The following is a 54837-nucleotide window of genomic DNA, read 5'->3' on the forward strand; positions in this document are numbered from 1 at the left end:
CAGAGCGGCCACAGGGCGGCGGTGCGCGAGAGCGCCGCGACCGCCAGCAGGGCGACCGCGACGCGCCAGCCGATCCGGTCGGCGAGCGTCGCCAGCGCGCCGATGCGCAGGGCACAGGACAGGACCAGGGCGGCGGCCCCGTAGGCGCCGATGCGGCTGTCGCGCATGATCTCGAGGCGCCGCGCCACCGTCAGCCCGCCCCCGAACCCGTCGGCGACGTCGGCGAGCCCGTCCTCGTGCAGGGCCCCGGTGACCAGGGTGGAGACGGTCAGCGCCAGGGTCGCGGCGAGGAACGGCCCGAGGCCGAGGGCGAGCCCGGCGGCGAGCGCGACCGCCCCCGGCAGGCCGATCACCAGGCCGGCGAGCGGCAGCATCCGCGGCACGGTGCGGAAGTCCGGGGCGGCGTGCCGGTCGGTCTCGCCCGGCAAGGCAGGGACCGGCAGGCGGCTGTAGAAGCGCAGGCAGGCGGCGAGGTCGCGCAGCGGCGGCCACGGGCCGGAACGCGGCGGCGGCGGCTCGAACTCGTCGTCAGCCTCGCCCGGCCCCGCTCCCACGCCCGTCGCCATCGCACCACGCATCCCGACGCCCGAGGGCGATCCGCATGCCGGATTCGCGCCCACGCGGTATTTTGCTGTATCTGCTCGGCCCACGAAAGCCCACCGGGCGGGGAAGCCCCGCCCCGGCGGGGGAAACCCCCGCGGAGCGAGAGAGTCCATGACTGCCGACACGACCGACGCCGCCCCGTTCGACGACATCCGCCGCCTGATCGCCACCATGCCGGGGCCGGACGAATCCGCCGCCGCCGAGGTCTCGGCCCGCGATTCCGTGCTGACCAAGCCCCCGGGCAGCCTCGGCCGGCTCGAGTTCCTGGCGGCCTGGATGGCGGCTTGGCAGGGCAAGGCACCCCCGACCCTCGACCGGCCGCTGGTCTGCGTCTTCGCCGGCAGCCACGGCGTGGCGGCCCGCGGCGTCTCGGCCTATCCGTCCGCGGTCAACCGCCAGATGCTCGACAACTTCGCGGCCGGCGGCGCGGCGATCAACCAGATCTGCGGCGCCTACGGCCTCGGCTTCAAGGTGTTCGACCTCGCCATCGACATGCCGACCGGCGACATCACCACCGAGCCGGCGATGACCGAGAAGGCCTGCGTCGCCACGATGGCGTTCGGCATGGAGGCGGTGGCGGCGGGCACCGACGGGCTCGGCGTCGGCGAGATGGGCATCGGCAACACCACGGTCGCGGCCGCGATCTACGCCGCGCTGTTCGGCGGCGAGCCGGCCTCCTGGGTCGGCCGCGGCACCGGCGTGGACCAGGCGGGTCACGCCCGCAAGGTCGCGGCGGTCGAGGCGGCGCTCGCCTGCCACCAGGGCCATCTCGACGATCCGCTCGCCGTGATGGCCCGCCTCGGCGGGCGCGAGATCGCCGCCATGGCGGGCGCGATCCTGGCCGCGCGGCTCCAGCGGGTGCCGGTGGTGATCGACGGCTACGTCTCGACCGCGGCGGCGGCGCTCCTCCATGCGGTCGATCCCCGCGCCCTCGACCACTGCCTGGCCGGCCACGTCTCGGCCGAGGGCAACCACGCCGCGGTGCTGGAACGCCTCGGCCTGCGCCCGCTCCTCGACCTCGGCCTTCGCCTCGGCGAGGGCAGCGGCGCCGCCCTGGCGCTCGGCGTCGTCAAGGCGGCGGTGGCCTGCCACCGCGAGATGGCGACCTTCGAGCAGGCCGGCGTGTCGGGTCCGGTCGCCTGAGGCGGTCGGTCACGGGTCCGGGAGGGGCGGGGGCACCTGTTCCCCGGCCCGGTTCGCCACCCGGATCTGCCACAGGCACAGGAGCGGCGTGACCACGAGCTCCATGCCGAGCGCCGCCAGCATGGTGAGCGACGGCACTCCGGTGAGCCAAAGCCCGAGCAGCCGGGCGAGGCCGCCGAGCGCCACCACCATGGTCAGGAAGCGGAACAGCGAGGTCCGGCCTTCGATCGCCGGAATCGTCGACCAGAACAGCAGGCCGATCCCGAGGAGCAGGCCCGACAGGTAGCGCAGGTGGCTGTCGGTCGAGATGTCGACGCTGCCGCCGCCGAGGCCGGCCTGGCCGAACAGCACCCCGTAGAGCCCGCCCAGGACCGGCACGAGCCCGGCCACCGCCACCACGCGCTGAAGCGCGCGCCTCTCCGCCTCGAAGGTCATCCGTACAGCCCCGCTCTCTGCCCGGTGGACAATCCGCCGGGCGGGCTGCGGTTCACCAATGGTGCAGCACCACGGCGTCGGCGAGGCAGGCCGGCTTCTCGCCGCCCTCGATCTCCACGGTCACGCCGTAGGTGGTGCGCAGGCCGCGCGGCGGCACGGCGAGGGCGGCGGCCACCCGCACCCGGCCGCGCAGGCGCGAGCCCACCACCACGGGAGCGGGGAAGCGAACCCGGTCGAGGCCGTAATTCAGGCTGAGCCGCAACCCGTCGAGGCGGCGCACCCCGGCTATGAAGCGCGGCACCAGCGACAGGGTCAGGTAGCCGTGCGCCACCGTGGCGCCGTAGGGCGATTCCCGCGCCGCCCGCTCCGGGTCGACGTGGATCCACTGGTGGTCGCCCGTCGCCTCGGCGAAGCGGTCGATCGTCGCCTGGTCGACGGTGATCCACTCGCCGATCCCGATCTCCTGCCCGATCGCCGCCTTCAGGGCCTCCGGCCCGTCGAAGATGTTCATGCGTCCCTCCCGTTTCGGCCATCCTAGGCCGCGCGGTCGGTCGCGGCCACGCTCGATCGGGGATCGCCGTGTCCGCGCAGGTTCTGGGGGTTGGGGAAGGGTGCTGCAACGTGGGGAGCGGGCCCGGGGGAATATTCAGGCGCGTGTCGCAGGAGCGCCGATATCGTGACCGGTGGCGCTACAGGAAACCGGCGGATGCCGGGTGTCCGAGCGACGCCAGTCGCTCACCCGAGCCGCCAGTCGATCGGCTCCAGCCCCTTCTCCTGCAGCCAGGCATTGGCCTGGCCGAACGGCCGGCTGCCGCGGAAATCCGCCTTGCGGTTGAGGGGGGACGGGTGGCCGGCCTCCAGCACCAGGTGCTTCTCGCCGTCGATCAGGGCGGCGCGCTGGCGAGCCGGCGCGCCCCAGAGCAGGAAGGCGACCGCCGGGCGCGTCCGCGAGACCGCCTCGACCGCCTGGTCGGTCAGCGCCGACCAGCCGAGCTTCATGTGTGCGCCGGACTTGCCGGCCTCGACGGTCAGCGCGGCGTTGAGCAGGAGCACGCCCTGGCGCGCCCAGCCCGAAAGGTCGCCGGAGGCCGGGACCGGGGCGCCGGTCTCCTCCGCCATCTCGGCGAGGATCACCTTGAGCGAGGCCGGCAGCCGGCGCCCGCCGACATACGAGAAGGCGAGGCCGTGGGCGTCGCCCGGGGTCGGGTAGGGGTCCTGGCCGAGGATCACCGCCCGCACGTCGTCGAGCGGCGTCAGCGCGAGCGCGTTGAAGATGTTCTCCGGCGCCGGCAGCACCCGGGCGCCGGCCTCGCGCCGGGCATCGACCGCCTCCGCCACCCGCTCGGCGCTGCCGTCCTCGAAGAACGGCAGGGCGAGCCAGGGCGAGCCGGAGGCGCGGAAGCGGGCGAGCGCGCCCGCGACGGAATCGTCTGTCGGCATCGGACCTCGAGGATCAGCGGATCGTCAGGCGCCCGGTACGGATGGTCAGGGGCGCGTTGGCCTGGATGTAGGACATCACCACGTTGGCGACGAGCGTGCCGTCGGTGGTGCCGACCAGGGTCTCGCCCTGGGCCAGCATGCCGTAATCGTTGCCGCCGCCGAGCATGAAGTTGTTGGCCGCCACCAGGTAGGTCCGGGCGGGGTCGAGCGGCGCCTCGCCGACCGTGACCGCGACGACGCGCTGGCCCACCGGGCGCATCGGATCGACCGTGACGGCGATCCCCGAGACCTGCGGAAACCGCCCGGAGGGGCGTCCGATCTCGGAAAAGCCGTTCTCGAGGGCGGCGCGCAGGATCGCCCCGCTGATCCGTACCAGCACCGACGTGTTGCCGAAGGGCAGCTCGGTCCGGACGTCGCGGCGCGTCAGCTCGGTGCCCGCCGGGTAGAGCCGGTTGCCGCGGATGCCGCCGCCATTCATCAGGCCGATCTCGGCGCCCGCGGCGTGGCGCAGGGCGTCGGCCACGAGGTCGCCGAAGGCGCTCTCGCCCTGGCGCACCGCGCCGGTGCGGGTGTCGAGGGAATTGGTCACCCGGCCGAGCGGCTGGTCGAGCTCGCGCGACAATTCGCCTTCGAGGCGTGCCACCACCGCCTGGACCTCGGGATCGGGCTCGATCTCGGCGGTGTCGTGGATGCGGAAGGCGGCGCTCCAGGTCAGGGCCTTGCCGCTTCCCTCCGCCTTGACGTCGATGGCGGTGACGTACTCGGCGTCGTGCCCGGATTCGGCGAAGGCGGTGCGGCCGTCGTAGCGCAGAGCCAGGTCGTGGTCGTGGCCCGACAGCACGATGTCGGCATGGCGGCTCGCCACCAGGGCCTCGTCGGTCGCCCGGTCGGTGTGGCAGACCGCCAAGACCATCTCGGCCCCGGCCGCCCGGAGCGCCGTGGCCTCGCGGGCGAGCGTCGCGACGGCGGGACCGAAGGTCCAGTTGCCGGATTGCGACTTCGCCTCGGTTTCCGGAAGGGCGATGCCGACCACCCCGAGCTTGATGCCGCCGAGGGTCAGGATCGTCGATTCGCTCGTGCCCGGCACCGGCGTGCCGTCGGCCCGGCGCAGGTTGGCGGCAAAGACCGGAAAGGCCGCCTCCCGCATCCGCTCCAGGTAGACCGCCTGCCCGAAATCGAACTCGTGGTTGCCCGGCACGAACACGTCCGGCCGGATCAGGTTGGTGAGCGTGATGATATGCCGCCCCTGGTCGATCCCCGACAGGAGCGAGGGCGAGAGCGTGTCGCCGGCATGGCAGACCAGGACCGGCCGGCCCCGCGCGCGCTCGGCCTTCACCACCGCGGCGAGCTTCGGAAAGCCGCCGCGGCCGTCCACCGCTCCCATCCGGTAGATGTCGTTGACGAGGACCAGGGTGAAGTCGGTGTCGGGGGCCCGCGCGGCGGCCGGGGTCGCGCCGGCCAGCCCGGCGAGGCCGGCCCCGAGGCCGAGGGCGAGGGTCTGGCGGCGGCTGGGCGAGGTCATGCGGGGCTCCGGCAGCGGGGGACCGGCACTGTCGCACGGGCATTCCGACGGTTGGATGTCCCGCAGCGACGCAAAGCCGGGTTTTCCCGCGCCGATCCGGCCCGGTGCAGCGTCGCGACACGTTGGTTCGCGCCGCCTTTGCGCTATGTAATCGCCACCCGACGCGCAGACAGACGAGCCCGGACGCGCCATCCTGCCGGGCCGCAGCACAGACCGGACGATCATGAACGAGGTGACCCCGAACGCCACGCTCGCCCGCGGCGCCACTCCCGTCGGTCCGGCCGGCGCGGGTTCCGCCGGCCAGGCCGGAGCGCTGCCCGCCGGCCATCCGGCGGTGCGCTGGGGCCGGATCGGCGTGCTCCTGATGAATCTCGGCACGCCCGAGGGCACCAGCTACTGGCCGATGCGCCGCTACCTCAAGGAGTTCCTGTCCGACCGCCGCGTCATCGAGGTGCCGCGCGCGGTCTGGTGGCCGCTCCTCAACCTCGTCATCCTGACCAAGCGCCCGGGCCCGAAGGGGCGCGACTACGCCTCGGTCTGGAACAACGAGCGCGACGAGGGCCCGCTCAAGACCATCACCCGCGGCCAGGCCGAGAAGCTGCAGGCGGCGATGGGCGATAAGGTCGTGGTCGACTGGGCGATGCGCTACGGCAAGCCCGAGGTCGACCAGCGCATCCAGGCGCTCCTCGACCAGGGCTGCGACCGCATCCTCCTGGTGCCGCTCTACCCGCAATACGCCGCCGCGACCTCGGCCACGGCCTGCGACCAGGCCTTTCGCGCGCTGATGAAGATGCGCTGGCAGCCGACCGTGCGGGTCTCGCCGCCCTACCACGACGACCCGGTCTACATCGACGCGGTGGCGAGCGCGATCCGCCGCGACCTCGCTGCCCTCGACTTCGAGCCCGAGGTCATCCTCACCTCGTTCCACGGCGTGCCGAAATCGTACCTGATGAAGGGCGATCCCTATCACTGCCAGTGCGTGAAGACCGGCCGGCTGATCCGCGAGGCGCTCGGCTACTCGCCGGAGCGGATGCGGACGACCTTCCAGTCGCGCTTCGGCAACGAGGAATGGCTGAAGCCCTACACCGACGAGACCGTGAAGGAGCTGGCGGCGCAGGGCGTGAAGCGCCTCGCCATCGTGGCGCCCGGCTTCACCGCCGACTGCCTCGAGACGCTCGAAGAGCTCGACGGCGAGAACCGGCACTATTTCGAGGATGGCGGCGGTACCCACTTCGCCTACCTGCCCTGCCTCAACGACGGAGCGGAGGGCATGCGGGTGATCGAGCACGTCGTCGCCCGCGAGCTGAAGGGCTGGCTCGACTGAGCGGTGGACGAGCCGCCGCGTCCGTCGCGGCGGCTCCGCACCGGGGCTAAGCTCGGGCATGTCCGTCGACCCCTTCCTCCTCGGCACCCTGCCGACCCCGATCGGCACGATGCTGCTGGTCTTCGACGAGGCCTCGCATCTGCGCGCCCTCGACTGGTCGGACCACGAGGCGCGGATGCGCCGCCTGCTGCGGCTGCATTACGGGACCGCCTTCTTGCTTCGCGAGGCCGATCCGCCGCCCGGGCTCGCCGCGCCGATCGCGGCCTACTTCGCCGGCAATCTTCGCGCCATCGACGGACTGGCGGTGCGCACCAACGGCACCGCCTTCCAGCGCGAGGTCTGGGCCGCGCTTCGAACGATCCCGGTCGGCACCACGATGAGCTACGGCGCCCTCGCGCAGCGGCTCAGCCGCGACAAGGCGGTGCGGGCCGTCGGGCTCGCCAACGGCGCCAACCCGGTCGGTCTCGTGGTACCGTGCCACCGGGTGATCGGCGCGAACGCGACGCTCACGGGCTATGGCGGCGGGCTGCACCGCAAGCAGTGGCTGCTCGCCCACGAGGGCGTGACGCTCGGCGGGCGGCAGGGGAGGCTGGATCTAGGGTGAGGTGGTTTCGTCCTCGACTTGCCGTACGATAAGTTTACGGTCTCCCTGAACTGCGATCAATTCGGGCAGGATGCGAATTGTGCGCATCCTATACGTCCCACCCACGACCTCATCCTGAGGTGCTGCTGCTTGCAGCAGCCGCGAAGGAGGGCTCCAGGGATCGCGGCGATATCTGGAGCCCTCCTTCGAGGTCAGTCCATCATCGATGGACTGACACCTCAGGATGAGGTCGAGAGTGGGAAGGGTTTTGGATCAGCAGATTGATCACAACCGGCCCATTGAGGTTACCATGCAGCGATTGACCGGAAAGATCTGCCTCGTGACCGGCGGCGCCCGCGGCATCGGGCGCGCCATCGCGGCCCGCTTCCGGCAGGAGGGCGGCGAGGTCGTCGTCACCGACATCGAGGAGGCGAGCGGTACCGCGACCGCCGCCGAGATCGGCGCACGGTTCATCCGCCTGGACGTCGCCCGGGAGGAGGATTGGCTGCACCTGGCCGAAGCCATCCCGGTCGCCGACGTGGTCGTCAACAATGCCGGCATCACCGGCTTCGAGACCGGCCCGGTGGCCCACGATCCCGAGCACGCGAGCCTGGACGACTGGCAGGCGGTCCATCGCGTCAACCTCGACGGCACCTTCCTCGGCTGCCGCTACGCGATCCGGGCGATGAAGGCGCGGGGTCGAGGCTCGATCATCAACGTCTCGTCGCGCTCAGGCCTCGTCGGCATCCCGGCGGCGGCCGCCTACGCCTCGTCCAAGGCCGCGATCCGCAACCACACCAAGACGGTGGCGCTCTACTGCGCCCAGCAGGGCTGGGCGATCCGCTGCAACTCCCTCCACCCGGCCGCGATCCTGACCCCGATCTGGGAGCCGATGCTGGGAGAGGGCCCCGACCGCGAGGCGCGGATGGCCGCCCTCGTCGCCGACACCCCGCTCAAGCGCTTCGGCACCCCGGAGGAGGTCGCGGCGGTGGCGGCGATGCTGGCCTCGGACGAAGCCGCCTACATGACGGGGGCGGAGATCAACCTGGACGGCGGGTTGCTGGCGGGATCGGCGGCGAGCCCGGGGTGATCTCATCCGCTCCGCTCGTCGTCCTCCTCGGCAGAAAGGCCATCGCATCCCGACATCTCGATCTGGCCGACCGCACTCGTTGCAGGGCGCGCACCTCCCCTCCGCCTCGTGGGCTAGCAAGTTCATACATCTCGGTTCGAGCGCTTTCCCCTCAAAGGTAGCGCGCCTCTCCTCCCCGGGCGATCTCAGGCTTGCCCGAGATCGCTCAAGCTTGTGGGGGGGAGCCGGAGGTGGGGGGTGCCGGAGAGATCTCGGCAGTGCCTCTTGCACCGCCTCCACCCCTGGCCCCTCCCCACAAGGGGGAGGGGAGGCGCGCTAACTGCCAATGAGTTGGCATTCAGAGGAGAAGCGTGAAGCTGCAAGCCTGCAGAGGGTGGAGAGCAGAGGGCCCGCAGTCGCCACTCGCTTATCGCCCCTCTGACAGTCGCGATTCCGGTGCTGAGGCACCGAGCACGCAAGTCCGGACGCGACGGAGGCCGCCCCAACGGAAAAGGGGCCGCCTTGCGGCGACCCCCTCCCGTCTTTCGAAGACTGGTTGGCTTGGACTTAGAAGTCCATGCCGCCCATGCCGCCGCCCGGCATCGCCGGAGCAGCGCTCTCCTTCTTGGGGGCGTCGGCGACCATCGCCTCGGTCGTCACCAGCAGGCCGGCCACCGAAGCGGCGTCCTGCAGGGCGGTGCGCACGACCTTGGCCGGGTCGACGATGCCGGCCTGGATCATGTCGACGTACTCTTCGGTCTGGGCGTTGAAGCCGTAGGTCTCCGAGTCGCCCTTGTCGGTGATCTTGCCGACCACGATCGAGCCCTCGACACCGGCGTTGCTGGCGATCTGGCGGATCGGGGCCTCAAGGGCCTTCAGCACGATCTTGATGCCGGCCTGGACGTCGGCGTTGTCGCTCGTCAGAGCGGCCACGGCCTTCTTGGCACGCAGGAGCGCGGTGCCGCCGCCGGGAACGATGCCTTCCTCGACCGCCGCGCGGGTGGCGTGGAGGGCGTCGTCGACGCGGTCCTTCTTCTCCTTGACCTCGACCTCGGTCGCGCCGCCGACGCGGATCACCGCGACGCCGCCCGCGAGCTTGGCCAGACGCTCCTGGAGCTTCTCGCGGTCGTAGTCCGAGGTGGTCTCCTCGATCTGCGCCTTGATCTGCTGGACGCGGGCCTCGATGTCCGACTTCTCGCCGGCGCCGTCGATGATCGTGGTGTTCTCCTTCTCGATGCGGACGCGCTTGGCGCGGCCGAGCATCGGGAGGGTCACGTTCTCGAGCTTGATGCCGAGGTCCTCGGCGATCATCTGACCCTGGGTCAGGATCGCGATGTCCTCGAGCATGGCCTTGCGACGGTCACCGAAGCCCGGCGCCTTCACGGCCGCGACCTTCAGGCCGCCGCGCAGCTTGTTGACGACGAGGGTGGCGAGCGCCTCGCCCTCGATGTCCTCGGCGACGATCAGCAGCGGCTTGCCGGTCTGGACGACGGCCTCGAGCACCGGCAGCATCGCCTGGAGCGACGACAGCTTCTTCTCGTGGATGAGGATGTAGGGATCCTCGAGCTCGGCGATCATCTTCTCCGCATTCGTGATGAAGTACGGGGAGAGGTAGCCGCGGTCGAACTGCATGCCCTCGACGACGTCGAGCTCGGTCTCGGCGGTCTTCGCCTCCTCGACCGTGATGACGCCCTCGTTGCCGACCTTCTGCATGGCATGGGCGATCATCTCGCCGATGTCCTTGTCGCCGTTGGCCGAGATCGTGCCGACCTGGGCGATCTCCTCCGAGGCCGACACCTTCTTGGCGCGGCTCTGGATGTCCTTCACGGCCGCCTGGGTGGCGAGGTCGATGCCGCGCTTCAGGTCCATCGGGTTCATGCCGGCGGCGACGTACTTGGCGCCCTCGCGGACGATCGCCTGGGCCAGCACGGTCGCGGTGGTGGTGCCGTCACCCGCGATGTCGTTGGTCTTCGAGGCCACTTCGCGCACCATCTGGGCGCCCATGTTCTCGAACTTGTCGGCGAGCTCGATCTCCTTGGCGACGGTCACGCCGTCCTTGGTGATCCGGGGAGCGCCGAAGCTCTTCTCGATCACGACGTTGCGGCCCTTGGGGCCGAGCGTGACCTTCACGGCATCCGCCAGGATGTCGACGCCGCGCAGCATCTTCTCGCGGGCGTCGGAGGCGAAACGAACGTCTTTCGCTGCCATGGTGATTCCTCACTGTCGATCGGTGTTTCGGGGAAAACCCTCCGGCGTCGGCTTCCCGTGCGGGGCGCCGCCGTCAGGCTTCAGGGCATCTCAGGGGAGTGGGCTTACGCCAGCACGCCCATGATGTCGGACTCCTTCATGATGAGGAGGTCCTTGCCGTCGATCTTGACCTCGGTGCCCGACCACTTGCCGAACAGGACGCGGTCGCCGGCCTTGACGTCGAGCGGGTTCAGCTTGCCGGACTCGTCGCGGGCGCCGGGGCCGACGGCGACGATCTCGCCCTCTTGCGGCTTCTCCTTGGCGGAGTCCGGGATGATGATGCCGCCCTTGGTCTTCTCCTCGCTCTCGATGCGACGGACGACGACACGGTCGTGCAGCGGACGGAATTGCATGTGCTGCCCTCTTGCTTCGCAGAACGCATTGCGGTTGGTGCTGGCGCCGAAGCCGCCTCCCAACCGGGGCATTAGCACTCCCATCAGGTGAGTGCTAAGGCTGGCGTGGAGATAATCGGGCCGCGCGGACGAGTCAAGGCGCTGGCCTGTGGCACGCACGGCACAATCGGGCGGCTTGGGACAGCCGAATCCGCCCATCAGGAGCCCATCCGGTCATGATCACGCTGCACGGCCCGGAGGGCGTCGTCGCCGAGGGCCAGGCCTGCGCGGCGCGGCCCCTGCCGCCCCACGGCACCTGGCTCGACCTCGAGGATCCGAGCGAGGCCGAGACCGCCCTGGCCGAGACGGTGACCGGGCTCACGGTCCCGTCCCGCTCCGCACTCAGCGAGGTGCAGAACTCCCGCCGCCTCAACCGGCGCCGGGACGCCTTCTATCTCAGCACCCCGATGGTGTCGTTCCGGGACGACGACCTGAGCCTGCGCCCCCTCGGCTTCGTGCTGACGCCCGAGCGGCTGCTCACCGTGCGGTTCCAGCCGCTCGCCGCCTTCGATACCGTGAAGGCGCGCCAGGCCGAGCGCGACGGGCCGGCCTCCAGCGTCGAGACGTTCCTGGCGCTCGTCGAGGAGCTGATCGACCGGATGGCCGACAACCTCGAGACGATGAGCGACGAGCTGGATTCGCTCTCGACCCGGATCTTCACCTTCGACACCAGCGCCAACGGCCATGGCCGGCGCGAGGGAGCGGCCCCGAAGCGACGCGACCTCGCCCTGCGGCGCCTGCTGCGCGCCATCGGCCGGCGCGGCAAGGCGCTCGCGAAGCTGCGCGCCTCGCTGCTCGGGCTCGGCCGCATCCTGCCCTACGTCGCCGGCGAGGCCGAGACCTGGCTCAAGGCCGAGGAGAAGGCCCGGTTCGAGAGCCTGCGCCTCGACGTCGCCTCGCTGGACGAGTTCGAGACGCGTCTCTCCGAGACGGTGCAGTTCCTGCTCGACGCCACCCTCGGCCTCATCAACATGGAGCAGAACAACACCTTCCGGGTGCTCACCGTGGTCTCGGTGATCGGCATCCCGCCGACCCTGATGGCGTCCGTGTACGGCATGAACTTCAAGCACATGCCGGAGCTCGACTGGACCTTCGGCTACCCGTTCGGGCTCGCGGTGATCGTCGCGAGCGCCTTGGTGCCCGCGGTCTACTTCAAGCTGAAGGGCTGGTTCTGACGCCCGCTCACCGCTTGGCCGCGAGCGCCGAGCCCGCGAGGATCAGCCCGGCGCCGGCGAGCGTCGCCACGCCCGGCACCTCCCCGAAGGCGAAGTAACCGAGGCCGATCGCCCACAGGAGCGCGGTGTATTCCATCGCGGCGAGCCGCGAGGCCTCGGCCTGCGCGTAGGCGCGGCTGAGCACCAGGTGGCCGGCGACGCCGAGCAGGCCGACGAGGACGAGAAGCGCCCAGTCCGGGGCCGCGACCGGCGTCCAGGTCCAGGCGGCGGGCGCGGCCAGCATCGCGGCCGGGCCGGCATTCTGGATCGCCACGATGGTCACCACCGGGTCGTGGCGGGCGCGGGCGCGCAGCAGCACCATCGAGAGCGCGTAGGTCAGCGCCGAGGCGAGGATCGCGGCGATGCCCCAGGCTGAGCCGGCGCCGCGTTGCGCGCCTTCCGCCCCGACCTGCCCCGCCACCACGATCCCGACCCCGAGGAAGCCGACGGCTAGGCCGGCCCAGACGGGAGGGCGCACCCGCTCCCGCAGCAGGAGCGCGGCGAACAGCGCGATGAAGACCGGGCTCAGGAACGAGAGCGCCAGCGCCTCGGCCAGCGGCAGCACCGAGAGGCCGTGGAAGAAGCAGAGCGCGGTCGCGACCACCAGCACGGCGCGCACCCCGTTGGTGCGCCAGGTCTCGGCCGAGGGCCAGCCGGGACGCAGCGCACCGAGCACGCCCGCCATCACGACGGTGCCGACGAGGTAGCGGGCGAACGCGATCTCGGTGACGCCGTAGCGGTCGGACAGGCCCTTGATGGTGGCGTCCATCAGGGAGAGGAGCCCGATGCCGAGGGCGGCGAGCAGGATCGCGGAGGCGGGGGAGGAGCTGGGACGCATGGTCTAAGCCGGATGGCCCGATGGGACCCGCAGCGCAAGGCCCGCGGCCGCCGGGCGCTTAGGCGTTTCCTTAAGGGGTCCGACCCATCCTCGATTCCGATCCGCGTCGCCTCCAAGGAAGCCCGACCGATGCTGCATGAGGGTCTCGGCCAGACCGAGCGGGGGCGGCGGTGAGAATCGTCCTCGTCGCCGACCACGCCTACATCAATGGCGGCCAGGCCAAGGTCTCGCTGGAGAGCGCGATCGGGCTCGCCCGCCGCGGCCACGAGGTCGTGCTGTTCGCCGCCGTCGGCCCGGCCGATCCGCGCCTCGCCGAGGCCGGGGTGCGCACGGTGCTGCTCGGCCAGACCGACGTGACCAAGGCCCGCTCTCTCGCCGCCTTCGGGGTGCAGTGGCTGTGGAATGCCCCTGCCGCGGCGCAGCTGCGCGACCTCGTCGCCGAATCCGACCCGTGCGACACGGTGGTGCACGTCCATGCCTGGGCCAAGGCCCTCTCGCCCTCGATCGGGCCGGTGCTGCGGGCGAGCGCCGCGCCGGTGGTCTACACCGCGCACGAATACTACCTCGCCTGCCCGAACGGCGGCTTCTACGACTATCCGGTCGCCGCGACCTGCCACCGGGTGCCGAACGGGCCGGCCTGCCTGACCCACAATTGCGATTCGCGCACCTATCCGCGCAAGCTATTGCGCGTCGCCCGCCACGCCCTGATGCGCCGCACCGGCCTCGTCGAGGGCATCGACGCGATGGTCACGATCAGCCGGCTGCAGCGCGAGGTGCTGGCGCACTACCTGCCCGCGACGACGCGCTACTTCGACGTGCCGAACCCGGTCGACGTCGCGCCCCTCGGGCACCGCGCCGGCCCGCCCGGCGACTTCGTGTTCGTCGGCCGCCTCTCGCCCGAGAAGGGGCCGGGGATCTTCGCCGAGGCGGCGCGGCTCGCCGGGTCGCGGGCGGTCTTTGCCGGCGACGGCCCGGCCCGGGCCGAGCTGGAGGCGCGCTATCCCGAGGCGTCCTTCCTCGGCTGGCAGAGCCCCGACCAGGTGAAGGCGGTGCTGCGCGGCGCCCGCGCGCTCGTCTTCCCGTCGGTCTGGTACGAGGGCCAGCCCCTCACGGTGCTCGAATCCCTCGCCCTCGGCACCCCGGTGATCGTCAGCGACGTCTGCGCCGGCCGCGAGGCGGTGCGCCACGGCGAGAGCGGGCTGTGGTTCCGCTCCAACGATCCCCGCTCGCTCGCCGAGGCCATGGGCCACCTCGCCAACGACGCCACCGCGCTCCGGATGGGGCGCGCCGCCTACGACCTGTTCTGGGCCGATCCGCTGACGCTGGAGCGCCACCTCGACGGGCTGGAGCGGGTCTACCGCGACGTGACGGGAGACGGGGCGCGGGAGCGGCCGAGGACGCGGGCGGTGGGATAGGGCTTCCGCGGCATGACAATCGATGAAGGGCGCGGGATGTCTCCTCTCCCCGCGGGCGGGGAGAGGGCCGTGTCTCTGTTCAAGAGGCACGGCAAGCGAAGGCGAAGGCCGGAGCGAGGGTGAGGGGGTTTCGACGAGTGAGGCCCGTCCGGAAACACCCCCTCACCCTCGCCCTACGGGCTCGCCGCGTCACCTGAACGGTGACGCGGCCCTCTCCCCGCCCGCGGGGAGAGGAGGAAACCCGCGCTCCACACTGGGACCGTTTTCTCGTCGAATTCAGCGGATCCACGCCGCAATCCGACCTCTCGAACGAGCACTCACTGCAATGGCGGTCATCGCGGCCTTCGTGGTCAACGCGGTCCTGAACCTCGCCCTCGGCCTGCTCATCGCGCAGATCCTGGGGCCGGCGGATTTCGGCCGCTTCGCCCTCGGCACGGCGGGCGCGGTGGTGCTCAACATCCTGCTGTTCGAGTGGCTGCGCCTCTCGGCCACCCGATTCTACTCGGAGCGGGTGCGGGCGGCCGAGCCGTGGATCCGCGCCATGCTCGACCGGGCCTACGCGGCCACCGCGATCGGGCTTGCCGGCGCGGTGCTCCTGGCTTTGGCCGGCCGGCCGGCCTTCGGCGAGCCCGCCCTGCTGGCGGCGGCCGCGGCCGGGGCCGCGATCGGCATCGGGCTGTTCGACTACCAGGCGGCGCTGGCCCGCGCCCGCTTCGTCGGCGGCCTCTACCTGCGTCTCGTCCTGGTCAAGAACGGCCTCGCCCTCGTGATGATGGTCGGTACCGCCTGGGCGACGCGGGACGCCGCCGCGGTGATGCTCGCCGGGGGCCTGAGCCAGTTCCTCGCCGCCCTCGCCGTCCACCGGGCGCTCGGCGACCCGCCGACCGCGCACGAGGCCGCCCGCCGCCGCGAATCCCTTCGCCTGTTCATGGCCTACGGCCTGCCGGTGGTCGCCGCCAACGTCGTCTACCAGCTGATGCCCTTCGCCAACCGCTCGGCGGTGGCCGCCGCGGCGGGCTTTGCCGAGGCCGGCTACTTCTCGCTCGCGGCCGATATCGGCGGGCGGATCTTCAGCACGCTCGGCGCCGCCCTCGATCTCCTGCTGTTCCAGATCGCGGTTCTCGCCGCCGAGACCCGCGGCCACGAGGCCGGCGAGGAGCAGGTCGCCCGCAACGGCGCCGTCGTGCTGGCGCTGATTCTGCCGAGCGCGGCGGGCTTCTGGGCCGTGGCCCCGGCGCTCGAGGCGATCGCGGTGCCGGAGGCGTATCGCGGCCATTTCGTGGGCTACACGCTCCTCCTGCTGCCGGGCCTCGTCGCCCTGGCGCTGATGAACTTCGCCCTCAACCCGATCTTCCAGATCCGCCGCCGGACCCTGCCGCTGGTCGCCGCCGGAGGCCTCGGGGCGCTGGTGAATCTCGTCGCGGCCCTGGCGCTCGCCGGTCCCTTCGGCCCGGCCGGCATCGCGGCCGCGCAATCCCTCGGCTTCGTCGCCGCCCTGCTGTTCCTCGGCTTGCGCGCGCTGACCGGCCCCGGCCGCCTGCGGATGCCCTGGCGCGATCCGCTTGCCGTCGTCCTCGCCACCGCGGCGATGACGGCCGCGCTCCTGCCCCTGCGCGGCCTCGCGCCCTGGCTCGCCCTGCCGGCCTGTCTCGGCGTCGGCGGCCTCGTCTACGGCGCCCTGGTCTGGCGCTTCGACATCGCGGGCCTGCGCAGCGCGGTGCTCGCCCATGTCGGGCGAGGGGTGCCGGCGGCGTAAGGGGGCCAACTCATCGCCCCCACCCCCGCTTGCAACCGGCTCCGGTTGCCCGCAATGATCCGCGCCCCGATCCTCGCGCTCCGGCGCGACCCTGGCCCAGCCCGAGCGAGCCCCGCGATGAGCACCTACCAGCCCCGCAGCGAGGCCGAGGCCGCGACCCTGATCGGCGAGGCGGCGGCGCGGCGCGAGCGGCTGCGGCTCGTCGGCGGCGGCACCCGGGCGGGGATCGGCCGGCCTGCGCAGGACGAGGCGACGCTCTCGGCGGCGGGGCTGACCGGCATCACCCTGTACGAGTCGGCCGAGCTCGTGATCGCGGCCCGGGCCGGCACGCCGCTCGCCGAGGTCGAGGCGCGGCTCGCCGAGGGCGGCCAGATGCTGCCCTTCGAGCCGATGGACCACCGCCCGCTGCTCGGTTCGACCGGCGAGCCGACGATCGGCGCGGTCGCCGCCGGCAACGTCTCGGGCCCGCGACGCATCGCCGGGGGGGCGGCCCGAGACAGCCTGATCGGCGTGCGCTTCGTCAACGGGCGCGGCGAGGCGGTGAAGTCCGGCGGCCGGGTGATGAAGAACGTCACCGGCCTCGATCTCGTGAAGCTGATGGCCGGCTCCTGGGGGACGCTCGGCTTCCTCACCGAGGTCACCTTCAAGGTGCTGCCCGTGCCCGAGCGCACCGCGACCCTGGTGCTCGCCGGCCTCGACGATGCCCGCGCCGTCGAGGCGATGAGCGTGGCGCTCGGCTCGCCGTTCGAGATCACCGGCGCGGCGCACCTGCCGGAGGGGATCGACGGCGCGGCCCGCACGCTCCTGCGCATCGAGGGATTTTCCGCCTCCGTCGATTACCGCCTCGGCCAGCTCACCCGCCTGATGCGCGGCTTTACCCCCCCGGCGACGCGGGAGGGGGAGGAGGCCGCCGCGCAGTGGCGCGCGGTGCGCGACGTCCTGCCCTTCGCCGGCGGCGACGAGGCGGTGTGGCGCCTCTCGACCGCACCGGGGCGCGGCCCCGCCGTCGCGGCGGCCATCGCCGCGGCGCGCCCGTCGCGCTGGTTCTACGATTGGGGCGGCGGCCTGATCTGGCTCGCCACCCCGGCGACCGGCGATGCCGGGGCGGAGGTCGTCCGGGCGGCCCTCGCCGAAGGTGGCCACGCCACGCTGGTGCGGGCGCCCGATGCGGTGCGCGCCGCGGTGCCGGTCTTCGAGCCCCTCTCCGAACCCCTGATGCGGATCACCGCCGGCCTCAAGGCCGCCCATGATCCCGCCGGCCTGTTCAACCCGGGACGGATGTACGCCGGGATCTGATCACCGCGCCCGCGAGGAGAGGTTCGGTCGCCTGGAGCGTCCCATCCGGCCGGGCCCATGAGACCGAAGGGGGTGTGTGACGGCCCGGTCCGCTGCTACGGGAGGGCCGCCGCGACATCCGTGAAGCGGACCTGATCCTCGCTCATGCGTTGCTGCCTTCGATGACCTTTCGCCTCGCCCACCTCACCGACCCCCATGTCGGCCCGCTGCCGCGCCCGCGGCTGCGCCAGCTGATGAGCAAGCGCGCCACCGGCTGGGTGAACTGGAGCCGCGGCCGCAAGCTCACGCACGACATGGAGATCCTGGCCGCCCTGGTGGCCGACCTGCGCGCGAGCGCGCCCGACCACATCGCCTGCACCGGCGACCTGTGCAACATCGGCCTGCCGAGCGAGTGGGAGACCGCCCGCACCTTCATGGAGGCGCTCGGCGAGCCCGGTTTCGTGAGCTTCGTGCCCGGCAACCACGACGCCTACGTGCGCGGCTCGCTCAAGGGCCTCCTCGACGCGGTCGGCCCCTGGACCCGGGACGATGCCGGCGGCGAGAAGGTGTTTCCCTACCTGCGCCGGCGCGGGCCGCTGGCCCTCGTCGGGCTCTCCTCGGCGATCCCGACCGCGCCTTTCGTCGCGAGCGGGCGCCTCGGCTCCGACCAGATCCGGGCCGCCGAAACGATTCTCCGGGAACTCGCCGCCGAGCCCGAGCGGCCGTGCCGGGTGGTGATGATCCACCATCCGCCGCATGTCGGCGGCGCCAAGGTGGGGCGCAACCTCACCGACGCCCACGCCTTCGAGGCGATGATCGGCCGGGTCGGCGCCGACTTGGTGCTGCACGGCCACAACCATGTCGGTTCGGTCGCCTTCGTCATGTCCCCGGGGGGGCGGCGCGTGCCGGTGATCGGCGCGCCCTCGGCCTCGGCCCGGGGCGGCGCGCTCAAGCACTGCGCCGGCTACCACCTCTACGAGATCGAGCGCACCGCCACCGGCTTCTCCCTCACCGCGACCCTGCGCGGCCTCCTGCCGGAGGGAGGGCTGGGCGATCTCGGCACCCTGACCCTCAAGGGGTGACCCTCCCGGCGGGATGATCCTCGCGGGGTGAGGCCTCGCGGGACCGCAGCCGGGGCCTCAAAGGCCATCTCGACGCGGCACTCCGCGAGACCCTGCAACGGACCCTCAATCAGGAGGGGCCCCGGCGCCAGCCGATCGGTTTCGTGCCCGTTCGGCAGGCTGCGGACGGGGCGGAGCCGCGCAATCCGGCCTGTGGCGCGAATGCACCATGGATTGGGGGCGATTGTTTCCGCCCTGTTTTCGCCACAGCCCGGCGGCCAACCCGTTCGACGTTAACCGAACGGGAGGGGACGATGACCCGTCTGACCGCGCCGCGGCGCCTGCTGACACCGCTCCTGACGGCGGCCACGCTTCTGACCCTGGCCGCACCGGCCCACGCCATCAGTCTGCTCGACCGCGGGCCGATCGCCGACTTCCTGACGGTCTTCCGCCAGCAGGGCGTGCCGCGCCAGACCATCGGCTGGAACAGCCCCTATAAGCCCGGCACGGTGGTGATCTCGACCAGCCAGCGCCGGCTCTACTACATCCTGCCGAACCAGGAGGCGGTGCAGTACGGGGTCGGCGTCGGCCGCGAGGGGTTTTCCTGGTCCGGCACCAAGACCGTGACGATGAAGAAGGAATGGCCGGCCTGGCGCCCGCCCGAGCAGATGATCAAGCGCCGGCCCGACCTGCCGCGCTACATGGCCGGAGGCAACGACAATCCGCTCGGGGCCCGGGCGCTGTATCTCGGCTCCTCGCTCTACCGCATCCACGGCTCGAACGAGCCGGAGACGATCGGGGCGGCGGTGTCCTCGGGCTGCATCCGGATGACCAACCGGGACGTGATCGACCTGTACGATCGCGTGAAGGTGGGGACGAAGGTGGTGGTGCTGCCGTAGGGCTCTCCGGATCTCGTGAAAGCGAGGCGGCTTTGCCGACGTTCGTGCCGGCCATTCGAGCCGCTTCGCGGCACTGCTCCCGCCGCCGGTAGCGGGCAGCCCGTCGACCTCCAAGGTCCGGACGTCGACGGCAGCGCCGATCCGACAGGCGCCGTCACCCGCCGTCGATCCGGACCGCTACGCAGCACGGATCGACGGGCCCGATCACTCCTTCGCCAGCGCGTCGGCGAAGGCCGCGATCCGGTTGCGGGCGTAGGTCGGCAGGCCGGCGCTGATCGAGGTGCCGGTGTTGAACGAGGAATTGCCCATCAGCACCTGGGCGGGCAGCAGGTTGCGCAGCACCGGCACGCGCTCGTACTCCTTCTTGCGGTCGAGCACGTCGGCCTTGATGCCGAGCGTCATGTAGGCGGTCACCGCCGTCTTGTTCGGATCACCCGCCACCGGCTGCATCACCGCCAGGAACTTGCCGAAGCGCAGGATCTGGTTGACCCAGAAGATGTTCTGCTCCATCGCGCCGGCCACCGGCGCCTCGATCCTGGTGAGCTGGACGAGCTTGGCCGCCTCGTCGGGCGGCAGCACCCGCAGCTCGCTCTGGAACGAGACGAACTCGGCGATCTTCTTGCCCCCGTCCTCGAGCTTGTTGGCGAGCTTCACGCCGAGCGGCAGCTTGCCTTCGAGGTCGTAGCGCGACTCGATGCAGGTCGTGTCGGGCGCCTCGCACCACGGCCGGTCCGGCCGGCGGGCGAAGGCGGCGGCCGGGTCCTTGGTCGGGGTGGCGTCCGCGGGGCTGAGGGGCTTGTGCTTGATCGCCGGGTCCATCCGCGACACGAACGGGATCGTGGCGAAGCGCTTGAGGTCGATCCGGTCGGCCGGGCGCGGCACGACGAACCGGGCCTCCGCCACGTAGACCTTCAGCGCCTCGTGGCGGGGCTTGGCCACCCCGTTCACGGTCTGGACGTAATCCGGTTCGGCGTAGGCCGGGTGGGGGGAGAGCAGGGCCTTCTGGGCCGGGCTGCGCTTGCCCCACTCGGTGAACGGCACGAGGCCGCTCTCCGGGCTCGCCGGGTTGTCGCGGTGATCGGTGAACGCGATCGTGTTCGGGGCGATCGTCGCCGGATCGAGGCCCGTCACCGCCGGCACGTCCTTGGTGCGGTACTCGGCGAGGGCCGGGGAGGCCGCGAGCGCGGCGGCGAGCACGAGCGGAACGGGGCGCAGGCGCGCCGTGAGGCTGTCACGCACGGGAAAAGTCCTGTCCTGAGGGTCAGTAGGTCGGGTCGTCGCCGAACGGGTAGTCGGGATCGCGCCGGCGCGGCCGGCGGACGTACTCGTCGTCGTCGCCGAAGGGCGAGCGGCTGCGGGCGCCGGGCCAGACCGGGTCGGGCGGCTGGATCGGCTGGGCCCTGCGGGCATAGGGGCGCGGCTCGGGCCGGCCGAACAGGCTGCCGAACGGGTCGAACCGGTCGGAATCCGGCGCCTCGTCGGGGGCGCGGCCCGGGTTCTCGCCCGGCAGCCCGCCCTCCATCGCGTCGCCGTCCTGGTCGCTGTCCGGCCGCATCGCGTAGATCTGCTCCTGCGGCACCAGGCGGAAGCGGGTATCGGCGAGGCGCCCGTCGACCGAGAGGCGGAAATGCTCGATGAAGCCGCCCCCCGACACCCGGTTGCCCGAGCGCAGGTCGATCACCGCATCGGCGATCAGGGGCTTGGCCTCCGGGCTCGGGCCCGAGAGCGGGGTCTTCGCAACCCCGTTGGCCCAGGCGGCCTGGAGCACCTGGGCGAAGATCGGTACCCCGAGATGGCCGCCGGTCTGGCCGCGGCCGAGCGTGCGGCGCCTGCCGTCGGCGTTGTCGTAGCCGACCCAGGCCACGATGGTGATCTCGTTGGTGAAGCCGGAGAACCAGGCGTCGTTCTCGTCCTCCGAGGTGCCGGTCTTGCCGGCGACGAAGGGCGAGAACCGGGCGAGCGCCGCCGCGGTGCCGCGCTGGGTCACGCCCTGGAGCAGGCTCTTCAGCTGGTAGAACGCCACCCGGTCGGCGGAGCCGATGCGGGCGAGCGGCCGGTCGGCGTGCTGGTAGAGCACCTTCTCGCCCTGCGTCACGCTCTCGAGCCCGTAGGGCGAGGGGCGCTGGCCCTCGTTGGCGATCGCCGCGTAGAAGGCCGCAAGGTCGATCATCCGCACCGGCTGGGCGCCGAGTACGAACGGGTAGTAGCGCTCGCACTCGGCGTAGAGCTGGGCGTCGAGCGCGATGTCGCAGACCTTCTGCAGGCTCGCCGGCGCCTTCTCGGCGATGCCGCCCTTGAGGAGCTGGGCGGTGACGAGGTTCTTCGAGTGCTCGAGGCCGCGCCGCAGGGTGGTGGGGCCGGAGCCGCCGCCCTCGTAGTTCTTCGGCGACCACGAATCGCCCACCCCGCCGATCGGCGGCAGGGTCACGCGGGCATCCATCACCAGGGTGTTGGGCTGCAGGCCGGCATTCAGCGCGGCGAGGTAGGTGACGGGCTTCAGCGTCGAGCCCGGCTGGCGCACGCTCTGGGTCACCCGGTTGAGCTGGCTCAACGGGTAGGAAAAGCCGCCCGCCATGGCGAGGATGCGCCCGGTGCGGTTCTCCATGACCAGCACCGCGCCCTGGACCTGCGGGCGGATGCGCAGGTCGGCGCGGGGAGCGCCCTTGCCCTCGGAGAGCTTGACCCGCACCACGTCGTAGGGAGAGAGCCGACCGCGGGCGGCACCCGGGTTCAGGCTCGCGACGCGCCCGTCGGCGAGGCCGACGCGCACGCCGCCCTGGCCGCCGGTGGAGAGCACCACGGCCGCCGGCCAGTGCACGTCGTAGAGCGGCAGGCGCGCGGTCTCGAGCGCCCGCTGCCAGGCCGGCTTCGGGCCGGCGGGCTTTGCCGCCTTCGCCTGCTTCTTGCCCTTCGGCGCCGGCTCGGGCGCGGGGGCGGGGGCCGGCTCGGACGCGGGCGCTGCGGCCTCGATGCGGCGCACCGCGTCGGCGAGGTTGGCCTCCGGCCCCTCGTAGCGGGCGCGGCCCGTGGAGGCCTCGTAGCGCGACAGGCTCTCCTGCAGGATGCCCTCGGTCGCCTCCTGGAGGCCGGCATTGAGGGTGGAGCGCACCGTGTAGGCGCCGGCGGTGAGCGAATCGAGCCCGGCCAGCGTGCGCGCCTCGCGGGTCAGGTGGTCGACGAAGTGGAAGCCGGCATCCTGGCGCAGGCGCTCCAAGGGCGCGAGGCCGAGGGGCGCGGCGAGAGCCGCGTTCATCTCCGCTTCCGTGATCGCGCCCTCCTCCTTCATCCGGGTGAGGACGTAGGCGCGGCGCTCGCGGGCCCGCTCGGGGTAGCGGTCCGGGTTGTAGAAGTTCGGGCCTTTCGGCATGCCGCCGAGGAGCGCCGCCTCGGCGACGTTCAAATCCTTGACCGACTTGCCGAAATAGCTGCGGGAAGCCATCTCGACCCCGTAGGCGCCGCGGCCGAGATAGATCCCGTTGAGGTAGAGGCCGAGGATCTCGGGCTTCGTCATCACCCGCTCGGCCCGGGCTGCGACGATCATCTCGCGGATCTTGCGCTCGTAGGTGACGTCGTCGCCGACCGAGAGGTTCTTCACCACCTGTTGGGTGATGGTCGAGCCGCCCTGGGGCCGGCCCGGCGAGGCGAGGTTGCCGATGAAGGCGCGGATCACCCCGCGCTCGTCGATGCCGTGATGGGTGAGGAAGCGCTTGTCCTCGGCCGCGATGAACGCCTTCTGGACCAGCGGCGGGACCTCGCCGATCGGCACCGCGATGCGCCGGCCGTTCGGCTCGAACGTCTCCGAGAAGCGCTTGCCGCGCTCGTCGAGGATCGTGGTGGCGCCGGGCAGCCGGAGGGTCTTGAGGGAATTGGCGTCCGGCAGGTCGGTGACCGCCTTGTTGTAGAACTCGATCACGTCCCGCGCCACGAAGGGCGAGTTCGCCGGATTCTCACCCTTGCAGAACTGCTTGTAGCTCGTGTTGAGCTCGCCGATGTCGAGGCCGTGCAGGAGCTTCGACTCGCCGGCGACCGCCTTCGGGTCCTCCATCGCGGTCGAGATCAGGTCGTCGAGGTTGATGTCCTCGATGTCGAAGGCCTTGCGCATGTGGGCGCAGCCGTCGCGCAGGAGCCGCACCACCTCCGGCCCGTCCTTGGCCGGATCGAACTGCGTGCGGATCGCGTCCGGCCGGGTGGTGACCTGGCTCAGCGTCAGGGCCGTGGCGAACAGCTTGATGAGGATCGCGTTCATCGATGACCAGAGAGCCGGGGAGGGCCGGGGGCAGGAAGCGCCCGGCGGCCTGAACCGGACTTGACCCAGCCGGACATCGACAACGCGGCTGTTTTAAGGACGGGGCGGGGTCGCGGCCGCGGAAGCGGGGTTCTCCCCGGTCTCCTCGCTCGCCTCGCCGCGCAGCCGCCGCAGGGCGAAGGCGGTGAAGACGCCGACGAGGCAGAGCGCGAGGCCGAACCAGGTGAAGGCGTATTGCAGATGGTTGTTCGGCAGGTCGACCCGCAGCTGCCCGCCTTTCGGCCAGCCGCCGGGATTGGGCGTCTGGTCGGCCTCGATCAGGTAGGGGGCGACGCCCGACGGGCCCGTCGTGGCGAGCCCCTTGGCGGCGGCGATGCCCGGCACGTCGCGGTTGAACCACTCGCCGGTCTGCGGGTTGGGGGCGGGCACGAACATCGCCCGCGCCTCGCTCTGGCGCAGCATTCCGGTGACGGTGGCCTCGCCCCCGACCTGCCCGGCGGCGCGGCGCGCGACCTCCTTGAGCTCGGTCGGGACGAAGCCGCGGTTGATGAGCACCGTGCGGCCGTCGTCGAGGCGCAGGGGCGTGATCACGTAGTAGCCCTGGAGCGCGCGTCCCGGCGTGTCGCCGGGGGCTAGGCCGTGGACCAGCGTCTCCTTGTCGTGGAGGAAGCGGCCGGCGGTGCGCACCCGCTCGAACTCGTCCCGGGCCGGATCGAAGGCGTCGAAGGCCGGCAGGGGGGCGGGCGGGTCGATCCGCGAGCGGGCGACGATCCGGTCGATCAGGGCCTCCTTCCAGGCCTTGCGCTCGAGCTGCCACACCCCGAGCCCGACCAGGATGCCGAGGCAGACGAGGCTCGCGAGCGCCGGCGCCACGAGGTCGCGCAGGGCCGCGCGCCGCTCCGCCGCGCCGGGCCCGGGGGCGGGTGTCGTCACCGGAAGCGCCCCTCCGCGGCCTTGTTGGAGTATTGCAGCGCCGCCATCATGCCCTTGAGCGGGCGGACCAGGATCAGGCTGAGGATGATCGAGAGCGGCGCCCAGAGCGCGGCGTGGACCCACATCGGCGGCTCGTAGGCGAACTCGACCCACATGGCGAGCGCCACCACCACGATGCCGACGATCGACATGACGAAGAAGGCCGGCCCGTCGGCGGAATCGATGAAGCGGTAATCGAGGCCGCAGACCTCGCAGGACGGGCGGAAGCTCAGGTAGCCCTTGAACAGGTGCCCCTCGCCGCAGCGCGGGCAGCGGCCGCGCAGGCCCACGGTCGCCGGTGAATCGACGGTGCGGTTGGATTCCATGGCCCTGCTCCTCGAGGCGGTCGGCGCGTTGGACCCGATCTGGGCCCTGCCCGCCATAAGAAAAAGGGCGGCTTGCGCCGCCCTCTCATGTTCCCGACGCGGATGCGTCCCAGATCAATGCGCGGCGGCGTGACCGACGCCAGAGCCCCAGACGTAGATGGCGGCGAACAGGAACAGCCACACCACGTCGACGAAGTGCCAGTACCAGGCGGCGAACTCGAAGCCGAGGTGCTGCTTGGCGGTGAACTGGCCGAGATACAGGCGATACAGGCAGACCGCGAGGAAGATCGTGCCGATGATGACGTGGGCGCCGTGGAAGCCGGTCGCCATGAAGAAGGTGGCCGAGTAGATGCTGCCCGAGAAGCCGAAATGGGCGTGGCCGTACTCGTAGGCCTGGACGAAGGAGAACAGCACGCCGAGCGCGATGGTCAGCCAGAGGCCGTACTTCATGCCCTTGCGGTCGTTGTTCAGCAGGGCGTGGTGCGCCCAGGTGATCGTGGTGCCCGAGGTGAGCAGGATCAGGGTGTTGAGCAGCGGCAGGTGCCAGGGGTCGAACGCCTCGACGCCCTTCGGCGGCCACAGGCCCCCGGTGAACTCGACGCGCGAGGCCTGGATCGGGTCGGAGGTGTAGAGCGCGGCCTCGAAATAGGCCCAGAACCAGGCGACGAAGAACATCACCTCGGAGGCGATGAACATGATCATGCCGTAGCGGTGCGAGAGCTGCACCACGCGGGTGTGATCGCCGGTATTGGCCTCGTGGGCGACGTCCCTCCACCAGCTGAGCATGGTGTAGAGGATGCCGATCAGGCCGGCGAAGAAGACGTAGGGCCCGACCGCGAGGTTCGCGATGGTTAGGCTCTTCATCCACAAGACGGCGCCCGACGTCATCACGAAGCCGCTCATCGAGCCGACGAGCGGCCACGGGCTCGGATTGACGAGGTGGTAGTCGTGGTGCTTCCCGTGCGCCTCGGCCATCGTGTCGGGTCTCCTGCCTATCGTCTCGGACCGGTCGCGCCCCGCGCCGGCCGTGGATCTTGGTCTCGCGCGGGGCGGACCGGCTGCCGGCGTTCCGCCGCCGGCCTCGCATGGTCACGCTTTAAAGCCGCCCCGGCGCGGTTGTCACCTCGTCAATTGGCCTTGATCCCCGCCGGCGTCGCGAGCGCGGCCTGCGGCTGCCCGTTCTTCGACGCGAAGTAGGTGTAGGACAGGGTCATCTCGGTGAGGTCGCGGGTGTTCGAATCGGCCTTGATGCCGGGCTCGACGTAGAACACCACCGGGAAGTCCATGGTCTCGCCGGGCTTCAGCGTCTGCTCGTTGAAGCAGAAGCACTGCACCTTGACGAAGTAGCTGCCGGTCAGCGCCGGCTGCAGGTTGAAGGTCGCGATGCCGGTGCTCGGCACGGTGCCGGTGTTGGTGACGCGGAAGAACACCGTCTGGGTGGCGCCGAGCTGGGCCTCGACCCGCGGGGTCTCGGACTGGAAGCGCCAGGACAGGCCGGGCGCGACGTTGGTGTCGAAGTGGACCACCATCCGGTCCTCGCTCACCGGCCCGGTGCGCGAGGCGCCGGTGCGGGGCGTGCCGTCGAAGCCGGTCGCCTTGCAGAACAGGTCGTAGAGCGGCACGAACGCGAAGGCGAGCGCCGTCATGCCGGCCACGATGCCCAGGCAGGCGAGGGCCGTGGCGCGGGACTGCCGCTGGCGGGTGCGCGGATCGGTCATGACGGGTCGCCTCCTCGCGTCACAGCGGCCGGTTGAGGACCTGGGGGCCGAGCTTGGCGATCGTCAGCACGTAGAAGATCAGCACCAGGGCGGCGAGCACCATCGCGATGGCGACGGAGCGCTTGCGCCGGCGCTGGATCTCTTCGGGGGTCAGTTGCTGGGGCACCGTGCTCATCACCGGGTCGACCTGAGGGGAGGGCGCTTCAGCCGAGAACCGGCCGGAACAGCCCGAGGCCCTGCTCCGCCAGGAGGGCGGAGAAGAGCAGGAACAGGTAGAGGATCGAGAAGCCGAACAGGCTCATCGCCGCCTTGTTGGCCGCCTCGCCCTCGCGCCGGCGCAGCACCTGCACGCTGAGGCCGATCATGGCCAGCCCGCCGACGAGGCCGACGAGACCGTAGAGCAGGCCGCCGAAGCCGAGGAAGACCGGGGCGAGCCCGAGCGGCGCCAGCAGCACCGAGTAGGCGAGGATCTGGCGGCGGGTCGAATCGGGGCCGGCGGTGTTCGGCATCATCGGGATGCCGGCGCGGGCGTACTCGCCGGCCTTGACCAGCGCCAGCGCCCAGAAATGCGGCGGGGTCCAGATGAAGATGATCAGGAACAGGACTGTGCCCTCGGTCCCGATCGAGCCGGTGACGACGGCCTGGCCGATCATCGGCGGCAGGGCACCGGCCGCGCCCCCGATCACGATGTTCTGCGCGGTCGAGCGCTTCAGCCACATCGAGTAGATGACGGCGTAGAACACGATGGTGAAGGCAAGCAGCCCCGCCGACAGCCAATTGGCCGCGAGCCCCAGCACCAGCACCGAGCCGACCGACAGGGTCAGCCCGAAGGACAGGGCCTCGCCGGGCTGGATCCGGCCGGCCGGGATGGGGCGGGTGCGGGTGCGGGTCATCACCGCGTCGATGTCGGCGTCCCACCACATGTTGAGACAGCCCGAGGCGCCGGCCCCGACAGCGATCATCAGGAGCGAGATCGCCCCGATCACCGGGTTCACGTGCGAGGGCGACACCGTCATGCCGACGAGGGCGGTGAAGATCACCAGCGCCATCACCCGGGGCTTCAGGAGCGCGAAGTAGTCCGCGACCTCGCCGCCGGAGCTGTTCGCCTCGACGAAGGGACGGTCGGAGATCGCGCTGTTCGACAGGGTGGTCATGCTGGGTGTCGCGGCCATCGTGTGAAGGGGTTGCTGAAGGTGTCGCGCTCCTCGCCGGAGCGCCCGAGTGGGCGCTCGGGGAAGGAGCGGGGGCCGCGCGCGGGCGGCCCCCTCTCGATCGTCAGTGGGCGTGGGACGGCTCGTCCACGATCACCGGCAGGGTCTCGTACTGGTGGAAGGGCGGGGGCGAGGTCAGGGTCCACTCGAGGGTGGTGGCACCCTCGCCCCACGGGTTGTCCGCAGCCCGCTCCTTGGAGCGGAAGGCGAGCACCACACCGATGACGAACACCACCATGCCGAGCGCGAAGATGTGGCCGCCCATGGTCGCCACCCAATGCCAGCCCGCGAAGGCCTCCGGGTAGTCGGCATAGCGACGCGGCATGCCGGCGAGGCCGAGGAAGTGCATCGGGAAGAACAGCACGTTGGCGCCGATGAAGGCGAGCCAGAAGTGCAGCTTGCCGGCCCACTCGGGGATGATGCGGCCGGTCATCTTCGGGAACCAGTAGTAGACGCCGGCGAAGATGATGAACACCGCGCCGAGCGACAGCACGTAGTGGAAGTGCGCGACGACGTAGTAGGTGTCGTGCAGGTAGCGGTCGACGGCGGCGTTGGCCAGGATCACGCCGGTGACGCCGCCGACGGTGAACAGGAACACGAAGCCGACGGCCCAGTGCATGGCGGCGGTGAAGCGGATCGAGCCACCCCACATCGTGGCGATCCAGGAGAAGATCTTCACGCCGGTGGGGACCGCGATCACCATGGTGGCGAACACGAAGTAGGACTGGGTCTGGAGGGTGAGGCCCACGGTGTACATGTGGTGGGCCCACACCACGAAGCCGACGACGCCGATCGCCACCATCGCGTAGGCCATCGCCAGGTAGCCGAAGACCGGCTTGCGGGAGAAGGTCGAGATGATGTGCGAGACGATGCCGAAGGCCGGCAGGATCATGATGTAGACTTCGGGGTGACCGAAGAACCAGAACAGGTGCTGGTACAGGATCGGGTCGCCGCCGCCGGCCGGGTCGAAGAAGGTCGTGCCGAAGTTGCGGTCGGTCAGCAGCATGGTGATCGCGCCGGCGAGAACCGGCAGCGACAGCAGCAGCAGGAACGCGGTCACCAGCATCGACCAGGCGAACAGCGGCATCTTGTGCAGGGTCATGCCCGGCGCGCGCATGTTCAGGATGGTGGTGATGAAGTTGATGGCGCCGAGGATCGAGCCGGCACCCGACAGGTGCAGGGCGAAGATCGCGAAGTCGACGGCCGGGCCGGGATGGCCGGCGGAGGACAGCGGCGGGTAGACGGTCCAGCCGGTGCCGGCGCCGACGGCGCCGGGCGCGCCCTCGACGAACAGCGAGCAGACGAGGCTCATGAAGCCCGCGACCGTCAGCCAGAACGAGATGTTGTTCATGCGCGGGAACGCCATGTCGGGCGCCCCGATCATCAGCGGCACGAACCAGTTGCCGAAGCCGCCGATCAGCGCCGGCATCACCATGAAGAACACCATGATGAGGCCGTGTCCGGTCACGAACACGTTGTAGGTCTGCGGGTTGGAGAAGTACTGGAGCCCGGGGGCCTCCATCTCCATCCGGATGCCGAAGGACAGGAACGCGCCGACGATGCCCGCCGAGAAGGCGAACAGCAGGTAGAGCGTGCCGATGTCCTTGTGGTTGGTCGAGTTGAACCAGCGCTGGAAGAACGGTGGGGTATGGTCGTGGGCGTGGTCGTGCCCTGCCGTGACGGCTTGAGCCATGGTCAGCCTCTTCGAGGTATGTCTCGGTCGGTCTGTCGGAAGGTGCGGGGCGCGCCGCCGGCGGCGCCCCGCGTCATGAGGTCGGCGCGCGTCGGCCGCGCGCCCGCGGCGCCTAGCGGTTGGCGTCCGCGAACTTGGCGCCGCCGTCGGTGCGGGCGAACTTGGTCTTGGCCTCGGCGGTCCAGGCCTGGAAGGCCTGGTCGCTCACCACCTTCACGGTGATCGGCATGTAGGCGTGGCGCTGGCCGCACAGCTCGGAGCACTGGCCGTGATAGGTGCCCTCGCGGTCAGCCTTGAACCAGAACTGGTTGAGGCGGCCCGGGACGGCGTCGATCTTGAAGCCGAAGGACGGCATCGCCCAGGAATGCATCACGTCGGCGGCGGTGACCTGGATCTTCACGATCTTGTTCACCGGCACGACCATCTCGTTGTCGGTCGCGAGCAGCTTGGGCTGGCCGGACTTCACCTGGTCGTCGCCCTCCAGCAGGTTGGCGTCGAACTTGAAGCCGCCGACATCCTCCGGGTACTCGTAGGACCAGTACCAGGCGTGGCCGATGACCTTGACCATCAGGTCGGCCTTCGGGTCGGAGAGCTGCGTGCGCAGCACCCGGAACGACGGGATCGCGATCGCCACCAGGATCAGCACCGGGACGATCGTCCAGGCGACCTCGAGCATCGTGTTGTGGGTGGTGCGCGACGGGGTCGGGTTCTTCTTCTCGTTGAACTTGACCACCACCGCGATCAGCAGCGCGAGCACGAACAGGACGACGGCGAGCATGATCCAGTTCAGGAGGTGGTGGAAATTGTAGATTTCCGTCGCCACCTCGGTCACCGGCCGCTGCAGGTCCATCTGCCACGGCACCGGCTGGCCGGTCCCGGCCGCCTCGGCGGCCGCCGCGGACCCGAGGAGCCCGGTCGCCGCCAGCGCCGCGGCGCGTCCCCCGAAGCTCCGGACCGTCGCCGGCCGTATCTGCGCCCTCGCCATCCCCATGGTGCCCTCGATGCTCCCCAACAGGCTGTCTGCCGGCAACGGCTGCCCGCGGGGCGGAGCGCCGTCCTCGCTTCGGCCGCGCGATGCCGGCCCGCTGCCCTGCGGCCGGAAACCGGCCGAGACCCGGTTGCCGTCTCTCACCACAATGCCGCCGCAAGCGCAACGGCGTTGGCGTCGCATCGGCGCCGGGAATTCGCGTGTCGGCACTGGACATTCGTCGTGATGCTCGAATGATTCCGCAAAAGCGTGCGCGATCCCGCCGCGCCCGTCCGGACCCGCTCCCGTACCCTGCCGGCACGCCCGACCGAATTGCGATTCTTCGATGATCGATCGTCTCGAGTTCATCCTGGCGCTCGCGCGCGAGCAGCATTTCGGCCGCGCCGCCCAGGCCTGCGGGGTGTCGCAGCAGACCCTGTCGGCGGGGGTGAAGCAGCTCGAGGAGCGCCTGGGTGTGCTTCTCGTGCAACGCGGCTCGCGGTTCCAGGGCTTCACTCCGGAGGGCGAGCGGGTGCTCGACTGGGCGCGGCGCATCGTCGGCGATGCCCGCGCCATGCGCCAGGAGGTGGCCGCGCTCCGCCGCGGCCTCTCGGGCACGCTCCGGATGGCGGCCGTGCCGACCGCGACCCCGATGGTCGCGGCCCTGACCACGCCGTTCCGCGCCCGCCACCCGGCGGTGCGCTTCTCGGTGCAGTCCTCGACCTCGCACGAGATCGTCCGGCAGATCGCCAACCTCGAGCTCGATGCCGGCCTCACCTACATCGAGGACGAGCCGCTGGGGCGGGTGACGGCGCTGCCGCTCTACCGCGAGCATTACCGGCTGCTCACCGCGGCCGACGGGATCTATGGCGGGCGCGCCAGCGTGACCTGGGCCGAGGTCGGCCGCATCCCGCTCTGCCTGCTCACCCCGGCGATGCAGAACCGCCGCATCATCGACCGCCACCTGCGCGCCGCCGGCGCCGAGCCGGCGCCGCTGCTCGAGTCGAACTCGATGATCGTGCTCGTCACCCACGTGCGCACCGCCAAGTGGGCGAGCATCATGCCGGCGGCGCTGGCCGAGACCTTCCGGCTCACCGAGCGGGTCCGCGCCGTGCCGATCACCGATCCCGACGTGAGCCACACGATCGGCCTCGTCGTGCCCGAGCGCGATCCGATGACCCCTCTGATCGCCGCGTTCCTCGCCGAGGCGCGGGCGATCGCCCCGGAGCTGGCCGCCGAGGTGGCCGCCCTGTAAGGTCTTCGGCGGGCATCCCGCACGATGTCGCCAAACCCCGAAAAAAGTCCATTCCTGTCAGTGGCTTGAGTGTCGCCGCACCGATCCGCGGCCGCGCTCCCGGGCCGCGCGTTCGCTCAATGAAAATGCGTCGCCGCGCGCGGTTTCAACAAAAATTCGTTGTCGCATCACCGAACCGCGCGATTGATTCCGCCACCACCGGTGGTCAGGTTGGAGATTAGAACGACAACGATCTGGGCTGGAAACCATGCCGGGATACGAACCCTGGGACGCCGACCGGGCGACCGGGATCATCGCCGAACACGCCCACCGCGAGGGCGCGACCCTGCCGATTCTGCACGCGCTCCAGGAGACGTTCGGCTACGTCGACGGCGCGGCGGTCCCGCTGATCGCCGAGGCGCTGAACCTGTCGCGGGCCGAGGTCCACGGCTGCATCAGCTTCTACCACGACTTCCGCAGCGCGCCGGCCGGGCGCCACACAGTCAAGCTGTGCCGGGCCGAGGCCTGCCAGGCGATGGGGGCCGACGCCCTGCATGACGACATCCTGCGCCGCTACGACGTCGCGTGGCACGGCACCACCCGGGACGGGCAGGTGACGGTCGAGCCGGTCTTCTGCCTCGGGCTCTGCGCCTGCGGCCCGGCGGCGCTGGTCGACGGCGAGCCGGTCGGCCGCCTCGACCTCGACGCCCTGGCGGGCGTCCTGACGGAGCGGGCGGCATGAGCATCACCCTCTATCTGCCCAAGGACGCCGCCAGCCTCGCGCTCGGCGCCGACCGCGTCGCCGGGGCGCTCCAGCGCTCGGCGCAGGCCCGCGGCCTCGACGTGACGCTGGTCCGCACCGGCTCGCGCGGCATGCTGTGGCTCGAGCCGATGCTCGAGGTCGAGACGCCGGAGGGGCGCATCGCCTACGGCCCGGTGCGGCCCGGCGACGTCGAATCCCTGCTCGATGCCGGCCTGGTGCAGGGCGGGGCCCATCGCCTGCGCATCGGCCGGCCGGAGGACCAGCCCTATTTCGCCCGCCAGCAGCGCCTGACCTTCGGCCGCTGCGGCGTGATCGATCCGGCCTCGGTCGAGGCCTACCGGGCCCATGGCGGCTATCGCGGCCTGGAAGCCGCACTGAAGGCCGGGCCGGCCGGCACCGTCGAGGCGGTGAAGGCCTCGGGCCTGCGCGGCCGCGGCGGCGCCGGCTTTCCGACCGGCATCAAGTGGAACACGGTGATGCTGGCGCAAGCGCCGCAGAAATACGTGGTCTGCAACGCCGACGAGGGCGATTCCGGTACCTTCGCCGACCGGATGCTGATGGAGGGCGATCCCCTCACGCTGATCGAGGGCATGACGATCGCGGCGGTCGCGGTCGGCGCCACCCGCGGCTACATCTACTGCCGATCGGAATATCCCCACGCCTTCGCGGCGCTGGAGACCGCCATCGCGGCGGCCGAGCGCGCCGGCTATCTCGGTGCCGACGTGATGGGCTCGGGTCACGCCTTCCACCTCGAAGCGCGGCTCGGGGCCGGCGCCTATATCTGCGGCGAGGAGACCTCGCTGCTCGAGAGCCTGGAGGGCAAGCGCGGGCTCGTGCGGGCCAAGCCCCCGATCCCCGCGCTCAAGGGCCTGTTCGGCCAGCCGACGCTCGTCAACAACGTGCTGTCCTTCGCCGCCGTCCCGTGGATCCTGGAGCATGGCGGTCCCGCTTATGCCGCCTACGGCATGGGCCGCTCGCTCGGTACCCTGCCGATCCAGCTCGCCGGCAACGTCAAGCGCGGCGGATTGATCGAGACCGCCTTCGGGCTGACGCTCCGCGAGGTGATCGAGGAGTTCGGCGGCGGGACCGCGTCCGGCCGGCCGCTGCGCGCCGTGCAGGTCGGCGGGCCGCTCGGGGCCTATTTCCCGGAAAGCCTCCTCGACACGCCGCTCGACTACGAGGCCTTCGCGGCGAAGAAGGGCCTTCTCGGCCATGGCGGCATCGTGGTGTTCGACGACACCGTGGATCTCGCGCGGCAGGCCCGCTTCGCCTTCGAGTTCTGCGCCGCCGAGTCGTGCGGCAAGTGCACGCCCTGCCGGATCGGCGCGGTGCGTGGGCTGGAGACGATTGACAAGGTGATCGCCGGCGAGTCGCCCCGCGAAAACCTCGCCCTCGTCACCGACCTCTGCGAGGTCATGACCGACGGTTCGCTCTGCGCCATGGGCGGGCTCACGCCCGTCCCGGTGATGAGCGCGCTCACCCATTTCCCGGAAGATTTTTCCGGCCGCGGCGCCAAGCTGCCGCTGGCTGCCGAGTGAGGACGCGTCCGATGGCCCTCATCAAGGAAATCGACTACGGCACCCCGATCCGCGTCTCCGACCAGTCGGTGACGCTGACGATCGACGGCCAGAGCGTGACGGTGCCGGCCGGCACCTCGGTGATGGCGGCGGCGATGCATGCCGGCACCCAGATCCCGAAGCTCTGCGCCACCGACTCGCTCGAGCCCTTCGGCTCCTGTCGCCTCTGCCTCGTCGAGATCGACGGGCGGCGCGGCACCCCGGCCTCCTGCACGACGCCGGCCGAGAACGGCATGGTGGTGCACACCCAGAGCGACAAGCTCGCGCGACTGCGCAAGGGGGTGATGGAGCTCTACATCTCCGACCACCCGCTCGACTGTCTGACCTGCTCGGCCAACGGCGATTGCGAACTGCAGACCCAGGCCGGCACGGTGGGCCTGCGCGAGGTGCGCTACGGCTACGACGGCGCCAACCACGTCTCGAAGAATTCCGAGCTGTATCTCCCGAAGGACGAGTCGAACCCGTACTTCGCCTACGATCCGTCGAAGTGCATCGTCTGCAACCGCTGCGTCCGGGCTTGCGAGGAGGTGCAGGGCACCTTCGCGCTCACCATCGCCGGGCGCGGCTTCGATTCGCGGGTAGCGGCCGGGCCGACCGACTTCTTCAACTCCGAATGCGTGTCCTGCGGCGCCTGCGTGCAGGCGTGCCCGACGGCGACGCTGCAGGAGAAGTCCGTCATCGCGATGGGCCAGCCCGAGCACGCGAAGGTCACGACCTGCGCCTATTGCGGCGTCGGCTGCTCGTTCAAGGCCGAGATGCAGGGCGACCGCATCGTGCGCATGGTGCCCTACAAGGACGGCAAGGCCAACGAGGGCCATTCCTGCGTCAAGGGCCGCTTCGCCTACGGCTACGCCACGCACAAGGACCGCATCACCAAGCCGATGGTGCGCGAGCGTATCACCGATCCCTGGCGCGAGGTGTCCTGGGAAGAGGCGATCCAGCACGCGGCCTCCGCGTTCAAGCGCATCCAGGCCCAGTACGGGCGTGATTCGGTTGGCGGCATCACCTCGTCGCGCTGCACCAACGAGGAGGCCTACCTCGTCCAGAAGCTGGTGCGTGCGGCGTTCGGCAACAACAACGTCGATACCTGCGCCCGGGTCTGCCACTCGCCGACCGGCTACGGCCTGATGTCGACGCTCGGCACCTCGGCCGGCACCCAGGACTTCAAGTCGGTCGAGGATGCCGACGTGATCCTGGTCATCGGCGCCAACCCGACCGACGGCCACCCGGTCTTCGGCTCGCGGATGAAGAAGCGCCTGCGCCAGGGCGCCAAGCTCATCGTCGCCGATCCGCGACGGATCGACCTCGTCAAGTCGCCCCACATCAAGGCGACCCATCACCTGCCGGTGAAGCCGGGCTCCAACGTCGCCCTCGTCAACGCGCTGGCCCACGTCGTCGTCACCGAGGGGCTGATCGACGAGGCCTATGTCCGCGAGCGCTGCGACCTCAAGGACTTCGAGATCTGGGCCCGCTTCATCGCCGACGAGCGCCACGCGCCTGAAGCGGTGCAGGAGCTGACCGGCTGCGACCCGGCCGAGGTGCGGGCGGCCGCCCGGCTCTACGCCAAGGGCGGCGCGGCGGCGATCTATTACGGGCTCGGCGTCACCGAGCACAGCCAGGGCTCGACCATGGTGATGGGCATGGCGAACCTCGCCATGGCCACCGGCAACATCGGCAAGCCGGGCGCCGGCGTGAACCCGCTGCGGGGCCAGAACAACGTCCAGGGCTCCTGCGACATGGGCTCGTTTCCGCACGAGCTCACCGGCTACCGCCACGTCTCGGACGACGCGACCCGCGAGACCTTCGAGGCGCTGTGGGGCGCCGAGCTGTCGCCGAATCCGGGCCTGCGCATCACCAACATGCTGGACGAGGCCGTCGCCGGCACGTTCAAGGGCCTCTACATCCAGGGCGAGGACATCGCCCAGTCCGACCCCGACACGCACCACGTCACCGCCGGCCTCAGGGCGATGGAGTGCATCGTCGTCCAGGACCTGTTCCTGAACGAGACGGCGAAATACGCCCACGTCTTCCTGCCGGGCGCCTCGTTCCTGGAGAAGGACGGCACCTTCACCAACGCGGAGCGGCGGATCAGCCGGGTGCGCCAGGTGATGGCGCCGATGGGCGGCTACGGCGACTGGGAGGGCACGGTGCTCCTCGCCAACGCGCTCGGCTACCGGATGGACTACACGCATCCCTCGCAGATCATGGACGAGATCGCGTCGCTCACCCCGAGCTTCGCCGGCGTGTCCTACGCCAAGCTGGAAGAGCTCGGCTCGATCCAGTGGCCCTGCAACGACAAGGCGCCGCAGGGCACGCCGATGATGCACGTGGACCGCTTCGTGCGGGGCCTCGGCCGGTTCATGCTCACCGAGTTCGTGGCCTCCGACGAGCGCACGACGCGCAAGTTCCCGCTCATCCTCACCACCGGCCGCATCCTGTCGCAGTACAATGTCGGGGCGCAGACCCGGCGCACCGCGAACTCGCTGTGGCACCCCGAGGACGTGCTGGAGATCCACCCCTTCGACGCGGAGAGCCGCGGCATCGTCGACGGCGACCTCATCAGCCTCGAGAGCCGGTCGGGCGACATCGCGCTGAAGGCCCGGGTCACGGAGCGGATGCAGCCCGGCGTGGTCTACACCACGTTCCACCATGCCAAGACCGGCGCCAACGTCATCACCACCGATTATTCGGACTGGGCCACCAATTGCCCGGAATACAAGGTGACGGCGGTGCAGGTGCGGCGTACGAACCGGCCCTCCGATTGGCAGGCCCGGTTCTATGAGGAAGACATCTCCCTCACCCGCATCGCCCAAACCCTCGATGCCGCCGAGTAGCGGCGTCGCGACGAGCGCACCCGTCCCGACCCGCGTCGTCGCCTACGGGCGCGGCGAGGAGCGGGACGGGGAGCGCCCGCTCGCCGTCGAGATGCCGGTGAACGTGATCTACGGCGACGTGCCCTACGCCGTCATGATGACGACGCCGGCCGATCTCGAGGACTTCGCCTACGGTTTCAGCCTCACCGAGGGCATCGTGGCGCAGGCCGACGAGATCCGCGGCGCCGCGGTCGAGGAAGGCGAGGGGGGGCTGCGCCTCGTCGTCGACCTCGCCCCCGGGCGGCTGCGCGAGCATCTCGCCCGCAAGCGGGCGCTGTCGGGCCGCACCGGCTGCGGCGTCTGCGGCATCGACGACCTCAAGGACATTCCCCGCTCCGAGCGGCGCGCGGCCGGCGGCGTCACGGTCTCGCTGTCGGCGGTCGAGCGGGCGCTCCAGGCCCTCGACGATCTCCAGGTGCTCGGGCGCGAGACCCGGGCGGTCCACGCCGCCGCCTGGGCCGACCGCGACGGCGCCGTCCTCGCGGTGCGCGAGGATGTCGGGCGGCACAACGCCCTCGACAAGCTGATCGGGGCGCTCCTGCGGGCGGGCACCGATCCGGCCGCGGGCTTCCTCGTCATCACCAGCCGCTGCTCGTTCGAGATGGTCGAGAAGGCGGCGAGCTTCGGCGCCGCGATCCTGGTGGCGATCTCGGCCCCGACCTCGCTCGCCGTCGAGCGCGCCGCGCTCCACGGCCTCACCCTGGCGGCGATCGCCCGCCACGACACCGTCACCCTGTTCACCGCTCCCGAGCGCCTGACGAAAGCGTGAGTGTTCATCGATGAGTGCCGCCGATCCCGCAGAAAAGCTCGTCCGCATGGCGAACCAGATCGCCGCCTTCTTCCGATCCTACCCGGAGGACGAGGCGGTGGCGGGAATCCACAAGCACATCGTGGCGTTCTGGACCCCGCGCATGCGCGAGCAGCTCGTCACCTATTGCGCGGACGGCGACCACGGCCTCGATCCGCTGGCGCTGACCGCTCTGGAGGTCACCCCGAAGGCGCGCAGCCCGATCCCGGACGCGGTGACGGATCCGCACGAGCAGGGGCTGGGGGCGAGCGACGCGGGCTGAGGCGGGGCGCGACCGCCCGTGGACGAGGACGCCGCGGCGGTCGCCCCGTGCGCCGGAGCACATCGCGAAGCGGCGGGATCCTGAAGTTTCGTCGGAGCGACTATCCGGGCAGCCAGGCGCATCGACACGCGTCCCGCCCGCCGCCGAGGGAGACCGACGATGCTCCATGTGGTCCCGAACCGGGCCGGCGCGCGCGCCGTTCCCCTCGCCGACGATGCGCCCTGGCGGGGCGACCTCGCGGCGCTCGACGCCTTGCTGCAGGCCTCGCGCGGCAGCAGTCCGAGCCGCGACGCGATCGCGGCCCTGATCGAGTCGGAGGCCCCCGGTGCCGTCCCGGCCGCCGCCCGGGCGCGGATCGCGGAACGGCTCGCCGCCCTCCTCGACGGCGATTCCACGCACTGATCCGCAAGGGCCGACTGTCGCGCGACGCGGGGCGCGCCTTGCGTCGCAGGGGGTTGATGGACCGATCCGGCCGCTCCAGGCTATCTTCGGAGAAGATCGTCGCGCATCGGAGCGGCGCGCGCGGGAAACCGTCGCCCCCTCCGGCAGCCGTGGAGAAGTCCGTTGTCGTCCAGCCCCGCCGTCCCCGCCGCAGATACGATCGCCGGCACCGTCGACCCGGTCTGGCGGCGGCTGCGCCAGGAGGCCGAGACGGTGATGCGCGACGAGCCGCGCCTCGCCTCGTTCCTGTTCGCCAGCGTGCTCAATCACGCCACCCTCGAATCGGCGGTGGCCCACCGGGTCGCCTCGCGGCTCGGCCATCCGGCGCTCACCGCCGACCTGATCGCCCAGAGCTTCGGCGAGGCGGTGGCGGACGATCCGACGATCGGCCAGGCGTTCCGGGCCGATATCGGCGCGGTGATCGACCGCGACCCGGCCGCCGGCCGGGCGATCGAGCCGGTCCTGTACTTCAAGGGCTTCCACGCCATCCAGGCCCACCGCTTGAGCCACTGGCTCTGGACACGCGGCCGGCGCGACCTCGCGCTCTACCTCCAGAGCCGGTCCTCCGAGGTCTTCCAGACCGACATCCACCCGGCGGCGCGGATCGGCCGCGGCATCTTTCTCGACCACGCCACCGGCCTCGTCGTCGGCTCGACGGCGGTGATCGAGGACGAGGTCTCGATGCTGCACGACGTGACGCTCGGCGGTACCGGCAAGCAGGGCGGCGACCGGCACCCGAAGATCCGCCAGGGCGTGATGATCGGCGCCGGCGCCAAGATCCTCGGCAACATCGAGGTCGGCGCCAGGGCCCGGGTCGCCGCCGGATCGGTGGTGCTCCAGGCGGTGCCGCCCTGCACCACCGTGGTGGGCGTGCCCGCCCGCGTCGTCGGCTCGGCCGGCTGCTCCGATCCGGCCCGAGCGATGGACCAGTTCATCCACCTGATGGACGGGATCTGACCGGGGCATCGCCGCGCCGCCTTGCCCGCCCGGTCCCGGCGTGGCAAGGCGGGGCTCAACCGCCCCCGGACCGCCCCGCGGCACGCCCGGCGGGGAGGGGGCGTTGTCGTGTCCCGAGCCCGGCCCGCGGCTTCGGGATCCTCGATCGAGACGGAACGCAGCCGCGCCGGATCGCTCCGGGCGCGGACGCCGACTGCAAGCAGCTGAAGAGGCCAGCGTGAACAAGACCGAGATGACGAAGGTCGAAGGCTACCTTCGCCGGACCTTTGCGAACCACAACATCCGTCTCGTCGCCCGTCCCAAGAAGACGGATTCGGCCGAGGTCTATATCGGCGAGGAATTCGTCGGGGTCCTGTCGGTGGACGATGAGGACGGGGACCGCTCGTTCAACTTCTCGATGGCGATCCTCGACACCGACCTCGACGAGTAGTCGTCCTACGAGCAATCCCCGACGGCTGCTCAGGGCTCGGAGCCGAACAACCGCTCCAGCCCGGCGAGGCCGGCGCTCCAGGCCGGCAGCCGTTCGGGCGAGAAGCGCAGGCGCAGGCTCAGCGCGCCGATCCGCACCTCGCTGAGGCAGGCAGCCTCCGGCTCGGGACTCGGGCCGGTGGTGCAGCGGGCCGCGAACCGGCCGCCCTCGCCCTCGGCGAGGTAGAGGTCTTCGCCCTCGAACGGCGTTCCGGCGCGGAAGCGCCGGCGCATCAGGCCCTCGGGCAGGGGCTGCGCCTCGGCGGTGAGGAAGCGGGCGTAGCGCCGGGCCGGGCTCAGCGGGGCCTCGGTCTCGGGCGCGCGTGTCGCCGTGACCCGCATCAGGCCGGGCAGGGCGCTGCCGGTCAGCTCGCTCCACGGAATCGCCAGGTCGATGCGGCCGCCGTCAGTCCCGGCGGCGGGCCGCACGAACCACGCCGCCGGCAGCACGACCGGCCGCGGCGCGAGCGTGCCGACGACCACAGGGCCGGCGGGCTTCGGCGGCCGGGCGAGCCAGGTCGCCGCGAGCCCCGTGAGGGCGAGGGCGCCGAGCAGACCGAGGGCGCCTCCCAGCATCAACCGCCGGTCGAGCGGGACGAGGAGCGGCGGGGCGGCCCGAGGCGATCCGCGCCCGGATACCCGCAAGCGTCCCGGGCGCACGATATCCTGGTCAAGTCTTGTCCGATCAAGTCCCGCCCGGTCCAGTCCCGCCGGGGCGCTCAGTGCCGACCGCATGGCGCCCGCCTCCGCATTCGTTCGAGTCCCTACCCCCGAGAGGGGGCACCCGCGAACGTTCGGCTTGCGTCCTTAACGGCCCCTTACCGCCGGGGCCGGCCTGCCCCGATTTTTGCGCTTCACGAGCGCGATGTCGGAGCAAGTCCCGCAGCGGGACATGGCGAAGAGATCTGTGGATAACTGAATATTAACCATAACCAAAAATCGCGACTGGCGCAGGGTGGGACGAATGCGCCGCCGGGGATTTAACGATCCATGAACCTTTCGCCCTCCGCCCTCGAGAACCTCCAGACGCTGGTGCTCGGCCTCGCTTTCGCGGGCCTGCTGGCGAGCGCCTTCGAATGGGCGACGGCGCGCCGGGCGAGCTTCGGGCTCCTGGCGAAGGGCGGGCTCGTGGCGTTGGCCTCGCTGCCGCTCATCGCCTTCGGGGCACCGTTCATCATCCTGCGCAACACCGTGCGCGGCCGGCGGATCGAGGGGCGCCCGATCCCGTTCGTGATGCTGGCGACGATGCTGGCCTGCGGCTGGAGCCTGGTCTCGGGCCGGGTCGTGCTCGACCTCGCCCACTTGTTCGCGGGCGCCTGACGATCGGCCGGGGATCGACCTATTGACCCTAGGGAAGGTCGCTCTTTATTCGTCCGCAGACCTCGTCAGGGATGCGCACGATGCCGATCGCCGTCCTCGCCCTGTGCTTCACCGTCGGTCTTGCGGTGCACGCCGCCAAGACCGGGCGGTTCTCGCCCTGGGGCTGGATCATCATGCTGCCGCCTCTGGGCGGCGTCGCCTATCTCCTCGTCGAGGTGCTGCCGGAACTCCTCGGCTCACCGCGCGGGCAGAGGACGCAGCGCGCCATCGCGCAGCGCGTGAACCCGGAGAAGACCTACCGGGTCCTGCGTGACCGGCTCATCGATGCCGACACCGTCGCCAACCGGGCGCGCCTGGCCGAGGAATGCGCCGTCCTCGGCAAGTGGCAGGAGGCCTGGGAGCAGTACGACGAGATCGTCCGGCGCCCGAACGGCGACGAGCCTGTCTTTCATCTCGGCCTCGCCGAGGCCGACCTGGAGCTCGGTCGGCCCGACGCGGCGCTGGCGGGGCTCGACGCGCTGAAGGCGCGGGAGCCCGACCTCGCGAGCGCCCGTGGGCACATGGCCTACGCCCGGGCGCTCGCGGCGCTCGGCCGGACCGACGAGGCGCTCGATGCCTTCGAGGCGATCTCGCAACACCATCACAGCTACGAGGCCCGGGCCCGGCTCGCGGCGCTGATGGCCGATACGGGACGCATCGAGGAAGGCCGTCGCACCGCGCAGGAGATCCTGGATCGCCTGCGTCGCGCCCCCGCCCATGTCCGCAAGATCCAGGCGGGCTGGGGCCGGGTCGCCGAGGATGTGCTGCGCCGGACCTGACGGCGCGGAGCAGGACGCCTTATCGGTTCGCGGTGGTGATCGGCGAGGCGATCCCGTTCAGCGCCACCCAGGCGAGGCCGTCCTGGCCCTCTCGCTTCACGTAGGTGTAGCCGGTGCGCTGCCAGGGCAGGATCGCGTTGGTCTTGTTGTCGAGGATGTAGTCGCCCCGGTCGGTGCGGACCATCAGGACGGCGTGGCCCTCGCCGATCTCGTCGATGACCACGGTCATGCGCATGGCCCGGCGGGCGAGGCCGCGCTCGACCAGCATGCGGCGCTTGAGAAGCTGATAATCCTCGCAGTCGCCCATGCCGTCGTCGGGGAAGTCCCAGCGGTCGACGACGCCCCAATGGTCCTGGTCGATCACCGGGCGGATGCGGCCGTTGACGCGGCGGTTGACGGCCGTGAGCGTGCGCCACAGGGCCGGTGTCATCGTCAGCGTCGTCGGCTCCTTGAGGTCGACGGCGCATTCCGCCGGATAGCGGGCGCAGAAGTCGTTCCAGGCACTGACGGGCTTGGCCGAACCGCCGCGCTCGATCGCCGCGCTGGCATCCGGCAGGGCCGCGAGGGTCTGCGTCTGCCCCTGGGTGGTTGCACCGCCGACCAGCAGCAGAGCGCCGAGAAGTCCCAGCTGCGCCGCACGGGCGCCGCGCATCAGGAGGCCCTGGCGGTCGATCCGAAAATCGACGTGGCTCGCCCGGCCCAGGCCGTCCATCACTGCCCGCATTGCCCCATCGCTTCGTTGAGCTTGGTTCTTGCATCCAAGCTGCCACGGGGCCGGGCGGGGCTCAACCGAAAAATTTAAACCCTGGTAAACGGTCTCGCCGCGGTTTGGTTCCAATTCGAGACGCAGATTTTTCGGTGATTCGCTGGCTCAGCGGTTCGCGGTGACGGTCGGGGCGGTGGCGCCGCCGAGGGACACCCAGGCGGTGGCGTCCTGGGATTCGCGCTTGATGTAGGTGTAGCCGGTCCTGTGCCAGGGGAGCACGGCACTGGTCTTGTTGTCGAGGACGAAGTCGCCGCGGTCGGTGCGCAGCATCAGCACGGCGTGGCCCTCGCCCTTCTCGTCGATGACGACGGTCATCCGCATCGCCCGGCGGGGCAGGCCGGCCTGGGCCAGCAGCTTGCGCTTGAGGAGCTGGAAGTCCTCGCAATCGCCCGAGCCGTCCTCGGCGAGGTCCCAGCGGTCCGGCACGCCCCAGTGCTCCTGGTCGGTGACGGCGCGCAAGCTGGTGTTGACCTGGCGGTTGATCGTCGTGACCGTCTGCCACAGCCGCGGGGTCAGCGTGACCTGGGCCGGCTCGTTCGCGTCGACGGCGCATTCCGAGGCGTAGCGCGAGCAGAACTCGATCCAGCCGACGATCGGCCGGGCATGGCCGAGCTCGGGCGCGCCGACGCTCGGCATCGGTAGGGCGGCCAGGGTCTGGGCCGAAGCGGCCCCGCACGAGGCCGCCGCGACGAGGGCCGCGCCGACCAGAACCCGCTTCACGTTGCGCCCGAAACCCGTGGTCATCTGAGCCATCCCCTTCGTTAGGAAGGAGAGTGCCGCCCGACCTGCTGGCCCGCGCTGAAATGGATCTGCGCAATTTTATCGAATCGGGCGCCGGGAAGATCGGCGCGGCGACAGGGCCAAGACCCCGCTCAACTGATCCGGTGAAAGCGAGCATTCGCGTTCACCGGCCGGTGAGCTTAACCGGAGGTTCCCGGCTGGATCGGCGCCTGGTAGGACAGCCCCATGTCCCACGGGAAGTAGATCCAGGTGTCCTGGCTCACCTCGGTGACGAAGGTGTCGATCAGGGGCCGGCCGGCGGGCTTGGCGTAGACCGTGGCGAAGTGGGCGTCCGGCAGCATGGCGCGGACCACCTGGGCGGTCTTGCCGGTATCGGTCAGGTCGTCGAGGACGAGCACGCCGCGGCCGCGTCCGTCGCCGATGGCGCGGATGCTCGGCGCCACGTCCTTGAGCACCTGGAGCGAGCCCTGCTCCTGGTAGTCGTGGTAGCTCGCCACGCACACGGTCTCGATGAGCCGGATGCCGAGCTCGCGCGCCACGATCGCGGCCGGCACCAGCCCGCCACGGGTGATGCACACGATGGCCTCGAACGGGCCGGCGCCGGCGAGGCGCCAGGCCAGGGCCCGGGCGTCGCGGTGGAACTGGTCCCAGGAAACGGGAAACGCCTTGTCGCTCGGGGCAGCCATTGTCTCTCAGGTCCGCTCTGCTTGGAGGCGCGCCAGCAGCGCCTCGATCTCGGTGCGCGCGGCGGCGAGCGCCTCGGGCTCGCGGCCGCGCACCACGATCTGGTTGCGAAAGCCCGCCGGGGTCATCGACGGGTAGGAGCCGATCGAGACGCCCGGATGCGCCTTGGCGATGACCGCCAGGCCCTCGGCGTAGCCGCCCTCCGGCAGGTTGCCGGCCTCGATCGTCTCGGCGGTCACCCGCGCGCCGGTCTTCAGCCGCGGGGCGACCGAATCCATCATCGCCTGCATGATCGAGGGCACGCCCGCCATCACGACCACGTTCTCGATCATGAAGCCCGGCGCCTTCGAGATCGGGTTCTCGATCAGCTCGGCCCCGAACGGGATCCGGGCCATGCGCAGGCGGGCCTCGTTCAGGTCCTCGGGCTTGATCCGCTCGAGCAGCATCGCACGGGCCCGCGGGTCGACGTCGATGCCGACGCCGACGGCCTGCGCCACGCAATCGGCCGTGATGTCGTCGTGGGTCGGGCCGATCCCGCCGGTGGTGAACAGGTAGGTATAGCGGGTCCGCAGCGCGTTCACCGCCGTCACGATCTCCTCGGCGACGTCCGGCACCACCCGCACCTCGCGCAGGTCGATGCCGGAATTGGTCAGGTACTCGGCGATGTAGCCGATGTTCTTGTCCTTGGTGCGTCCGGACAGGATCTCGTCGCCGATCACCAGGATGGCGGCGGTGACCGGGGCGGGGCTGGCGTCAGACATCGGATGTCCTCGTGGCCGCCCCGCGACCGGGGGCGATGGGGTCGATGCCCGCCTTATCGCGGCCTCCCCCGAGGCTCAAGCGTGACACCCGGACCCGTGCCGGTTAAGCGCCGGGCATGTCCACCCCGTGTCCCGTCCCGTATCCCGTGCCATGCGCTTCCCCGGCCCGCTGACCGAGGGGCGGCTGGTGCGCCGCTACAAGCGCTTCCTCGCCGATGTCGAACTGCCCGACGGCACCCTCGTCACCGCGCATTGCGCCAATCCGGGCGCGATGCTCGGTCTCGTCGCGCCCGGCCGGCCGGTGCTGCTCTCGGCCTCGACCAACCCGGCCCGCAAGCTCGCCTGGTCGTGGGAGCTGGTCGAGGCCGACCTTCCCGGCGGGCCGCAATGGGTCGGCATCAACACCGCCCGCCCCAACGCCCTGGTGGCCGAGGCCTTTCACGAGGGGCGCCTGTCCCCGCTCGCAGGCGCGACTTCCTGGCGGGCGGAGGTGGCCTACGGCCGGGCGAGCCGGGTCGATTTCCTGGCCGGCGACGCCAACGGCCCGATCCACGTAGAGGTCAAGAACTGCCACCTGATGCGGGAGCCCGGCCTCGCCGAATTCCCCGACTGCGTCGCCGCCCGCAGCGCCCGCCACATGGACGAGCTCGCCGAGGTGGTGCGGCTCGGCGGGCGGGCGATGGTGATCTGGGTGGTGCAGATGCGGGCCGAGCGGTTCGCGGTCGCCGGCGACCTCGACCCGGGCTTTGCCGCCGCGTTCCAGCGCGCGCGGGCCGCCGGGGTGGGGGCGCATGCCTTCATCTGCTGGGTCGATCGCAGCGAGGTGACGATCGAGGAGGAGATCCCGATCGTCGGCTGAGGCGCCTACCAGCGCCCGTCCCCGCCCTCGTCCTCCCAGTGCCGGTGGCGGCGCCAGGGGGGCGGGCCGTCCCAGCGCGGGCGGTCGCGGTATTCCGGCGCCTCGTCGCAGACCCGCACCCGGCGCACCACCTCGTCGCCGTAGGCGTCGATGCGGCGCTTGACGAAGACCCGGCAGGGTCCCGGGCCCTGCGCGAAGCGCGGCGGGGGAGGAGGAGGCGCCGGGCGCCACTCGCCTCGGCTCTCGAAGCGGGGCGGCTCGGGAGGGGGCGGAGGGGTCGGGCGCCACTCGCTCCGGCCCTCGAAGCGCGGCGGCGGGTAATCGTCGAGATCGGCCGCCGCAACCGGGCCCGCGAGGGCGAGGAGCGCGAAGGCACCGAGGATCAGGGAGCGCGCGGTCATGGCGGGCGACTCGAGTGTGGCAACGCTCGGGCGGTGATGACCGCCGGCATGTCGCCACTGTCGCGCCCACCCGTTGAACCGGGGCTGAAGACGGCGTTGCCGAACCGTCAGGTTTCGGGTCTCGGCCCGGTGCAGCGCGACGGATACCTGCTGTGGATGCCCGGGCGGGGCCGGCTTGCCCGGGTCGGCCGGCTCCGCGAACCTGGAGCCGCGACGGCCGGCGACGGGTCAGCCCGGGCCGCGGGAGCGGTCTCGCCCATAAGGATCATGCCCCATGCGCCTCCTGAGGGCCGAAGATCACGCGCGCATGCCGTGGAAGAACGGCGGCGGCGAGACCGTCGAGGTCGCCGTCCATCCCGCCGTTCCCGGGCTCGATGGGTTCGACTGGCGCGTCTCGATGGCGACCGTCGCGGCCGACGGTCCGTTCTCGTGCTTTCCCGGCATCGACCGGACGCTGGCCGTCCTCGACGGCGCGGGCCTGGATCTGTCGGTGGAGGGGCAGGGCACGCATCGCCTCATGCCGGCCACCGCGCCGCTCGCCTTCCCGGGCGACGTCCCGGCCTTCGCCCGCCTCGTCGGCGGGCCGGTCACCGACCTCAACGTCATGACCCGGCGGCGGGCCTGCCGGCAACGGGTGGCGCGGCTCCGGGGAGCCCACCCGTCCGCCGTCCTGCGCGGGCGCTGGATCGTCCTCGTCGCCGCCGGTCCCTCGCTCGTCGCGGTCGACGGCCGGGAGGTGCCGCTCCGACGCGGCGACGCGCTGCTGGGCGAGGGCGCTGCCGCGGTCGCCGGGGGCGACGACCCGGTCGACCTCTTCGCGGTGGAGATCGATCCCCTCTCACCCTCGTGACGGAGGCGCCGAGACGAGGCCCTGGGCCCGGCCCTCGCCGAGGAGCCAGCGGTGGAAGGCCCGCGCTCCGGTCTTCCTCAGGGAATCGGGGTTCCAGGCCAGGTAGTAGGGCTCGGGCAGGGGCAGGCGCAGGTCGAAGGGGACGACCAGCTTGCCCGTCTCGAGCTCCGGCCCGATGAAGGCGATCTGCCCGAGCACGAAGCCCTGGCCGGCCAAAGCCGCGTCGATGGCGCTGCCCGACAGGCCGTAGGTCAGGTTGGCGGCCGGAGGCTGGGCGCCGATCAGCCGGCCCCATTCGGCCCAGCCGGGATTGGCGCCGAACCGCGGATCCCAGGCGATGTGCAAAAGGGGAAAGCGCAGGATGTCGTCCGGGCCGGAGGGGTGCCGGCCCTCGATCAGGGCCGGCGCGCAGACCGGCACGACGTGGTCGACGAAGAGCTCGGCATGGTGCGGCGGATGGCGGCGGCCGCCGTAATAGATCCGCATGTCGACCCCGCCCTGCGCCAGGTCCGGCTCCGCGTCGCTGCCGACGAGCGAGACCCGGGCTGTGGCCTCGAGGGCGGTCCAGTCGCGCATCCGGCGGCCGATCCACTTGCCGAGCACGGTCGTCAGGCAGGACAGCACGATGACGTCCGCGCTCGCCTCCCGGAGGGTGGCGGCGGCATCGGCGAAGGTCGCGAAGCCCTGGCGGATCTGCGCGTGGTACGTCGTCCCGAGCGGCGTCAGGCGCAGGCCCCGGCCGTCATGCTCGACGAGCCGCGCCTCCACCGCCTCCTCGAGCTTGCGCAGCTGCTGGCTGATCGCCCCCGGCGTCACCCCGAGATCCGCCGCGGCGAGCGCGACGCTGCCGGTCCGCCCGAGGGCGTCGAAGGCCTGGAGCGCCTTCAGCGGAGGGAGGGGGGACACGAGACCTCCGGCATGACACCTCCGCCATATCGCCCGGGACCCGGCGCGCGGCCGGCCCCGAGCAGATTTTCTAAATCATGAAGCAGAATCCCTGCACTCCCCGCAAGCCCGGACCCGGGCATACTGGCCGGCACCGAGGCCGCGCCGTCCCTTCAGGAGAGCCGTGAATGACCCGACCGGACAAGCTCAAGCTGGGCACCTTCGTCTACACGTTCGGCTTCCACCCGGCGGCATGGCTGCACCCGGGCAGCGACGTGCGCGGCGCCAACGACCTCGGCCACCTGACCCACTGCGCGAAGGTCTCGGAGGCCGCGAAGCTCGATTTCATGTTCTTCGCCGACAGCCCGGCGAGCGCGATCGGGGAAGCGAGCGCGCTCGCCCGCAACCCGACGAAGATGAACCGCTTCGAGCCGATCACCGCCATCACGGCCCTGTCCCAGCACACCGACCGGATCGGGTTCGTGGCGACGGCCTCGACGAGCTACTACGAGCCCTACAACGTCGCCCGGCTCTTCGCCTCGGCCGACCACATCTCCCGCGGCCGCATCGCCTGGAACGTCGTGACCTCGGACCACGACGAGACCGGCTACAACTACAACCGCGAGGGACTGCCGCCGCATGCCGAGCGCTACGAGCGCGGCGAGGAATTCCTCGACACGGTGTTCGGGCTCTGGGACAGCTTCGAGGACGACGCCCTGCTCCTCGACCGGGAGAGCGGCGTCTACTACGACAAGGACAAGCTCCACACGCTCAACCACAAGGGCAAGCACTTCCAGGTGCGCGGCCCGCTCAACATCGCCCGCACGCCGCAGGGCCGGCCGGTGATCGCGCAGGCCGGCGGCTCCGAGCAGGGCATGGAGCTGGCCGCCCGCACCGCCGAGATGGTGTTCTCGCTGGCCTCGAACATCGAGAAGAACCGGGCCTTCTACGCCAACGTGAAGGGACGGATGGCCCGGTACGGCCGCGACCCGAACGACCTCAAGATCCTGCCCGGCATCGTCATCAACGTCGGCGAGACGCGCGAGGAGGCGGAGGCGAAGGCCGAGGCGCTGGTCGCGATGATGCACCCCGATGTCGGCCTGCTGATGCTGCAGGAATTCCTGGAGACCGACCTCCACGGCGCCGACCTCGACAAGCCGTTCCCGATGGACCGGATGCCCGCCACGGCCAAGGGGTCGAAGGCGATGTTCGAGGAGCTGAAGGAGTTCGTCACGCAAGGCCACACGATGCGCGAGCTGATCACGCATTACGCCCGCCGCCATACCGGCAACGGGCTCACCGGCACGCCGGCCGAGGTCGCCGACTTCATGCAGGAATGGTTCGAGACGAAGGCCGCGGACGGCTTCATCCTGATGTGCCCGACCCTGCCGTCGAGCCTGGAGGACTTCACCCGCCTCGTCGTGCCCGAGCTGCGCCGCCGCGGCCTCTTCCGCGAGGAATACGAGGGGACGACGCTGCGGGAGAATCTCGGTCTCTCGACCCCGCCGAACCGTCACGCGCTCGCCCGCGGGAGGGACCGGGCATGACCCTGGCGACGGCAACCCGGATGCCGGGTGCTCCACGGGCCGCGCATCCCGGCGAGGCGACGGGCGGCGAGCGGGCCGGTCCCGCGCTCCTGCCGGGCGATGCCGAGACCTTCCGGCAGCTGTGGCGCGGGATCGGCGCGACCGTGGCGCTGGTCGCGACCGAGCACGAGGCGGCGCGCCACGCCATGCTGGCGACCGCCGTCACCTCGGTCTCGATGGATCCGCCCTCGCTCCTCGTCTGCGTCAACCGGACGGCGTCGTCGCACGCGGCCCTGCGGGCGCGCGGCGCCTTCTCCCTCGGCATCATGGCGGCGGCGCACCGGGACCTCGCCGCCGCCATCGCCCAGGCGCCGTCGGCCGCGCGCTTCGACCACGGCACCTGGCGGGCGCTGCGCGCCGATAGCGAGGCGATCGAGGGACTGCCCTGGCTGGAGGAGGCCGACGCGACCCTGTTCTGCGCGATCGACGTCTGCCACGATTACGGCACGCACGCGGTCCTGATCGCCCGAATCGCCGGCGCGGTCGGCGCCTGCCCGGGCGATCCCCTGCTGTACCGCGACGGCGGCTACGGCCGGTTCGCGGCCGCGGACGCGTGACGGAAGCCCGGACGCCGTCGTCCGGCGTCGGACCGCGAGGCGTCACCCCCGGGTGGACGCCTCGCCGGCATCCGGGCCGAAATTCGCCACGAGCTGATGCTCGCTGCCGGGATAGAGGAGCCGGACGCCGGTCACCCAGGCGCTCGCGACCTGGGTGCGCCTGACGATCTCCAGGCACGCCTCGCCGACCGCGAGCTCCAGGAGCTTGGCCTCGGCCGCGGCCGCGTTCACCGCGCGGACGCGGTGGCTCGCCACGCTCCAGGGCACCGCCTCGAGCAGCCAGGCCCCCGGGGCGAGCGCGGTGAAGTCCTGGCCCTTGGCGCCCTCGGCGACCGCCGGGTTGATCAGCCGGGTCTCGAGGCAGAACGGGCGGCCGTCGGCCAGGTGCAGGCCCTGCAGCCACAGGACCTCGGCACCCCCGGGCGGACCCCCGAGGAGCAGCGCGTCCTCCTCCTTGCCCGGCCGCATCCGGCGGGCGAGCAGCTGGAAGCGGTAGGCGCGGCCCGAGCTGCGGACCTCGTCGCGGATGTCGGCGATCGCCACCACGGCCGATTCGGCGCGCGGCTGGGCGACCTGCGTGCCGCTCTTCTTGCGCCGGACGAGAAAGCCCTCGCGGGCGAGCTGGCCGAGCGCCTTGTTCATCGTCATGCGCGACACGCCGTAGCGCTCGGCGAGCTCGGTCTCGACCGGGAGCTGGGATCCCGGCGGCCAGCGCCCGTCGACGATCAGCGCGCGGATGTCCTCGACGATGTGGTCGTGGCGGGTCGAGCCTTCGGGGAGGCGGGTCGAGCCTTCCGGGAGCACGGAGGGCGGGGAGGCTGCGGGGCGGGTCGTCCGGCCCGGCGCGCTCACGCGGGCTGCAGCAGCATCGCCGCCCCGCGATCGAGATAGGTCTCGAGGAACTGCGTCAGGCGCGGGTGGCGGGGCGCGGCGAACAGCTCGCCCGGGGTGCCGTTCAGCAGGACGCGCCCGTGGTCCAGGAAGGCGATGCGCTGGCCGACGGTCGCCGCAAAGCCGATCTCGTGGGTCACGACCACCATCGTCATGCCCTCGGCCCCGAGGTCGCGCATGACGTTCAGCACCTCGCCGGTCAGCTCGGGATCGAGCGAGGCGGTCGGCTCGTCGAATAGCAGGATCGCGGGCTCGAGGGCCAGGGCGCGGGCGATCGCGACGCGCTGCTGCTGGCCGCCGGACAGCTCGGACGGATAGTGCCGGGCCCGCGCCTCGAGGCCGACGCGGCGCAGCTGCGCCATGCCGCGCGCATCGGCCTCGGCCCGGGACAGGCCCTTCACGGTGACGAGCGCCTCGGTGACGTTGCCGAGCGCCGTCATGTGCGGCCACAGGTTGAACTGCTGGAACACCATGCCGATGCCGGCGCGCACCGCGCGGATCCGGTGCGGGGGCAGGCGCACCCGCTTGCCGTCGGGCCGCTCCTCGAAGCCGAGGGGCTGCCCGTCGATGAGGATCGTGCCGCGCGTCGCCTCCTCCAGGAAGGCGATGCAGCGCAGGAGGGTCGACTTGCCCGAGCCCGACGGGCCGATCAGGCAGGTGGTCGCCCCCCGGGCGATCTCGAGGTCGATGTCGTGCAGGACCTCGGCCTTGCCGTAGCTCTTGCACAGGCCGCGGATGGCGATGGCGGAAGGGGGAAGCGTCATGCGAACCTGAACTTCGAGAGCCGGCGCTCGATCATCCGGCCGGCCCAGCCGCAGGCCTCGACCAGCCCCCAGTAGATGACTGCGAGCAGGAACAGCGCCTCCAGGAAGGCGTATTGCTGCGAGCCGATGGCGCTGATGACCCCGGTCGCCTCCGGCACCGCGATCACCGACAGGACGGCCGTCTCCTTGACCAGGATCACCGCCATGTTCACGCATTGCGGCAGGACCAGCATGGTCATCTCGGGGACGAGGATGCGCCGGACGATCTGGGCCCGGGTGAGGCCCACGCAGTGCGCGGCCTCGACATGGCCCCGCGGCACGGCGGCAAAGCCCGCCCGGAAGATCTCGGAGAAGTAGGCGGCGGCGTAGACGGTCAGGCCGAGGAGCCCGGCCGGCACCGGATCGAGGCTGAGCCCGACATACGGCCCGCCGAAATAGAGCAGGAAGATCTGCACGAGGAACGGGGTGCCGCGCAGGACCTCGACCACGAGCCGCAGGGCGAGGCCGAGGGGCGCGGGCCCGAAATGCCGCAGCGCGGCGACGACGAAGCCGAGGACGACGCCCATCGCCGCCGCGGCGAGCCAGATGCCGAGCGTGACCTTGAGCCCCGACAGGATGGCGGGCAGCGCCGCGAGGACGACCGAGACGTCGAAGCTCATGCGAGACGCCCCCGGCGCAGCGCGCGCTCCGTCAGGCTGCCGCCGGCCGCAACCAGCCAGTTGATCGCCAGGTAGAGGCCGCCCGCGGCCGAGTAGAACAGGAGCGGCTCGTAGGTCGAGGCGGCGAGGTTCTGGGCCGTGCGCGTCAGCTCGACGACGCCGACCACCGAGATCAGCGAGGACGCCTTCAGGATCAGGATCGCCTCGTTGACGAGCGCCGGGACGGTGAGCCGCAGCGCGATCGGCGCGCGGATGCGGCGGAACTGCTGCCAGGGCGACAGGCCGGCCATGTCGGCGGCCTCCAGCAGGCCGCGCGGTACGCTGGTGAAGCCGCCACGCAGGTTCTCCGCCTGGTAGGCGGCGGTGCAGAGCGACAGCCCGATCAGCGCCGCCACCACGCTCGGCACCGCGAGCCCGAGGACCGGCAGGAGGTTGTAGATCAGGAGCAGCTGGACGAGGAGCGGAACGCCCCGGAAGAAGCTCACGAACAGGGTCGCCGGCCAGCGCAGCCACGGCCGCGGCGAGAGCTTGGCGGCGCAGACCAGGAGGCCGATCAGGAGGCCGATCGCGATCGCCGCGACGCTGATGGCGACCGTGTAGCCGGCCGCCTTGAGCATCAGTTCGAACAGCCGGGGGGACATCGGGCGCTCGAGACCGGCCGCCGCGTCAGAAGCTCGGCTCGGGCGCGACGTCCGGCGTGTCGAACGCGGTGCCGAACCACTTCTCCTGCAGCTTCTTCATGCGGCCGTCTGACTTGATCTTGACGAGCGCGGTCTGCACGGCATCGAGCAGGGCCTGATCGTCGGGCTTCTTGGTGCCGATATAGCCGAAATAGCTCTTCTGGCCGAAGGGCGGCTTGACGACCGCGAAGGTGCCGGGCTGCTTCGAGGCGACGTAGGCGATGTTCGGCAGCGAGTTCGCCACCGCCGCGATGCGCCGCGCCGCGAGGTCCGCATAGGCCTCGTTGAAGCCCGGATATTCGCGCATCTCGACCGGCTTCGGCAGGGTCGCCGCGTAGGTCTTGAGCTGGGCGAGCTGGGCCGTCGCCTTGCCGGCGCCGACGGTCTTGCCGGCGATGTCCTCGGGCTTCTGGATCGAGTCGTCCTTCGCCCCCTTCAGGATGGCGACGGTCGCCTCGGCGACCGGGGACAGGAACCGGTAACGCTCCAGGCGCGCCTTGGTGATGGTGGCGGGCCCCGCCACCATGTTGAACTGGCCCGCCTCGAGGGCCGGCAGCACGCCGTCCCAGGGCAGCTCCACCCACTTGATCTTGACGCCGAGCTCCTTGCCGACCTCCGCGAAGGCGTCGACGTTGAAGCCGGCATGCTCGCCGGTCGCGTCGATGAAGTCGAAGGGCGCGAAGGCCGTCTCGGTGCCGACCTTGAGGACGCCCTCGGCCTTGACGCGCGCCAGCGCGTCCTTGGCTTGCGCGTCCTGGGCCTGGGCCATCGCCGGGACGGCCATCACCAGACCGAGGCCGAGAGTGATCTGCACGAAGAGACGCTTGTTCACGCGGGCCTCCCACAGGACCGGTCGGCGCGAAGGGGCGAGGCCGACGGGTTAATATGATTAGACATAAGGACGGCTGCCGATCCTGATGTCAATCGTGGCTCATCCGGCGGGATGCGAAAAAACGCGGCATCCGGTGGCGTCCGGAGCGCCTCCCGGGATCGTCCGGTCGACCCGCCAGGGCGCGGCGCCGCCGGATCGGGAGCGGGTCTCCGCCCAAACTTCGTGCAGCCGCGACGGGCGCGCCAATGCCAGTGGGGCCGGCACCGCGCGAACGCAACGGCCGGTGGCATCCCGGCGGTGGAAATCCCTGCGTCAATGATGCGGTTATACCGGGTGGTGAGTATTTTTCCTCGGAACAGGTTAGCGCGCGATCTGTTTGTGACCCACCGTCGCCGTACCGGCGACGGGGCCGAAGGGCGGCTCGCGTCGCCGGAAGGAAGAGGGACATGAGCAAGGGATATCCGTCGATGACCGCCCTGCTGGGCCTCCTGGCGGTCGCCGGCTACCAGAACCGGGACAAGCTCGCCGAGTGGCTGGGCGGTCCCGACCGGGACCTCCACCGGTCGAGCGTGCCCCCGGTGCCGCAGGCCCGGCCCGCCCCCGGCGCGACGTTGCCGGCAGGCCTGGAGCGCGTCCTCGGCGGGGTGGGGTCGGCCGGGGTCGGCGGCCTCCTGGCGAGCGGCCTGAGCGAACTCGTCGAGCACTTCACGCATGGCGGCCACGGCGCGACCGCGCGGTCCTGGGTCGACCAGGGCGCCAACCAGGCCATCGCCGAGGCGGACCTCGAGCGCGCGATCGGCCCGACGACCCTCGACCACCTGATCCACCAGACCGGCCTGAGCCGGTCGGAGATCCTGGCGCGCCTGTCGCGCGACCTGCCTTCCGCGATCGATCGCTACGCGACCGACGGGCGCCGCCTCGGCTGAGCCCGGCGTCGTCCGGTGCGCGGCGGCCCCTCCGGGACGCGGCCGCGCACCGGAGCCGACCGGACCTCCGCGACGCCGGGAGAGCGCCCGGGAAGAGACAAGCCCCAGGAGAGACCGCGTCCATG

The 54837-nt window shown here is 71.3% G+C and carries 57 protein-coding genes (1 of these 57 only partly in view); 27 read left to right on the forward strand and 30 right to left on the reverse strand.

Annotated elements, in window-relative coordinates:
• Positions 1–566 (reverse strand): adenosylcobinamide-GDP ribazoletransferase (locus HPY23_RS12235; RefSeq protein WP_200649615.1); only part of this gene is annotated, 566 nt, incomplete at its 3' end.
• A 148-nt stretch (positions 567–714) separates the two neighbouring features.
• On the opposite strand from HPY23_RS12235, the gene cobT reads away from it, so the two are divergent.
• Positions 715–1746 (forward strand): nicotinate-nucleotide--dimethylbenzimidazole phosphoribosyltransferase, encoded by a 1032-nt coding sequence (gene cobT, locus HPY23_RS12240; RefSeq protein WP_091887747.1) that lies wholly within the window; start codon positions 715–717, stop codon positions 1744–1746.
• Positions 1747–1755: 9 nt separating this feature from the next.
• On the opposite strand, the gene HPY23_RS12245 is transcribed toward cobT, so the two are convergent.
• From HPY23_RS12245 to HPY23_RS12260, 4 genes are all read right to left on the reverse strand, one after another.
• Entirely contained in the window at positions 1756–2181 is a 426-nt protein-coding gene (locus HPY23_RS12245) for a DUF4345 domain-containing protein (RefSeq protein ID WP_091887745.1), read from the reverse strand.
• A 52-nt stretch (positions 2182–2233) separates the two neighbouring features.
• A complete protein-coding gene (locus HPY23_RS12250) occupies positions 2234–2692 on the reverse strand; it encodes a MaoC family dehydratase (protein WP_091887743.1) in 459 nt (152 codons plus the stop codon).
• A 224-nt stretch (positions 2693–2916) separates the two neighbouring features.
• A complete protein-coding gene (gene ung, locus HPY23_RS12255; protein ID WP_091887741.1) occupies positions 2917–3621 on the reverse strand; it encodes a uracil-DNA glycosylase in 705 nt (234 codons plus the stop codon).
• A gap of 13 nt (positions 3622–3634) precedes the next feature.
• A complete protein-coding gene (locus HPY23_RS12260; protein WP_091887739.1) occupies positions 3635–5143 on the reverse strand; it encodes a bifunctional metallophosphatase/5'-nucleotidase in 1509 nt (502 codons plus the stop codon).
• Between the two features lie 223 nt (positions 5144–5366).
• On the opposite strand from HPY23_RS12260, the gene hemH reads away from it, so the two are divergent.
• The 3 genes from hemH (at position 5367) to HPY23_RS12275 (ending at position 8140) form a co-directional block, all read left to right on the forward strand.
• Positions 5367–6467, forward strand: coding sequence for a ferrochelatase (gene hemH, locus HPY23_RS12265; RefSeq protein WP_060850021.1), 1101 nt, complete (start codon positions 5367–5369; stop codon positions 6465–6467).
• 58 nt (positions 6468–6525) lie between these two features.
• Positions 6526–7071, forward strand: a complete 546-nt coding sequence (ogt, locus tag HPY23_RS12270) for a methylated-DNA--[protein]-cysteine S-methyltransferase (protein ID WP_091887737.1) — start codon at positions 6526–6528, stop codon at positions 7069–7071.
• A gap of 289 nt (positions 7072–7360) precedes the next feature.
• Positions 7361–8140, forward strand: coding sequence for an SDR family oxidoreductase (locus tag HPY23_RS12275; protein WP_091887735.1), 780 nt, complete (start codon positions 7361–7363; stop codon positions 8138–8140).
• A gap of 546 nt (positions 8141–8686) precedes the next feature.
• On the opposite strand, the gene groL is transcribed toward HPY23_RS12275, so the two are convergent.
• Together groL and groES are read right to left on the reverse strand one after the other, a co-directional pair.
• Positions 8687–10327: a chaperonin GroEL gene (groL, locus tag HPY23_RS12280; RefSeq protein WP_091887733.1), complete on the reverse strand. Its 1641-nt coding sequence runs from the start codon at positions 10325–10327 to the stop codon at positions 8687–8689.
• A gap of 104 nt (positions 10328–10431) precedes the next feature.
• Positions 10432–10719 carry a co-chaperone GroES gene (gene groES / locus HPY23_RS12285; protein WP_060850025.1) on the reverse strand — a complete coding sequence of 96 codons (288 nt, stop codon included), beginning with the start codon at positions 10717–10719 and terminating at the stop codon, positions 10432–10434.
• Between the two features lie 215 nt (positions 10720–10934).
• On the opposite strand from groES, the gene HPY23_RS12290 reads away from it, so the two are divergent.
• On the forward strand, positions 10935–11933 hold the full coding sequence (locus HPY23_RS12290; RefSeq protein WP_091887731.1) for a magnesium transporter CorA family protein: 999 nt from the start codon (positions 10935–10937) through the stop codon (positions 11931–11933).
• Between the two features lie 7 nt (positions 11934–11940).
• Here the strand turns inward: HPY23_RS12290 and HPY23_RS12295 are convergent, their stop codons facing one another.
• A complete protein-coding gene (locus tag HPY23_RS12295) occupies positions 11941–12810 on the reverse strand; it encodes a DMT family transporter (protein ID WP_091887728.1) in 870 nt (289 codons plus the stop codon).
• A 170-nt stretch (positions 12811–12980) separates the two neighbouring features.
• On the opposite strand from HPY23_RS12295, the gene HPY23_RS12300 reads away from it, so the two are divergent.
• The 5 genes from HPY23_RS12300 to HPY23_RS12320 all read left to right on the forward strand — a co-directional run bounded on the left by HPY23_RS12300 (position 12981) and on the right by HPY23_RS12320 (position 19216).
• The gene (locus HPY23_RS12300) at positions 12981–14225 is read left to right on the forward strand and encodes a glycosyltransferase family 4 protein (protein ID WP_091887726.1); all 1245 of its coding nucleotides are present in this window, start codon (positions 12981–12983) and stop codon (positions 14223–14225) included.
• Positions 14226–14550: 325 nt separating this feature from the next.
• Complete coding sequence (locus HPY23_RS12305) at positions 14551–15981, forward strand: lipopolysaccharide biosynthesis protein (RefSeq protein ID WP_091887724.1); 1431 nt, start codon at positions 14551–14553, stop codon at positions 15979–15981.
• A 117-nt stretch (positions 15982–16098) separates the two neighbouring features.
• A complete protein-coding gene (glcE, locus tag HPY23_RS12310) occupies positions 16099–17277 on the forward strand; it encodes a glycolate oxidase subunit GlcE (RefSeq protein ID WP_091887722.1) in 1179 nt (392 codons plus the stop codon).
• Between the two features lie 161 nt (positions 17278–17438).
• The gene (locus tag HPY23_RS12315) at positions 17439–18338 is read left to right on the forward strand and encodes a metallophosphoesterase family protein (protein ID WP_091887720.1); all 900 of its coding nucleotides are present in this window, start codon (positions 17439–17441) and stop codon (positions 18336–18338) included.
• 293 nt (positions 18339–18631) lie between these two features.
• Complete coding sequence (locus HPY23_RS12320; protein WP_060850031.1) at positions 18632–19216, forward strand: L,D-transpeptidase; 585 nt, start codon at positions 18632–18634, stop codon at positions 19214–19216.
• Between the two features lie 204 nt (positions 19217–19420).
• Here HPY23_RS12320 and HPY23_RS12325 read toward each other — a convergent pair whose 3' ends face one another.
• From HPY23_RS12325 to coxB, 10 genes are all read right to left on the reverse strand, one after another.
• Positions 19421–20455, reverse strand: coding sequence for a hypothetical protein (locus tag HPY23_RS12325; RefSeq protein ID WP_091749421.1), 1035 nt, complete (start codon positions 20453–20455; stop codon positions 19421–19423).
• 22 nt (positions 20456–20477) lie between these two features.
• Positions 20478–23462: a penicillin-binding protein 1A gene (locus tag HPY23_RS12330; protein WP_091887718.1), complete on the reverse strand. Its 2985-nt coding sequence runs from the start codon at positions 23460–23462 to the stop codon at positions 20478–20480.
• Between the two features lie 93 nt (positions 23463–23555).
• Positions 23556–24395 (reverse strand): SURF1 family protein, encoded by an 840-nt coding sequence (locus tag HPY23_RS12335; RefSeq protein ID WP_091887716.1) that lies wholly within the window; start codon positions 24393–24395, stop codon positions 23556–23558.
• Complete coding sequence (locus HPY23_RS12340; protein WP_060850033.1) at positions 24392–24760, reverse strand: DUF983 domain-containing protein; 369 nt, start codon at positions 24758–24760, stop codon at positions 24392–24394. The genes HPY23_RS12335 and HPY23_RS12340 overlap by 4 nt, the downstream gene beginning before the upstream one ends.
• Before the next feature lie 114 nt (positions 24761–24874).
• Entirely contained in the window at positions 24875–25735 is an 861-nt protein-coding gene (locus tag HPY23_RS12345; RefSeq protein WP_060850034.1) for a cytochrome c oxidase subunit 3, read from the reverse strand.
• Between the two features lie 152 nt (positions 25736–25887).
• Positions 25888–26478, reverse strand: a complete 591-nt coding sequence (locus tag HPY23_RS12350; RefSeq protein WP_091887714.1) for a cytochrome c oxidase assembly protein — start codon at positions 26476–26478, stop codon at positions 25888–25890.
• Between the two features lie 19 nt (positions 26479–26497).
• Positions 26498–26653: a hypothetical protein gene (locus HPY23_RS12355; RefSeq protein WP_048428088.1), complete on the reverse strand. Its 156-nt coding sequence runs from the start codon at positions 26651–26653 to the stop codon at positions 26498–26500.
• Positions 26654–26681: 28 nt separating this feature from the next.
• Positions 26682–27632, reverse strand: coding sequence for a heme o synthase (locus HPY23_RS12360; RefSeq protein WP_091887712.1), 951 nt, complete (start codon positions 27630–27632; stop codon positions 26682–26684).
• 121 nt (positions 27633–27753) lie between these two features.
• On the reverse strand, positions 27754–29382 hold the full coding sequence (gene ctaD / locus HPY23_RS12365) for a cytochrome c oxidase subunit I (protein WP_060850037.1): 1629 nt from the start codon (positions 29380–29382) through the stop codon (positions 27754–27756).
• 112 nt (positions 29383–29494) lie between these two features.
• A complete protein-coding gene (gene coxB, locus HPY23_RS12370; RefSeq protein ID WP_236013047.1) occupies positions 29495–30367 on the reverse strand; it encodes a cytochrome c oxidase subunit II in 873 nt (290 codons plus the stop codon).
• Between the two features lie 328 nt (positions 30368–30695).
• Between coxB and HPY23_RS12375 the strand changes: the two genes are divergently transcribed.
• From HPY23_RS12375 to HPY23_RS12415, 9 genes are all read left to right on the forward strand, one after another.
• The gene (locus tag HPY23_RS12375) at positions 30696–31604 is read left to right on the forward strand and encodes a LysR family transcriptional regulator (RefSeq protein WP_060850039.1); all 909 of its coding nucleotides are present in this window, start codon (positions 30696–30698) and stop codon (positions 31602–31604) included.
• A gap of 247 nt (positions 31605–31851) precedes the next feature.
• Positions 31852–32325, forward strand: a complete 474-nt coding sequence (locus tag HPY23_RS12380) for a formate dehydrogenase subunit gamma (protein ID WP_091887710.1) — start codon at positions 31852–31854, stop codon at positions 32323–32325.
• Positions 32322–33884: a formate dehydrogenase beta subunit gene (locus tag HPY23_RS12385; RefSeq protein WP_091887708.1), complete on the forward strand. Its 1563-nt coding sequence runs from the start codon at positions 32322–32324 to the stop codon at positions 33882–33884. Before HPY23_RS12380 ends, HPY23_RS12385 begins: the two co-directional genes overlap by 4 nt.
• An 11-nt stretch (positions 33885–33895) precedes the next feature.
• Complete coding sequence (gene fdhF / locus HPY23_RS12390; RefSeq protein ID WP_200602176.1) at positions 33896–36757, forward strand: formate dehydrogenase subunit alpha; 2862 nt, start codon at positions 33896–33898, stop codon at positions 36755–36757.
• Complete coding sequence (gene fdhD, locus HPY23_RS12395; RefSeq protein ID WP_236013043.1) at positions 36744–37565, forward strand: formate dehydrogenase accessory sulfurtransferase FdhD; 822 nt, start codon at positions 36744–36746, stop codon at positions 37563–37565. The genes fdhF and fdhD overlap by 14 nt, the downstream gene beginning before the upstream one ends.
• 10 nt (positions 37566–37575) lie before the next feature.
• Positions 37576–37866 (forward strand): formate dehydrogenase subunit delta, encoded by a 291-nt coding sequence (locus HPY23_RS12400; RefSeq protein ID WP_060850044.1) that lies wholly within the window; start codon positions 37576–37578, stop codon positions 37864–37866.
• A gap of 159 nt (positions 37867–38025) precedes the next feature.
• A complete protein-coding gene (locus HPY23_RS12405; RefSeq protein WP_091887702.1) occupies positions 38026–38268 on the forward strand; it encodes a hypothetical protein in 243 nt (80 codons plus the stop codon).
• A gap of 162 nt (positions 38269–38430) precedes the next feature.
• Positions 38431–39264, forward strand: a complete 834-nt coding sequence (gene cysE, locus HPY23_RS12410; RefSeq protein ID WP_091887700.1) for a serine O-acetyltransferase — start codon at positions 38431–38433, stop codon at positions 39262–39264.
• Between the two features lie 232 nt (positions 39265–39496).
• Positions 39497–39694, forward strand: a complete 198-nt coding sequence (locus HPY23_RS12415) for a DUF3126 family protein (protein ID WP_210344710.1) — start codon at positions 39497–39499, stop codon at positions 39692–39694.
• A gap of 29 nt (positions 39695–39723) precedes the next feature.
• Here the strand turns inward: HPY23_RS12415 and HPY23_RS12420 are convergent, their stop codons facing one another.
• On the reverse strand, positions 39724–40308 hold the full coding sequence (locus tag HPY23_RS12420; RefSeq protein WP_236013044.1) for a hypothetical protein: 585 nt from the start codon (positions 40306–40308) through the stop codon (positions 39724–39726).
• A gap of 414 nt (positions 40309–40722) precedes the next feature.
• Here HPY23_RS12420 and HPY23_RS12425 point away from each other — a divergent pair, with 414 nt between their 5' ends.
• Together HPY23_RS12425 and HPY23_RS12430 are read left to right on the forward strand one after the other, a co-directional pair.
• Complete coding sequence (locus tag HPY23_RS12425) at positions 40723–41052, forward strand: DUF6949 family protein (RefSeq protein ID WP_060850048.1); 330 nt, start codon at positions 40723–40725, stop codon at positions 41050–41052.
• Between the two features lie 80 nt (positions 41053–41132).
• Entirely contained in the window at positions 41133–41870 is a 738-nt protein-coding gene (locus tag HPY23_RS12430) for a tetratricopeptide repeat protein (protein WP_091887695.1), read from the forward strand.
• 19 nt (positions 41871–41889) lie between these two features.
• On the opposite strand, the gene HPY23_RS12435 is transcribed toward HPY23_RS12430, so the two are convergent.
• The 4 genes from HPY23_RS12435 to HPY23_RS12450 all read right to left on the reverse strand — a co-directional run bounded on the left by HPY23_RS12435 (position 41890) and on the right by HPY23_RS12450 (position 44822).
• Complete coding sequence (locus tag HPY23_RS12435; protein ID WP_091887693.1) at positions 41890–42594, reverse strand: transglutaminase-like cysteine peptidase; 705 nt, start codon at positions 42592–42594, stop codon at positions 41890–41892.
• Between the two features lie 147 nt (positions 42595–42741).
• A complete protein-coding gene (locus HPY23_RS12440) occupies positions 42742–43380 on the reverse strand; it encodes a transglutaminase-like cysteine peptidase (RefSeq protein WP_200602177.1) in 639 nt (212 codons plus the stop codon).
• A gap of 176 nt (positions 43381–43556) precedes the next feature.
• Complete coding sequence (gpt, locus tag HPY23_RS12445) at positions 43557–44063, reverse strand: xanthine phosphoribosyltransferase (protein WP_091749473.1); 507 nt, start codon at positions 44061–44063, stop codon at positions 43557–43559.
• A gap of 6 nt (positions 44064–44069) precedes the next feature.
• Positions 44070–44822, reverse strand: a complete 753-nt coding sequence (locus HPY23_RS12450) for a competence/damage-inducible protein A (RefSeq protein ID WP_091887689.1) — start codon at positions 44820–44822, stop codon at positions 44070–44072.
• Positions 44823–44973: 151 nt separating this feature from the next.
• Here HPY23_RS12450 and sfsA point away from each other — a divergent pair, with 151 nt between their 5' ends.
• A complete protein-coding gene (sfsA, locus tag HPY23_RS12455) occupies positions 44974–45681 on the forward strand; it encodes a DNA/RNA nuclease SfsA (protein ID WP_091887687.1) in 708 nt (235 codons plus the stop codon).
• 5 nt (positions 45682–45686) lie between these two features.
• Here the strand turns inward: sfsA and HPY23_RS12460 are convergent, their stop codons facing one another.
• The gene (locus HPY23_RS12460) at positions 45687–46082 is read right to left on the reverse strand and encodes a hypothetical protein (RefSeq protein WP_091887685.1); all 396 of its coding nucleotides are present in this window, start codon (positions 46080–46082) and stop codon (positions 45687–45689) included.
• 307 nt (positions 46083–46389) lie between these two features.
• Here HPY23_RS12460 and HPY23_RS12465 point away from each other — a divergent pair, with 307 nt between their 5' ends.
• Positions 46390–46932, forward strand: coding sequence for a HutD/Ves family protein (locus HPY23_RS12465; protein WP_418888694.1), 543 nt, complete (start codon positions 46390–46392; stop codon positions 46930–46932).
• On the opposite strand, the gene HPY23_RS12470 is transcribed toward HPY23_RS12465, so the two are convergent.
• Positions 46921–47838 carry a LysR substrate-binding domain-containing protein gene (locus HPY23_RS12470; RefSeq protein WP_091887681.1) on the reverse strand — a complete coding sequence of 306 codons (918 nt, stop codon included), beginning with the start codon at positions 47836–47838 and terminating at the stop codon, positions 46921–46923. The two genes, HPY23_RS12465 and HPY23_RS12470, sit on opposite strands and share 12 nt — an antisense overlap.
• A gap of 167 nt (positions 47839–48005) precedes the next feature.
• Here HPY23_RS12470 and HPY23_RS12475 point away from each other — a divergent pair, with 167 nt between their 5' ends.
• Entirely contained in the window at positions 48006–49364 is a 1359-nt protein-coding gene (locus tag HPY23_RS12475) for an LLM class flavin-dependent oxidoreductase (RefSeq protein ID WP_060850058.1), read from the forward strand.
• Complete coding sequence (locus tag HPY23_RS12480; RefSeq protein ID WP_091887679.1) at positions 49361–49960, forward strand: flavin reductase family protein; 600 nt, start codon at positions 49361–49363, stop codon at positions 49958–49960. The genes HPY23_RS12475 and HPY23_RS12480 overlap by 4 nt, the downstream gene beginning before the upstream one ends.
• Positions 49961–50002: 42 nt before the next feature.
• Here HPY23_RS12480 and hutC read toward each other — a convergent pair whose 3' ends face one another.
• Genes hutC through HPY23_RS12505 form a run of 5 tightly spaced genes read right to left on the reverse strand, consistent with a single transcriptional unit; the run spans position 50003 to position 53738 of the window.
• Positions 50003–50812, reverse strand: a complete 810-nt coding sequence (gene hutC / locus HPY23_RS12485) for a histidine utilization transcriptional repressor HutC (protein ID WP_091887677.1) — start codon at positions 50810–50812, stop codon at positions 50003–50005.
• Positions 50809–51615: an amino acid ABC transporter ATP-binding protein gene (locus tag HPY23_RS12490; RefSeq protein WP_060850061.1), complete on the reverse strand. Its 807-nt coding sequence runs from the start codon at positions 51613–51615 to the stop codon at positions 50809–50811. The genes hutC and HPY23_RS12490 overlap by 4 nt, the downstream gene beginning before the upstream one ends.
• On the reverse strand, positions 51612–52274 hold the full coding sequence (locus HPY23_RS12495; RefSeq protein WP_060850062.1) for an amino acid ABC transporter permease: 663 nt from the start codon (positions 52272–52274) through the stop codon (positions 51612–51614). Before HPY23_RS12495 ends, HPY23_RS12490 begins: the two co-directional genes overlap by 4 nt.
• Positions 52271–52915, reverse strand: a complete 645-nt coding sequence (locus tag HPY23_RS12500) for an amino acid ABC transporter permease (RefSeq protein ID WP_060850063.1) — start codon at positions 52913–52915, stop codon at positions 52271–52273. Before HPY23_RS12500 ends, HPY23_RS12495 begins: the two co-directional genes overlap by 4 nt.
• Before the next feature lie 25 nt (positions 52916–52940).
• Complete coding sequence (locus HPY23_RS12505; protein ID WP_060850855.1) at positions 52941–53738, reverse strand: transporter substrate-binding domain-containing protein; 798 nt, start codon at positions 53736–53738, stop codon at positions 52941–52943.
• A 494-nt stretch (positions 53739–54232) separates the two neighbouring features.
• Here HPY23_RS12505 and HPY23_RS12510 point away from each other — a divergent pair, with 494 nt between their 5' ends.
• Both HPY23_RS12510 and HPY23_RS12515 read left to right on the forward strand, forming a co-directional pair.
• A complete protein-coding gene (locus HPY23_RS12510; RefSeq protein WP_091887675.1) occupies positions 54233–54712 on the forward strand; it encodes a YidB family protein in 480 nt (159 codons plus the stop codon).
• A gap of 122 nt (positions 54713–54834) precedes the next feature.
• Positions 54835–54837, forward strand: partial view of an Ig-like domain-containing protein gene (locus HPY23_RS12515; protein ID WP_091887673.1) — the beginning only. It continues 1569 nt past the right edge of the window; the window shows 3 of its 1572 coding nt (coding positions 1–3); it begins with the start codon at positions 54835–54837; its stop codon lies off the right edge, out of view.

It is taken from the genome of Methylobacterium ajmalii (genome assembly GCF_016613415.1).
In the GTDB taxonomy this organism is placed as follows: Bacteria; Pseudomonadota; Alphaproteobacteria; order Rhizobiales; family Beijerinckiaceae; genus Methylobacterium; species Methylobacterium ajmalii.

Bases quoted from the DNA above. Each gene is read 5' to 3' on its own strand.
- cobT (WP_091887747.1), top strand. From the start codon at position 715: ATGACTGCCGACACGACCGACGCCGCCCCGTTCGACGACATCCGCCGC.
- HPY23_RS12245 (WP_091887745.1), bottom strand. From the start codon at position 2,181: ATGACCTTCGAGGCGGAGAGGCGCGCGCTTCAGCGCGTGGTGGCGGTG.
- HPY23_RS12250 (WP_091887743.1), bottom strand. From the start codon at position 2,692: ATGAACATCTTCGACGGGCCGGAGGCCCTGAAGGCGGCGATCGGGCAG.
- ung (WP_091887741.1), bottom strand. From the start codon at position 3,621: ATGCCGACAGACGATTCCGTCGCGGGCGCGCTCGCCCGCTTCCGCGCC.
- HPY23_RS12260 (WP_091887739.1), bottom strand. From the start codon at position 5,143: ATGACCTCGCCCAGCCGCCGCCAGACCCTCGCCCTCGGCCTCGGGGCC.
- hemH (WP_060850021.1), top strand. From the start codon at position 5,367: ATGAACGAGGTGACCCCGAACGCCACGCTCGCCCGCGGCGCCACTCCC.
- ogt (WP_091887737.1), top strand. From the start codon at position 6,526: ATGTCCGTCGACCCCTTCCTCCTCGGCACCCTGCCGACCCCGATCGGC.
- HPY23_RS12275 (WP_091887735.1), top strand. From the start codon at position 7,361: ATGCAGCGATTGACCGGAAAGATCTGCCTCGTGACCGGCGGCGCCCGC.
- groL (WP_091887733.1), bottom strand. From the start codon at position 10,327: ATGGCAGCGAAAGACGTTCGTTTCGCCTCCGACGCCCGCGAGAAGATG.
- groES (WP_060850025.1), bottom strand. From the start codon at position 10,719: ATGCAATTCCGTCCGCTGCACGACCGTGTCGTCGTCCGTCGCATCGAG.
- HPY23_RS12290 (WP_091887731.1), top strand. From the start codon at position 10,935: ATGATCACGCTGCACGGCCCGGAGGGCGTCGTCGCCGAGGGCCAGGCC.
- HPY23_RS12295 (WP_091887728.1), bottom strand. From the start codon at position 12,810: ATGCGTCCCAGCTCCTCCCCCGCCTCCGCGATCCTGCTCGCCGCCCTC.
- HPY23_RS12305 (WP_091887724.1), top strand. From the start codon at position 14,551: ATGGCGGTCATCGCGGCCTTCGTGGTCAACGCGGTCCTGAACCTCGCC.
- glcE (WP_091887722.1), top strand. From the start codon at position 16,099: ATGAGCACCTACCAGCCCCGCAGCGAGGCCGAGGCCGCGACCCTGATC.
- HPY23_RS12315 (WP_091887720.1), top strand. From the start codon at position 17,439: ATGACCTTTCGCCTCGCCCACCTCACCGACCCCCATGTCGGCCCGCTG.
- HPY23_RS12320 (WP_060850031.1), top strand. From the start codon at position 18,632: ATGACCCGTCTGACCGCGCCGCGGCGCCTGCTGACACCGCTCCTGACG.
- HPY23_RS12330 (WP_091887718.1), bottom strand. From the start codon at position 23,462: ATGAACGCGATCCTCATCAAGCTGTTCGCCACGGCCCTGACGCTGAGC.
- HPY23_RS12340 (WP_060850033.1), bottom strand. From the start codon at position 24,760: ATGGAATCCAACCGCACCGTCGATTCACCGGCGACCGTGGGCCTGCGC.
- HPY23_RS12345 (WP_060850034.1), bottom strand. From the start codon at position 25,735: ATGGCCGAGGCGCACGGGAAGCACCACGACTACCACCTCGTCAATCCG.
- HPY23_RS12350 (WP_091887714.1), bottom strand. From the start codon at position 26,478: ATGACCGATCCGCGCACCCGCCAGCGGCAGTCCCGCGCCACGGCCCTC.
- HPY23_RS12355 (WP_048428088.1), bottom strand. From the start codon at position 26,653: ATGAGCACGGTGCCCCAGCAACTGACCCCCGAAGAGATCCAGCGCCGG.
- HPY23_RS12360 (WP_091887712.1), bottom strand. From the start codon at position 27,632: ATGACCACCCTGTCGAACAGCGCGATCTCCGACCGTCCCTTCGTCGAG.
- ctaD (WP_060850037.1), bottom strand. From the start codon at position 29,382: ATGGCTCAAGCCGTCACGGCAGGGCACGACCACGCCCACGACCATACC.
- coxB (WP_236013047.1), bottom strand. From the start codon at position 30,367: ATGGCGAGGGCGCAGATACGGCCGGCGACGGTCCGGAGCTTCGGGGGA.
- HPY23_RS12375 (WP_060850039.1), top strand. From the start codon at position 30,696: ATGATCGATCGTCTCGAGTTCATCCTGGCGCTCGCGCGCGAGCAGCAT.
- HPY23_RS12380 (WP_091887710.1), top strand. From the start codon at position 31,852: ATGCCGGGATACGAACCCTGGGACGCCGACCGGGCGACCGGGATCATC.
- HPY23_RS12385 (WP_091887708.1), top strand. From the start codon at position 32,322: ATGAGCATCACCCTCTATCTGCCCAAGGACGCCGCCAGCCTCGCGCTC.
- fdhF (WP_200602176.1), top strand. From the start codon at position 33,896: ATGGCCCTCATCAAGGAAATCGACTACGGCACCCCGATCCGCGTCTCC.
- fdhD (WP_236013043.1), top strand. From the start codon at position 36,744: ATGCCGCCGAGTAGCGGCGTCGCGACGAGCGCACCCGTCCCGACCCGC.
- HPY23_RS12400 (WP_060850044.1), top strand. From the start codon at position 37,576: ATGAGTGCCGCCGATCCCGCAGAAAAGCTCGTCCGCATGGCGAACCAG.
- HPY23_RS12405 (WP_091887702.1), top strand. From the start codon at position 38,026: ATGCTCCATGTGGTCCCGAACCGGGCCGGCGCGCGCGCCGTTCCCCTC.
- HPY23_RS12415 (WP_210344710.1), top strand. From the start codon at position 39,497: ATGACGAAGGTCGAAGGCTACCTTCGCCGGACCTTTGCGAACCACAAC.
- HPY23_RS12420 (WP_236013044.1), bottom strand. From the start codon at position 40,308: ATGCTGGGAGGCGCCCTCGGTCTGCTCGGCGCCCTCGCCCTCACGGGG.
- HPY23_RS12425 (WP_060850048.1), top strand. From the start codon at position 40,723: ATGAACCTTTCGCCCTCCGCCCTCGAGAACCTCCAGACGCTGGTGCTC.
- HPY23_RS12430 (WP_091887695.1), top strand. From the start codon at position 41,133: ATGCCGATCGCCGTCCTCGCCCTGTGCTTCACCGTCGGTCTTGCGGTG.
- HPY23_RS12435 (WP_091887693.1), bottom strand. From the start codon at position 42,594: ATGCGGGCAGTGATGGACGGCCTGGGCCGGGCGAGCCACGTCGATTTT.
- HPY23_RS12440 (WP_200602177.1), bottom strand. From the start codon at position 43,380: ATGACCACGGGTTTCGGGCGCAACGTGAAGCGGGTTCTGGTCGGCGCG.
- gpt (WP_091749473.1), bottom strand. From the start codon at position 44,063: ATGGCTGCCCCGAGCGACAAGGCGTTTCCCGTTTCCTGGGACCAGTTC.
- HPY23_RS12450 (WP_091887689.1), bottom strand. From the start codon at position 44,822: ATGTCTGACGCCAGCCCCGCCCCGGTCACCGCCGCCATCCTGGTGATC.
- sfsA (WP_091887687.1), top strand. From the start codon at position 44,974: ATGCGCTTCCCCGGCCCGCTGACCGAGGGGCGGCTGGTGCGCCGCTAC.
- HPY23_RS12460 (WP_091887685.1), bottom strand. From the start codon at position 46,082: ATGACCGCGCGCTCCCTGATCCTCGGTGCCTTCGCGCTCCTCGCCCTC.
- HPY23_RS12465 (WP_418888694.1), top strand. From the start codon at position 46,390: ATGCCGTGGAAGAACGGCGGCGGCGAGACCGTCGAGGTCGCCGTCCAT.
- HPY23_RS12475 (WP_060850058.1), top strand. From the start codon at position 48,006: ATGACCCGACCGGACAAGCTCAAGCTGGGCACCTTCGTCTACACGTTC.
- HPY23_RS12480 (WP_091887679.1), top strand. From the start codon at position 49,361: ATGACCCTGGCGACGGCAACCCGGATGCCGGGTGCTCCACGGGCCGCG.
- HPY23_RS12490 (WP_060850061.1), bottom strand. From the start codon at position 51,615: ATGACGCTTCCCCCTTCCGCCATCGCCATCCGCGGCCTGTGCAAGAGC.
- HPY23_RS12495 (WP_060850062.1), bottom strand. From the start codon at position 52,274: ATGAGCTTCGACGTCTCGGTCGTCCTCGCGGCGCTGCCCGCCATCCTG.
- HPY23_RS12500 (WP_060850063.1), bottom strand. From the start codon at position 52,915: ATGTCCCCCCGGCTGTTCGAACTGATGCTCAAGGCGGCCGGCTACACG.
- HPY23_RS12505 (WP_060850855.1), bottom strand. From the start codon at position 53,738: ATGGCCGTCCCGGCGATGGCCCAGGCCCAGGACGCGCAAGCCAAGGAC.
- HPY23_RS12510 (WP_091887675.1), top strand. From the start codon at position 54,233: ATGAGCAAGGGATATCCGTCGATGACCGCCCTGCTGGGCCTCCTGGCG.